This window comes from Pseudochelatococcus lubricantis (assembly GCF_042432495.1).
GTDB classification, from domain to species: domain Bacteria; phylum Pseudomonadota; class Alphaproteobacteria; order Rhizobiales; family Beijerinckiaceae; genus Pseudochelatococcus; species Pseudochelatococcus lubricantis.
Genome location: NZ_JBHLXC010000025.1, coordinates 1 through 41,043 on the forward strand (window position 1 = coordinate 1; position 41,043 = coordinate 41,043).

The following is a 41,043-nucleotide window of genomic DNA, read 5'->3' on the forward strand; positions in this document are numbered from 1 at the left end:
TCGTCTGCTCCTTTTCAGATTGGGCAGACTCTACATCACAGCGAGGGAACTTCCGGGGGGCAGGTCAACGGTCGTCCGTGCGTTCGTCCTCGAACTCGAGCGTCCGCCCGTCCATCAGGTCATAACGGATGTCGAAATGGCCACTGCGCGTAATCTCAGGCCTGCCGAGCATTTGCCGTGTGCTGCGATAGGTCGAGCTGATTGGATCGCCATCTTCGTCGCTCGAGAGCCAGGACGCGATTGCCGGTGCCGCCTTGGCCGCGACCGCTGAGAGTGCGATGATGCGGAAATTCTTTTCGTCTTGTGCTCGCAGCAAGCGAGCGCCGGGCTGTTCAAGCCTCAATGCGCGGGAGGTGCCGTCGGTGACCGAATCCGCCCGGTTTGGCTCCTGTTCCACCATATGCGTTTCGTCGATGACGACGAGACGTACGCGGTCGAGGAACAGCGTCCCCAGATAACGCAGGAGTGCGTCGGCCTTCTCGAAAGTGCAGATCACGACGGTTGGCTGATTAACTTGAATCCAGGCGTTAGTCGGTCCCCAATCGGTACCGCCGTAGAAGCGATGAGCCGCACCTGCGCAAAACCGAGCCAGCAGCGAAATCCATTCGAGTACTTCGGCAGCCCGCTTAACCGCATGAATGCCAGCGCGTCGTCTCCCGTCCGCCCCGGACGTTTCTCACTCTCGGCATCGGGATCAGGCGCCTCCCCCGTCAGCATGCGTTCATTGATGAGATCGAGGTGCTGAAATTCTTGATCGTGGAAGCGAAACAGAAAGGCGGGGACCTGCCAGTCTGTCTTGCCGACCGCACCGAAATGCTCGACTGCCAAGCCCGCCAGTGTCTCCCTGAGATAGCCCTGTAGCGCGATACGGTTGAGCATCCCAGGGTAGTGAGCGGCGGGGTCGTCGACGAGATCCGAAAAGGGCGAAAGATTGTCTTCGAACCCCTGGCGGATGCGGGCGCGGGCATCATCAAGGGCTTCCTGTGCGTAAGCGATCAGTTCACCGCGCAGCGCCGCGAAGTTAGCATTCACCTCGCGCCAAACGCGGAGCTCATATTTAGGGTGTGAACTGGTGATCGGCTGCGCGACAAGCTGAAAGCACACCTCCGACGAACAGGGGCGAGGACATTCGACCAATTGAGCGACGCGCTCGGCGATATCTGCGACCTCTTCACACCAATGGAGTGTTGGAACTTCACAAAATACGCCGGATATGTATCAACGTAAAAACGAAACGATTTAGAACCAACGCGTTCCAAAATCTTCGGCGCCCAGAACCAGTTCCGACAAATTCCTCCGTGGCACAGGCACGGCACACAGCGCGGAACAAATGGTCGTAAAATGTTCCACCTATGATCAGCCGCCTGAGAGGCGATTCTCACGGTCGCCGCGCCTCATTCCCGAGGCAAGAAGGGCGGGGGCGCACCTTCCGGACATCCCCACGCGACGGCGCGGTGACGTGGAACCTTGCGATTGTGCGCTGTAGCGGCAGTGCTCGTCCCGATCAGGCACCGCGTCATAAATCGGGCGTACCCGCGCGCAGGTCTCCTCGGTGCTTAGTAAGGCTGAGCTGCACCCGTTCCTGTGCCATCACGAAGACGGCTCGGCGGGGAACATCGGTCTCCACCTGCAAAGGCATCGTTCCGGCAGGCGCGATGCTGTACCAGAATGCGAGGATGGCGGGACCGTATCCCAATGAGATAAATTCATTGAGATACGGTTGAACCCGTGCGGCGCTTGAGCAAAGCCCACACGCGATTGGTAGGATACCGGGAGTATTTGGTATCAACCGTGCGAGGCGGCGACGGTCTTGATGCGGGTGAAGCCGTTTAAAGCTTCGAAGCCCTTTTCGCGGCCGTGACCCGATTTTCCAACACCCCCGAACGGCAACTCTATGCCGCCGCCCGCGCCATAGTTGTTGATGAAGACCTGACCGACTTCCAGTTTGCGAGCCAGACGCATCTGGCGCCCGCCATCTCGCGTCCAAACGCCCGCAACAAGGCCGTAAGCGGTACCATTCGCTATCTTCAGCGCCTCTGCCTCGTCCTCGAAGGGGATCAGTACTTGTACAGGGCCGAAGATCTCTTCCTGCGCAAGCTTATGATCGGGAGGAACGTCGGCAAACAAGACGGGAGGCACGAAGTTTCCGGCTTTAGCGGCATCCTCCCTGATCTTTCCCTCGGCGGCAACTGTCAGTTCTTTTCGGCCAATGGCGATGTACGAGCTGACAATTTCTTTCTGCTTGCGCGAAACCAGCGGTCCAAGAGCGTGGCTTCCCACGGCGGGACCGGCCTCCAGCCCGCGATATATCTCGGACATTCTCCGCTTGACTTCCTCGTAGATGCCACGCTGAACCAGAACCCGCGATGCGGCCGAGCACGTCTGACCCGCGTTCTGCATGCAGGCGCCGACGAGCGTCGGCATGGCTTTCTCAAGGTCGCAGTCGTCGAATACGATGTGGGGGGACTTGCCGCCCAGTTCCAGCGTCACGGGAATCACGTTCCGGGCCGCCGCCGTCTGGATGCGCTCTCCCGTGCCGACAGACCCTGTGAACGATACATGATGCACTCCGGGGTGGCCCGAGAGCGCGGCCCCTACATCCGCTCCCAGACCGGTCACGACGTTGAGCGCCCCGGCCGGGAGGCCGGCCTCCGCCGCGATTGCCGCGAATGCGAGAGACGACAGGGATGCGTCCTCGGCAGGCTTCAGCACGCAGGCGTTCCCGGCCGCCAGCGCCGCGCCTACGGCGCGGCCGAGGATCTGCATGGGATAATTCCACGGAATGATGATTCCGCAGACGCCGTGCGGCTCCCGCAACGTGTATACGGTGAACCCGTCATGATAGGGGATCGTCGTGCCCAGCAGCTTGTCAGCCGCGCCGCCATAGAATTCCAGATAACGGGCCAGGGCAATCGAATCATTGCGCGATTGGTGTAGCGGCTTGCCGACATCGAGCGCTTCTATCATCGCCAGCTCGTCCGCCCGCTCCAGGACAAGCGCGGACATCTTCATCAGAATGCGGCCGCGTTCGGTGGCCGTCAGCTTTCCCCATGGGCCTTCCAGGGCTGCATGGGCGGCCCCGACCGCGGCGTCGACATCGTCTGCCGTGCCATGCCCGATCACACCGATCACGTCGCCGGTGGAAGGGTTCTCGACATCGATAGTGCGGGCTCCATCCGGTTTGCGCCAGGCGCCATTGATGAAGATATGGCTCGGATCGAACCACAGAACATCTTGTAACTTCATGAGCATTTCTCCCAGGATGCCGCTTCGCTCATTGCGCCTGAAAAGGAGTTGTCGAGCGGTTCGTGCGTGTTTGTTGATCAAGGATCTTGTAGAATGGCTCCATTCGTTCGCGAGACGAAGTGATGTGCGCCGCCATTGCGGCGCGCGCGGCGTCGGCGTCGCCTTGCTCGATGGCCTGCATAAGCTGAAGGTGTTCCTTGACCGCTTCAACAGCGACTGCGGAGTGATAGCGAAGACGGAACAAGTTCATGTGAGCGTAGAGACGTTCAAGCGTCTCCATGATGACCTCGTTTTCAGACAGGCGCGCGATCAGCGCATGGAATTCGCCGTCCAGAAGGGCGAAGCGGCCATAATTGGCCTGTGTATCGCCCTCGACCAGCTTGGACATGTTCTCGCTGAGTTCCCGAAGCCTCGCGTGGCCTTCCGCCGTCATTCGCTTCGTAGCCAGATAAGCCGCCTCGGGCTCGATCAGGAAACGGACGAGATACACGTCGCGATAGCGTGAGCTCGAAGGCAATGGAGCCGCACTGTAGCCCGAGTTGAATTTCTTGACCACCAGCCCTTCCGATTCGAGGCGAATGAGAGCGGAGCGGACCGGCGTCTGCGAGACGCCGAATTGCCGCGCCAAAGCGTCAACCGACATGCGTTCCCCTGGCGGGATTCGGAGTGCGATAAGGTCTGAAACGAGCTGCTCGTAGACGTCGTCGCCAATGGAATGGCGCTGCGCCAGGTTGAGGGCGAGCCTTTCTTCCCGCGGCTCCTGTGGCGAGGTGTCCTGTCGCTGCATCGGCTTTCCCGTCCCCTTTTGGAGTTGCGGAAGTGAATTTGATCGTGTATCGAATCCGATATCGTATCGAATCCACGATGTAAAGATCCCGTTTCGCCAGCCACGAGCTTCAGGGGTGGATCGGGATCAGGGGCGGCCCCCCACCTGTTCCCTTCGAACGAGCGAAGAGCCGAGATGCCCAGTGTTGAAGAGATAAGATCCGCCGCATTGCGCGCACTAAAGGCAGTGGGTGTGTCGGATCGGCACGCCGAGACGCAAGTTTCGCTTCTCCTAGAGGCCGAGTTGCGAGGAACCGCGTCGCACGGCCTTCTCAGGTTGCCGAGGGTGATCGATCGCATCCTGAGCGGGGCGAGCAATCCGGCGAGCGAGGGCATTCAATCGTGGCGCGGGAATGCGCTATTGGACGTCGACGGAGATCACGGTCTCGGTCCGGTGGTCGCGATGGCCGCGCTGGATGTAATTTGCGGTCGGGCCGCTGAAACCGGGGTTTCCGCCGCGGCCATTCGGAATTGCGATCATCTGGGAATGCTCGCCTGGTACGCGGAGCGCGTGGCCAGCCACGGGCAAATTCTCATCGCCCTGACGATCAGCGAGGCGCTCGTTCACCCCTGGGGCGGCCGCCGGGCGATGCTCGGCACCAATCCGATCGCCATCGGCGTGCCGGCCGAGCCGCATCCTTTCGTGTTCGATATGGCCACCAGCCTCGTTTCCATGGGCAAGATCCACGACCATGCGAACCGGGGCATTCCTATTCCGTCCGGCTGGGCTCTCGATCAAGACGGGAATCCGACGACAGACGCCGTGGCGGCCAAGGATGGCGCGATCGCGCCTTTCGGCGGCGCGAAGGGCTACGCGCTCGGTCTGGCTTTCGAACTCCTGGTTGCCAGTCTGACGGGTTCCGCAATCGGAACTGAGGTCAGGGGAACGCTCGACGCGCGCTATCCTTGCAATAAAGGCGATGTTTTCATCGTGCTCGAACCGGCGGGCGGCATGGCGGCAGTCGTCACCCGCTTCATGGAGGAAATTCGCGGTTCCGAGCCTTCCGTCGCGGATGCGCCGGTCCGCATACCCGGTGATCGGGCGGCGCGAACCCGCGCGCAGCGGAGCAGTCAGGACGTTCCCTTGGCTGATGAAGTCTGGAAGCAGATCCAAGCACTGGCGGAATGGCGGCCGGCATGACACGGACAGGGGGATTTTCGATGCGGCTTGATTATGGTGTCACGCGAGCGCCGGCTCGTCTTTTCTTCGGCCCCGGCCAGCGTCGGGCAATTGGGCGCGCAGCCAGGGATCTGGGCCGTAAGGTGCTGATCTGCACCGACGAGCGACTGGCCCGGCTCCCGATTCTGCAAGAGATTCTTGAGGACATAACGGTTCACAACGGGCTTGAGGCAACCGTTTTCGATGCGACCGAGCCGGAATTGCCCCTCGCCGGCATACTGGATTGCGTCGCTGAATACCGCTCCTTTGATCCGGACGTGATCGTCGGTCTTGGCGGCGGAAGTTGTCTGGACCTGGCCAAGCTGGTAAGCCTGCTGCTGTCCTACGAGGGGCCGCTTTCACAATACTACGGCGAGTTCAAGGTCCCGGGCCCTGTCCGGCCGCTGATTGCGGTGCCAACCACATCGGGAACGGGTTCCGAAGTCACGCCGGTCGCGGTCCTGGCAGATCCCGAGCGAACGATGAAAGTCGGCATTTCAAGTCCGGCGCTCATTCCCCATACCGCCATTTGCGATCCGGAGTTGACCGTCACCTGCCCGCCGGGTCTCACGGCGATTTCAGGCGCGGACGCCCTTGCGCACGCTGTCGAGGCATTCGCCGCCGTATCGCGGCCACCGGACCCCCGCATGGCCATGGAGCGGGTCTTCGTCGGCAAGAATACATTGAGCGATCACTATGCGTTGTTGGCCATCAAGCTGATCTTCGAAAGCCTGCGGAGGGCGGTGGCCGATGGCGGAGACATCGAGGCGCGTTCCGCCGTGATGCTGGGGGCGACCTATGCCGGCCTGGCCTTCGGAAGCGGCGGCACGGCGATTGCCCACGCCATACAATATCCCGTGGGCGCCCAGACCCACACGGCTCATGGACTGGGTGTGGGTATCCTGCTGCCCTACACGATGGACTTTAACATGCAAGCCGCCTCGGCATCCTATGCGGAGGTCGGCAGGGTTATTGGCGCGGCAAGCGCGGATCAACCCGATGAAGAGGCCGGGCGGGCTGCGATCGCGGCGGTGCGTAAGCTCTTCGGCGATATCGGTATACCTGCGAGCCTGCGGAACATCGCTCTCACCGAGGATGATCTCGATTCCTTGTCAGTGCTTTCGATGAATGCCGCGCGCCTGGTCGAGAATAATCCGGCGGCAGTCGATCCTGAGAGCATCAAACAAATCTTGATGCGCGCCTTGTAAGGCGCGTGAACAACTATAACGGGAACAAGGTTCACTGAGGAATCAATGAGCAAGAACATCTATCCAACGGATCTCTTTATCGGCGGCACATGGCGAGACGGGAGCCGCCCGGATCGGATTGCAGTCATGAACCCATCCGACGGTTCTGTAATCGATACCGTCGCGAATGCCAGCGCAGCTGATGCTATCGCGGCTGTCGATGCCGCTGCTGGTGCCGCTCGCGCCTGGTCCGCGACGCCTGCCCGGCAGCGTTCGGAAATCCTGCGTAAGTGTTTTGAATTGATGATCCGCGATGCCGAGCCGCTCGCCCGTTTGATCTCTCTGGAGAATGGCAAGGCGTTGAAGGATGCGCGCGGCGAGGTGGCCTATGCAGCGGAGTTTTTCCGGTGGTTCGCGGAAGAGGCCGTTCGGGTCAATGGCGATTTGTCTGTCGCGCCGTCCGGCGCCAATCGTATCCTGGTACAGTATCAGCCTATCGGCGTTTCACTATTGATTACGCCATGGAATTTTCCCGCGGCAATGGCTACGCGGAAGATCGCTCCTGCACTCGCGGCGGGGTGCACCTGTGTCCTGAAGCCCGCGACTGAAACTCCTCTCACCGCGTATGCCGTAGCCAGGATTTTGTCGGAAGCCGGCGTTCCGGACGGCGTCGTCAATGTTCTTACTTCATCGACGACCTCCGAGGTCGTGAATGCGATGCTGGACGATCCGCGGGTCAGAAAGCTCTCCTTTACCGGCTCGACCGAAGTCGGCCGAATCCTGCTTCGTAAGGCTGCAGATCAAGTTATTCACTGCTCGATGGAACTTGGCGGCAACGCTCCCTTCGTCGTCTTCGATGACGCGGACATGGACAAAGCCGTCGAAGGCGCAATGGTCGCGAAAATGCGCAATGGCGGCGAGGCCTGCACGGCCGCGAACCGGCTTTATGTGCAGCAGGGGATAGCGGAAGAATTTGCGCGCAGGCTGGCCGAGCGCATGGGGGCGATGAAGGTCGGTCCTGGTCCCGAAGCGGATACGGATTGCGGGCCGCTGGTGAACGCTGCAGCCGTCTATAAAGTTGCAGAATTGGTGGACGATGCCGTTGCGCGTGGTGCGAAGGTGTTGTGCGGCGGCACGCGAGGGCAGGGCGAGGGCCATTTCTTCCTCCCGACTGTACTTCTCGACGTTTCCGCGGAGGCGTCGCTTGCGCGGGATGAAATTTTCGGCCCGGTTGCGCCCATCTATGTTTTCGACACGGAAGAGCAGGCGATCGAACTCGCAAACGACACCGAGTACGGGCTTGTCGCCTATGTCTATACCCGCGATCTCGCCCGGGGGCTGCGTGTTTGTGAACGGCTGGAGGCCGGCATGGTAGCGCTGAACCGCGGACTGGTTTCTGACCCGGCGGCGCCATTCGGCGGCGTCAAGCAGAGCGGCCTCGGGCGCGAGGGCGCTCACCATGGAATGCTGGAATTCATGGAAGCCAAGTACATCGCGGCTGAATGGTAACACTGAGCCTGCCTCACCGGGAGGCGATCAAGCCGTGCGGTGCTTGAGCAAGGCCCGCACGCAGCCGGTCGGAGACGGGAGCGTTGGTGTAAGGACAGCACAATACAACAGGTCCGGAGGAATGCTGGATGGCAAATTATCGAATAGCAACGATTGAGGGGGACGGTATCGGCCCGGAAGTTGCCCAGGCTACCATCAAAGTATTGAGCGAGGCGTGCGGCGCGGCGAAGCTCGACTTCCAGATGTTTGAGGGCGGCGCAGGGCACTATATGAAGACTGGCCAGGTGCTTCCTGATGACACCTTCAAGGCTTGCCGGGACCTGGACGCCATTCTGCACGGAGCGGCAGGCCTTCCGAGCGTGACCTATCCGGACGGCACGGAGGTGGGCAACGATCTTCATTTGCGTCTGCGCTTTCAGCTTGATCTCTACGCAAATGTCCGGCCCGTGAAACTGCTGCCTGGTGTTCTGTCGCCCTTGAGAGCCTTTCAGGATGGCGGTATCGACTACGTCATCGTCCGCGAGAATACGGAAGGACTCTATGCGAGCCGTGGCGCGGGCGTTCTTCTGAGGAACGAGTTCGCGTCCGACAGCCTGGTCATCACTCGAAAAGGCACTGAGCGGGTGGCCAAATTCGCCTTCGAGCTTTCTCGGAAGCGCCGCGGCGCCCCTCGGGATGGAAAGCGCCGTGTAACGGTCTGCGACAAGGCGAACATCCTTCGGAGCTATGCTTTCTTTCGTTCGGTTTGCGATGAAGTGCACACCGGATTTCCGGATGTCGAAATCGATTACGCTTATGCAGACGCGATTACCGTGCATATGGTTAAACGGCCCGACTTCTACGACGTGATCGTAGCCGAGAACATGTTCGGCGACATCATCTCGGACCTTGGCGCGGCGACGGCTGGCGGGATGGGCATTTCGCCTTCGGGCGAGATTGGCGATGCGAACGCGCTGTTTCAGGGGGCGCACGGATCCGCGCCGGATATCGCCGGCCAGAATCTCGCAAGCCCCGTCGCGACAATTCTTTCAGGTGTCATGATGCTGCGCTGGTTGGCGGATAGGCATGAGGACACCTCCCTCGAAGACGCGGCCGATCGCGTCGAAGCCGCCGTGGGCGTTGTGCTATCCGAAAAGAGGGCGGTTCCCGTCGACCTCGGCGGCAAGGCCACCTGCTCGGATGTGACAGATGCAATCTGCCGCGCGATGAATTGAACGGATGGCCAGCATGAAAAACCGCAATGTCGGAATCATCGGTGTCGGCCTGATGGGCCACGGCATCGCAAGCAATATCGCGACGAAGGGTTGGCCGCTCGGATACCTCCGTCACGAGGGCAATCAACCGACCGAGAATCTGGACGCGCTCGGAGCTACGGGGTTCTCTGATCGCCAGGAGCTTGCGCGCGCGAGCGATGTCATCATTCTCTGCGTCAACGGCACGCCGCAGGTCGAAGCTGTCCTCTATGGTCAGGGCGGAGTCCTTGAGGTCATCCGTCCCGGCACGGTCATCATCGATTGTTCGACAGCAATTCCGAGTTCCACGGAGGCGATCGCCGAGGCTATCGAAACGGCCGGGGGGCGTTTTCTCGATGCGCCGATGACCCGCACGCCGCTTGAGGCAGCGGAAGGCCGGCTTAACCTCCTCATCGGCGGGGACAAGTCGCTCTTTGAGGAGATGTCCTCCCTTTTGGAAACCTTTTCGGAAAATCGTTTCTATGCCGGCCGGGCCGGTTCGGGACACAAGCTAAAGCTCCTGCACAATTTCGTGTCGCTGGGTTTCGTCACCTTGCTGGGCGAGGCCGCGGCGTGCGCCCAAACGGGTGGAATCTCTCCGGAGGTCTTCGTCGACGTTCTGCGGAAGGGCGGGGGGCATGGCGCTGCGCTGGAGCGTGTTGCTCCCTTCATCCTCGAGGGGGACCCGTCCAGGCAGAAGTTCGCAGTTTCGAACGCGCAAAAGGACCTGGGTTATTATGTGAAAATGGCGGGCGATCTGCACGCCGCCGACGCTATCGCTTCCGGCGTCCTGTCGGCGCTGGACGCATTGGTCGAGCATGGCTTCAGCCAATCATACCTGTCTGAAGCAGCCGCCGGATTTATGAAAGTTGCGCGACAGCAAGCGCGACCTCTCATGCGCGTTGTAAAGGCCGATCTTTGAAGCGCGCGTTACTTGACGAGACTTGCCGCGATTGTCGCGGCGCGTCCGCGCCAGACTTACGGCCGTCCATCCGACCAAAAAAGAAACACAGGGAGGAATCAGATGAACGCCCCAACTCCGCGAACAGAGCCGCTTCCCGGCCCGAACTCATTATCGTGTAGCAGCATGCGAAGCGCCGATTCGATGGCCTCATGCCTGGGCGCCGTCGAACGCGGCCTGGTTGCGGTGAATCGATGGATTCTGATCGTGCTGCTCGCCGTCATGTCTTTGATCGTGTTCGCCAACGTATGCTCACGATACCTGAGCAACTTCTCTATTCCGTGGAGTGAAGAAGTTGCACGCCACCTGATGGTCTGGCTCACGTTCCTCGGCGCCGGTCCCGTGCTGCGGGCCGGCGGCCATATCGCCGTGGAGAACCTGCAGGACGCGCTGCCGCGCGAGCTTGCCATCGTGGTGCGCGTCATGGTTGCCGCATTGCTGATGGGATTCTTTATTCTGATGACCTGGGTCGGCTGGGAGTACATGACGCGGAGCGCCTACCAGCTTACCGCGGCAACGCAAATCTCGTTTGCCTGGGTCTACAGCGCGATACCGATCGGGGGCCTCCTGCTGATCGCGCACTTCGGCTTCGTCTTGCGTGGTTACGTCGTAAAACGCGAGTTCGCGGCCGACGACCAGTTCGACGCTACCGCGAGTGCATCGCTATGACCCCTGCGATCGCCCTTGTCGGTTCGGCTTGCCTGTTTCTAGCTCTGGGCGTCCCGGTGGCATTCGCACTGGGGCTGGCCACGGCCGCCGCGCTGTTATTGACCGACAGCTATCCGCTGTTGGTTCTTATGAAGGAAACGTTCACGGGCATCGACAGTTTCCCGCTGATGGCCGTTCCCTTCTTCATTCTGGCCGCCGAACTCATGAGCGGCGGCTCGCTCACCGAGGTGCTGTTGCGTTTTGCAGGACAGTTCGTCGGGCATAAACGGGGCGGATTGGGCTACACCACCGTAGCGTCGCTGACTTTCTTTTCCGGCATCTCGGGTTCTGCTCTGGCAGATGCCGCCGGGCCGGGATCGATGCTCATCCGCATGATGGACAATGCGGGCTACAAGCGCTCCTACGCTGCGGCATTGACCGCTTCCACGGCCATTGTCGGCCCTATCATCCCGCCGTCCATCACCATGATCATCTATGCGTTGCAGGATGAAACGGTGTCTGTCAGCGCATTGTTCGTCGCCGGCATCGTGCCTGGTATATTGATTGCTTTTGCAATGTGCGCCGTAAACTGGTATATATCACGAAAGCGGAATTATCGTGGTCAATCTGAACTTCCGCCCTTGACGGAAATTCTATCCAATACCTGGAAGGCCATTCCGGCCTTGATGCTTCCCGTGATCATCCTGGGGGGCATGCGGGCCGGCTGGTTCACGCCGACCGAAGCTTCCGTGGTCGCGGTGTTTTACGCGCTGCTATGCGGCAAATACGTTTACCGCACCCTCGAATGGAAAGCGGTGCCCGATATCCTGGCGCGCTCGGCGCTGCTCTCGGCGTCGGTGCTGATCATTATCGCGCTGTCCGCCGCCTTCGCATGGCTTCTGACGATTGAGGGGCTGCCGCAACTCATGGCCGATTGGCTGATCGGCATGGATCTTTCGCCGTGGTCCTTCCTGATTACAGTCAACATCTTCCTGTTGATTTTCGGGATCTTCATCGAGCCTTTGCCCGGCGTGATGGTCTTGGTTCCTATCCTTGCGCCAGTGGCCGCCAAGTTGGGTATCGACCCGGTGCACTTCGCGATGATCGTGATCTACAATCTGACACTCGGGATGATCACCCCTCCGGTCGGCGGATTGCTCTTTGTTACGTCGAACGTGTCGCGGGTGCCGCTGTCCGCGCTGGTATCGGAACTGATGCCCTTCCTTTGGGCGCATGGCGTCGTGCTGGTGCTTCTGACATTCTTGCCCGGATTGAGCACCTGGCTTCCTCACCTATTGGGTTTCATCCGGTGAAAGTTTATCAAGTATAGATTGTGAAATATTCGTTGAAAAATAAAGTATAAAATCTGTATGCTGGTGAGATACAGCGCGTCTGCAGCTTGTCCTTTATTTTTTGCGAGTTCGGGGACGGCGAGTGCAACACCCCTCAGCCGCTGTCCGTTCTTCTTCAATTCGTATCTCTCGCCATGGGGCACCGGAGCGATGAGATGCGGTCAAGTCCGTGCGGTGCTTGAGCAAAGCCCTCATGCGACCGGTCGGCGACCGGGAGTGTTCGTATAACGCCTAAGATAACAGAGCAGAGAAGGGAGAAAATCATGAACAGAAGGAAATTGCTAGGCTTTCTGCTGGCTGCCGGTATGGCAAGCCTTTCAGGGCAGGCGGTCGCGCAAACGGCGCTCAAGATCGGTTACGTATTGCCCGCGACATCGCACTACGGATACGCGGTATCGGTGCTTGCCAGCGAAGTTGCCAAGCGCACGGAAGGCCGTTATCGCCTTGAAGCGTTCCCCAGCGGCGCTCTGGGCGGCGAAAGAGAGATGGTGGAGGGCGCCCAACTTGGAACGCTTGGCCTCGTGCTGACTTCCACCGGCCCTGTCACGAACTTCGTTCCGGAGGTAGGCATCCTTGATCTCCCCTTCCTGTTTCGTGATGCCGCGCATGCGCACCAGGTTCTCGACAGCAAAATCGGTCAGGATCTGCTGGCCAAATTCCCGTCGCATGGATTGGTCGGCCTGGCATGGACGGACCAGAGCTTTCGCCACTTGACGAACAGCAGGCGTCCGGTCGTGACGCCGGAGGATGTAAAAGGCCTGAAGGTGCGCACCATGGAGAACCCGGTGCATATTCTTTCATTCCGCACCGTTGGAGCCAACCCCACGCCCATGGCCTTCCCCGAAGTCTTCGGCGCGCTGCAGCAAGGCGCGATCGACGGGCAGGAACAGGCTATCGCCGGCAGTGCGTCGACGAAAATGTCTCAGGTTCAGAAGTACCTGTCTCTGACCGGCCATTTCTTCTCTCCCGCAGTGTTCATCATGTCGCCCAAGGCGTTCAACAATCTCTCGTCGGAGGACAAGGAGAACTTCCTGGCGGCAGCGCGGGCTGCGTCGATGGCCATGCGCGAGTACATGCGAGAAGCGGATGCCAAGGGTATCGAACAGATGCGCAAGGATGGCATGGAGGTCAACGAGAACGTGGACAAGGAAAAATTCCAGGCTGCCTTCCAGCCCGCATACGCGGAATTCGCCAAGAAATATGGCCAGGAGAACATCGATGCCATCCGAGCCGTAGGCCTGCCCGGGACGTCCCAATAGCAGCCGGTCGACCCCGGCATGCCCCGTGATTTAACGCAGGCATGCCGGGGTCGAGCTTGCCGAGGCCGCAGCCGGATCGCGCCGGTTTCGATTCGACGGCCACTCACCACAAGAGATGTCCGGAATGAATCCGTGCCCTCGGCCGGTTGATGCCGTCGTTTTCGGCGGCGCCCAGCAGTTGCAAGACGCCGGAAACAACGGAGGGGGCTTTCCTGACACATGGCCAGGAGTACGCGGGATGGCTGCGTCGCTGGGGCTGCCCTCTTAGAATCTGTCCTGTTTACGTTGAAACAGGACAGATTCCAGATTCGTTATTTTGAGCGAAATCTGATCGGAACGCGCCCTAGAGGCTCTTGAGAACCGCGGTGCGGAAAGTGGCTGGGCGGGAGCTTGTCACAGTCCGATAACTGGTATAATGAGTATATCAATAGATAAGTGAACGGCCGCAGCTCACCGATCGGAAACGTTGGGGACGCTTCTTGCCCGCTGTCGCGATCCGCCTGCGTCGTGCCTTTCCCGCAGCAAGGTCACCTTAAAATAGGGATACCCTATGGCCTCTCCTGTTCGTATTGAAGCCGACTATCTGATCGAGACTGCTTATGATCCGCGGGTGGCGGCCGAGGCCATGGCCGGCGAGCAGTCGAGCGGGACGTTCGTTGCAGTTCCGGGGGAGACACCGGAACTGAAGGAACGCTCCGCCGCCCGCATCGAGGCGCTGGAGGTGATCGGGGAGGCCGCGGAGCCGTCGCTGCCCGGTGCGGGGCGTCCGCAGGACGGCCGGCCTGCCATCTGCCGCGCCCGCGTCACGCTTTCCTGGCCCCTTGAGAATATCGGCCCCTCGCTGCCCAACCTGGTGGCCACTGTGGCCGGCAACCTATTCGAACTGAAGCAGTTTTCCGGTCTTCGCCTCACCTCTATCCGCCTGCCCTCAGCTTTCGCGCAGGCCTATGGCGGGCCGAAGTTCGGCGTTTCCGGCACCCGTCGTCTCGCCGGCGTCGAGGGGCGCCCGATCGTCGGCACCATCATCAAGCCGAGCGTTGGTTTCGGTCCGGAGGAAACGGCCGATCTCGTCCGGCAATTGTGCGAGGCGGGCATCGACTTCATTAAGGACGATGAGCTGCAGTCCGACGGTCCGTATTGCCCGTTCGACGAGCGCGTGCGCGCTGTGATGCGTGTCATCAACGATCACGCCGCGCGCACGGGCCGCAAGGTGATGTTCGCCTTCAACCTGACCGGCGAGCTCGATCAAATGCGCCGACGCCACGATCTCGTCTTGCGGGAGGGCGGCACCTGCGTCATGGCGAGTCTCAACTCTGTCGGCCTCGTCGGCATGATCGAGCTCGGCCGCTTCAGCGCGCTGCCAATCCATGCCCACCGGAACGGCTGGGGATACCTGTCGCGCGCGCCGATGCTCGGCTGGTCCTACGTCGCCTGGCAGAAGATCTGGCGGCTCGCCGGCGCGGACCACCTGCACGTCAACGGCCTCTCCAACAAGTTCTCCGAGCCCGACGAGAGCGTCATCGCCTCGGCGCGCGAATGCCTGACCTCGATGTTCGAGGACAAGCCCTGCATCGCCATGCCAGTCTTCTCGTCCGGGCAGTCGGCGCGGCAGGTGCCCGGCACCTATGCCGCCCTCGGTTCGACGGATCTCATCTTCGCGGCGGGAGGCGGGATCATGGCCCATCCCGACGGCCCGGCCGCCGGCGTCGCCAGCCTGCGCGAAGCGTGGGAGGCGGCGATGGCTGGTGTCCCGCTCGCCGAATACGGGCGGGATCACGCGGCTCTGGCCCGGGCGCTGGAGGGTTGTCCGGCATGACGGCGCTCTCGCCCGGCGCTGCGGCGCTGCCTCCGGGGTGTCTGGTTTCCTTCTACGGCGACGATTACACGGGCGCTTCAGCCGTCATGGAAGTGCTGGGTTTCGCGGGGGTCCCGACCGTGCTGTTCCTCGGTCTGCCGACACCGGAGCAGATCGCGCGCTTTCCCCACGTCCGCGCCATCGGCATCGCCGGCGTGGCGCGCTCTCAGTCGCCCGCGTGGATGGAAGCCCACCTGCCGGAGGTGTTCGCACGGCTTGCGGCGTTGAAGGCACCGATCTCCCATTACAAGGTGTGCTCGACCTTCGATTCCGCTCCCCACGTCGGCTCCATCGGCAAGGCTGTCGAACTCGCCGAGCCGCTGCTCGGCGGCGCGTGGCATCCGCTTGTCATCGGTGCGCCGGCGATTGGCCGCTATCAGGCGTTTGGCAATCTTTTCGCGATGGTCGGTGACGTCGGCTACCGGCTCGACCGCCATCCCGTGATGTCGCGTCATCCGGTCACGCCCATGGAGGAGGCGGACGTCCGCCTGCATCTTGCGCGGCAGACGGATATCCCGGTCGGCCTCGTGGACTTCGTCGCGCTCAAGAACGGTGCAGGGGATGCCCGGCTCGCCCGCGAACGCGCCGCTGGAGCGCGTATCCTCGCCATTGACGTGCTCGACGAGGCGACGCTGACGCAGGCCGGCCGGCTCATCTGGGAACATCGCGGCGAGCGGCTTTTCGCCGTTGGTTCGCAGGGCCTCGAATATGCTCTGGTCGCCTACTGGCGCGAGGTAGGCCTGCTGGCGCCGCCCGGTGACTGCCGGCCGGCCGGTGTGCGCGACCGCATCGCGGCGGTCTCGGGCTCCTGTTCGCCCATCACAGCCCGCCAGATTGCCTTCGCGCGCGACCGGGGCTTCGAGGGCATCCGTCTCGACGCGACGCGCGCGGTGGAGCAGGTTGCATGGAGCGGGGAGTTGGAGCGAGCCGCCTCCCTGGCGCTTCGCGCCTTGGGAGAAGGGCGCGATCCGCTCGTCTTCACCGCCGCCGGGCCGGACGATCCGGCCGTTGCGGCGCTTCACCAGGCGATAGAGGCGAGCGGCGTGCCGGCGGTCGAGGTCAATGCACGCATCGGCGAGGGACTCGGTGCGGTGCTGGACCGGCTGGTGCGCGCCGGCGGACTGAAACGGGTGGTCATCGCGGGCGGCGACACGTCGGGCCATGCCGCGATGATGCTCGGCATCTATGCCGTCACCGCGCTGGCTCCGCTTGCACCGGGCGCGCCGCTCTGCCGCGCCCACACCGAGGGAGCCCACGACGAGCTCGAAATAGCGTTCAAGGGCGGCCAGATGGGCGCCCCGGATTTCTTCTGCGCCGCCAGGACGGGCGGCGGCACAAACCACTGACAAACGGGAGACACGGCCAATGAAAAAGATTGCGTTGCTGGGCGCCGGCGGGAAGATGGGCGTCCGCCTTGCCACGAACCTGCAAGGTTCGCAATATGAGGTCCTGCATGTCGAGCCGTCCGAGGAGGGACGCGCGCGGCTCAAGGCAAAGACGAGCCTCGATTGCGTCGACGGCGACAACGCCGTCGCGGATGCCGATGCGGTCCTGATGGCGGTGCCGGACCGGCTGATCGGCAAGATCGCCCATACCTTCATCGAGAAGGTGAAGCCGGGCACCGCGATCCTCATGCTCGACGCCGCGGCGCCGCATGCCGGCGAGTTGCCCAGGCGCGAGGACGTCACCTATTTTGTGACTCATCCATGCCATCCGCCGATCTTCAATGATGAGGTCACCGAGGAAGCGAAGAAGGACTTCTTCGGTGGCATACACGCCAAGCAGCATATCGTATGCGCCTTGATGCAGGGGCCGGAGGAGCACTACGCCGCCTGCGAGCGGATCGCCCGCACGATCTACAAGCCGGTGATGCGCGCCCATCGCTGCACCGTCGAGCAGCTCGCCATTCTGGAGCCGGCGCTCGCGGAGACGGTCGGCGCGACGCTGTGCCTCGCCTTGCGGGAGGCTACGGACGAAGCGGTGCGACGCGGCGTTCCGCGCGAGGCCGCGACGGATTTCCTGCTCGGCCATCTTACCATCGAGCTCGCCATCGCCTTCGAGATGCTTCCGGAGGGACGCTTCTCGGACGGCGCGCTCTACGCCATCGACCAGGCCCGTCCCCAGATATTTCGGGAGGGATGGCTGCAGCGGGTCTTCGACCCGGATGCGGTGATGCGTTCGGTGGAGGAGATCTGCAATCCCCCAGAGACCGCCTGACGACAGCCTCGCTGCGGCTTCCGTCCCGCGTCGACGGCGGGTGGATGAGGCGTCGCCGGAACTGCGATGCGTCATATTCGTGGTATGCTGAATATATCATGAGGACGAGTCGCGGCCGGACATCCATCCGGACGGGGGGAGAGGGCGGGAGCGGGAAAATGGCGGAGGCCTCCGAGACGATCATCCGCAGGAAACTCTCCCATGAGGTCTTCGACCGCCTGAAAGCGATGATTACGGGGGGCGAGCTGGCGCCGGGCGATGCCATGCCCTCCGAACGTGACCTGATGGACCGTTTCGGCGTGGGCCGTCCCGCCATCCGCGAGGCCATGCAGGCGCTGGCCAATATGGGACTGATCACCATCAGCCACGGCGAGCGGGCCCGCGTCCGGCGGCTGACGGCAAGGTCGATCTTCCAGCAGGTCGATCTGACCGCCAACCTCCTGCTCTCCGCCTCGCCCGACAGCCTGGAACACTTGAAACAGGCCCGTCGCTTCTTTGAACGCGGCATGGTGCGCGAGGCGGCGCTGCGGGCGACGCCGGAGGACATTGCCCGGCTGCGCGGCACGCTCGATCAGCAGGCGACGGCGGTCGACGCCCCGGAGACGTTCATCGCCGCGGACATCCGCTTTCATACGCAGATCGCAGCGATCTCCGGCAATCCGATCTTCGAAGCGGTCAGCGAGGCGATGCTGGGCTGGCTGCGGCAGTACCACAGGGAGATACTGCGCTGGAAGGGCAAGGAGAATCTCACGCTGATCGAGCACGCGCAAATCCTCCGGCACATCGAGCGTCACGAACCCGATGAGGCGGAGGCCGCGTTGGTGCAGCACCTCGATCGCTCAAGCGTTCTCTATATGCACGCGGGCTGAGGGCGGCCCGATCCCCCCGCCCGGAAATGCGGGCGACCGGATCGGGCGCAAGTTGCACATCGTGGCATGCGCCGGTCAGGCTTCACAGGCCGGCGTCGCAAGGCCAAGGGCGTTGTTCGGGGCGTATCCTCTCCCATGCGCGGGCCAATTGCAGCACGCCGAGGTCGTCGAAGCGCCGCCCGGAGATCTGAAGCCCGATCGGAACTCCGGCGTCATCGTAGCCGCAGGCGACGGCGACCGCCGGCTGCTCGCTCATGCTGTAGGGGAGAGTGAAGTTGATATGGGCCATCGCACGGTTGACGTCATTGTCCCAGGGATAAGCCCATTCCGCCGGGAAGCTCACATTGGGCGACACCGGTGACAGCACGAAGTCGAAGCGCGAGGTCGCAGCCACGGTGGCGGCGCGAATCTGGAACGTGCTCATGTAGCCGAGGAACACTTCCTCGCCCGACTTGCCAAGGCCCGATTCCGCCCAGTTGCGGATGATGGGCAGCAGTTGCGCCCGCTTTTCCGGCGACAGGGCCGAGACGTCGATACCGGCGCGCGTGCGCCAGAAGTCATCCAGCCCCGTGAGCATCTCGTCGGTCATCCAGGGGGCGAGCGGTTCGACGATGGCACCGGCAGCCTCGAACAGCCGGGCTGCCGCGCTGACGGCTTCCGTCACCTGCGGATCCACCGGCATTCCGCAGCCGGGATCGAGGTGCAGGCCTATGCGCAGGCCCTTCACCTCGCGATCGAGATCGAGCCAACGGATATCGTTCGGGGGCAGGTCCATATGGTCGCGCAAATCGGGTTGCGAGAGTACGGCCATGGCCAGCGCCGCGTCCTCGATGGTACGGGTCATCGGCCCGACGACGCGCCCCATGAAGGGCGGATCGATCGGGATACGCCCGAGGCTCGGCTTCAGTCCCGCGAGGCCGCACCAGGCGGCGGGAAGCCGGACTGAACCGCCGATGTCGGTGCCCAGATGGATCGGCCCATAGCCGGCGGCGCCTGCCGTGCCGGCGCCCGCACTGGATCCTCCTGGGTTCATCGCCGTGTTCCAGGGGTTGCGCGCGAGTTTGTGGAAGCTCGACAGGCCCGAGGAAAGCATGCCGTAATCGGGCATGGTGGTGCGGCCCAGAAGGACGACGCCCGCCTCGCGCATGCGCGCTGCCGGCGGCGCATCCGCCGGACGCGGAGTCATGTCGCTGACCGCTGTGCCGAGCGGCATCGCAACCCCCTTCGTGGCGATATTTTCCTTGAGGGTGACGGGCACGCCGTCAAGGCTGACACCCCGGACGATGATCGGATTGCCTGCCTTCCAGCGTGCGGCGGACTCCCCCGCCGAGGCGCGGGCGATCTCGCGATCGACGGTCCACATCGCATTCAGTTCGGGTTCGCAAAGGTCTATCTGCGCCAGCACCGCTTCGGTCACGTCAACGGGGGTGAATGTGCCCTTGCGGTAGCCGTCGATCATCTCGGCGGCGCTCAGGGTGTTCAGTTTCGTCATTGCCTGGTTTCCATCAGGGAGGTGAAAAAAGTGAACCGGGCGGGTGCTCGGTTGTGCGTCAGCAAGCGGGTCCCCAGGTCGTCCTGCGACCAGGGTGGGGAACTGGGCATGCAGCAGCCGGCTCGGGCCGAGGCTCTCGCGAATGCGTTCCGGTTGCTCCGTGCTGGCGGCGTCGCCGGCGATGACCGCGGCAGGTCGGACGGGCAGGAGGCGCGCTTCGTCTCGCGCCCGTCGCGATGCGTTCCGGTTCGGTGCCCTACTCCGTTTTGGTCACGCCCCAGAATACCTGGACCGGCGACATGACCATGTTCTCGAGCTTGGTGCTGCGGGCATGGGGCGAGAAGAACTGGCCCAGCGGCAGATAGCTCACGTTGTCCATTGCGTGGATCTGGATCCGCTTCGCGATGTCGAGCCTGTCCTCGTCGGAGGCTGCATCGATGAATTCGGCGCGTAGCGCCTCGATCTCGTCATCCTGCGGCCAGCCGAACCAAGCCTTGTCGCCGCGCCCGTTCAGCATCGGGCTGATCAGTGGGTTGAAGACTTCCGGCACGATCCAGTTGGTGAAGAACAGGCTCCAGCCGCCTTCAGACGGCGGCCCCATGTTGGCCCGGCGGGACACGACAGTCTGCCAGTCCATCGGCTGCAGATCGACGGTGAACCCGGCTGCGCGCAGCGACTGCGCGGCGACGATCGGCTGCGAGGAAATCACCCTGACATCGGTAGTCTGGAGAATGACCACCGGTGTGCCGTCGTAACCGGCCTCGGCTAGAAGCTTCTTCGCGCCCTCGATGTCACCGCCACTGGTCAGCGTCTCGCCGCCGGTCTCGTTGGCGAGAGGCGTGCCGCAGCCGAAGATCGCGCCGCAGGGACGGTAGTAGTCTGGATTGCCGACGATGTTGCTGAGGAAGTCAACCTGGTTCAGTGCCCGTAGTGCGGCCTGGCGCAACTTCTTGTTGTCGAAGGGCGGATGTTTGAAGTTCATCCGGCCGATGGCCTGGTAACCGAGATCATCGCGCAGCTCGACCACGACATCGTCGGATGTTTCGAGAATGGGCAGCAGGTCGACCGGCACCTGATCTATGAAATCCACCTCTCCCGACATGATGGCATTGATTGCGGTTTGCGGGTCGGGCATCGTCACCCACTTGACCTCGTCGACATTCACCACCTTGCCGCCTGCCATCCAGCTTGGCGGCTCGCTGCGGGGAACGTAGTCCTCGAATTTCACGTAGCGAACGCTGACGCCGGGCTGAAAATCCTCGGCGACGAACCTGAATGGACCAGAGCCGATGTGTTCTGTGATCGCGGTATTGGCCGGGGTGGCGGCGATGCGCGCGGGCATGATGAACGGCGGCAGGGCCGATTGTTTGGCAATGGTCTCCAGCAGCGGCGGGAAGGGCTTTTCCAACGTCCAGACCAGTGTCTTGTCGTCAGTGGCCTCAAGGCTTGCGGTCAGGTCGAAGATCATCTGTCCGCCGGAATCGCGCTGGCCCCAGCGTTTGAGCGAGGCCACCGCATCTGCGGCGGTGACCGGCGCGCCATCATGGAACTTCAGGCCGTTCCGCAGAGTGAAGGTATAGACCTTGCCATCTTCCGAGACGGTCCAACCGGCCATCTGGGGCTGTGGCTGGAAGTTCTTGTCGACCGCAACCAGCACGTCATAGATCATATAGGCATGGTTGCGGGTGATGTGGGCGGTGGTGATGATCGGATCGAGCGTGCGCAGGCTCTCCATCACGGCGGTGATGGTACGGGCTTCAGCCGCTGACACCATGCCGCCGGCAGCAACGAATACCGACGCGGCAAGCCCGAACAGCGCGCCGCGCACGCCGCGGCGGGCAGGCCGAGGGCGGGGGGAGGAAAGGCGTGAAGATGTTGTCATGTGAGATATAGTTCCCCTGTTGGTGAAAAGATTGGCGGCCCGACTGGCGACGTCCGGCCGGCTGCGAAGCTTGGCCCGCCATATGTCGGTTTGCCCCCTGCCTGCCCGTTATCGGCCGGCGCTTGCGGCAGGGTCGCTCTTGCTCGTGAAAGGCTCGGCCAGTCCCGATCCGTCCGGCAGCCGTCGAGGCTGATGGATCGGCGGAACAGACCCCTCTTTTCAATACCCTGGTGTCTTCTATGCGCCTATTGGTTGACAGGTGTATCGAAAGACGATACCAAGGTATTGAAATTAAGAATAGTCAGGGAGCTTGTTTCAAGTCAAGCAGGATTTTGGAGATGCCATGCGTGAAGTAGACAGGGTGGAATATGCTGTGCGGCCGGTGCCAGACCCGGCAGAAGAAGATCCGCTCTTCATTCAGGCCGTAGCCCGTGCCCTTCAGGTGCTGTCGACCTTCCACGGCGCCAGCAACGCGCTGACGCTGAACGAGATCGCGTCGCGGTCCGGCATTGGCAAGAGCACGGTCCAGCGTATTGTCCATACATTACGGCAGCAAGGCTATATGGAGCGTGCTCCCGACGACCGGGGCTATGTGCCGGGCATCCGGCTGCTGGATCACACTCTGGACTATCTGCGGCTGAACCCCGTGATCGTGCGGGTTTTGCCTACCCTGGTGGAATTGCGGCGCGATACTGGCGAACGTGTCGATCTCAGCCTGCGCGACGATCTCCGGCTGGTCTATGCGCTGCGGTTGCAGAGCAAGCGCGAATCCTATTTCGCCACGTTGATCGGCAATAGCGTGCCGCTCTATTGCACGGCCGGGGGCCGTGCTCTGCTCAGCCAGCTTTCCGATGACGAAGTGGACGACATCTTGGCCCGGTCCAATCGCCAGCCTTTCACCCCGCGCACGCTGACTGATCCAAAGGAAATTCGTGCCAAGGTAGTGATGGCCCGGGAAAATGGCTATGCGATTGCTGCTGAGGAGGTTCTCCAGGGGGAGGTCGTCCTCGGGGTTGCGGTCAAGGACAACGACGGCCGCCCGATTGGGGCCATTCACATCGGCGGTTCGCTCAGCGAATGGGACAAGGATAGCTTTGTGAGCAATTTCGCGCCGCTCGCAATGACCGCAGCGGGCAAGATCAACAGGGCCTGAGTTCGCATCGCCTTCCTATCTCGTCAGCGATAGTGTTGGTCGGTCATTGCACGAATATCCCGAGGAAATTGCTATCTGGCGCGACTGGGCCGACTGGAGCACCAGCGTCGCGGCGCTTTGCCCCCCGGCGCGGGCGGTCTCGATGGCGGCATCCACCGTGTTGCGGATCAGCAGGACCCGCGCGCCTTGCTCGCGGCGTCGATGGCGATGCGCGCGGCCTCTTGCGCCGCCATGGTCGGCACGGTCCGTATGGTGACGACTTTGTCTATGTGTTAAATTGCCATCACCAGCGAATGTCGGTATCGGTAGTTGCGAGCCTCTGCAATCATCTTTACTTGCATACCCGGCAGGGCACGGAAATCAATGGTTTCAGAGGCAAACGTCAGGGCTTCAGCCTGCTTGATTTTGGAAATCTGCTTACCCGATAGCTCTTCCCGTGGTTTCAGTTTAGAGCGCCTAACAAAACCATTTATTAACCCTATTTGGTTGAGGCTTGGGCGTGGTCAAGAAACTTTTGCCCGACGCCCTATGGGCTGAGATCGCCCCGTTGTTTCCGTCCGTTGCGGCACGCCCGAAAGGCGGGCGGCCTCGGGTCGAGGATCGAGATGCGCTGACTGGCATCCTGTTCGTGCTCTACACCGCGATTGCTTGGGAGCGGCTGCCGTTCGAGGTGGCGAGATGTTCCAGGATAACCTGCTGGCGCCGGCTGCGCGTCTGGCGGGATGCCGGCCTGTGGGATCGGATCCATCGCCAAATGCTGGAGCGGCTGAACCTTGCCGGGGAGATCGACTGGCCGCGTGCTTCGGTGGATTCCTCGTCAGTTGCCGCCAAAAGGGGAGCGACGCGGTCGGCCCGAACCCGACCGACCGGGGCAAACCGGGTACCGAGCGCTACATCGTGGTCGACCGCAAGGGCCTGCCTCTCGCCATCGTCCTGACCGGAGCCAATTGCCATGACAGCATGGCGCTGACCGAGGTGGTCGATGCGTTCCATCCGATTCGGCAGCGGCGGGGACGGCCCGCAAGTGGCCGAAGAAGCTCCATGCCGACAAGGGCTGCGATTTCGACCGTTGCCGGAAGGACCTGCGCAAGCGCTCCATCACGCCGCGCATCGCTCGCCGCGGCATCGACAGCTCGTCCTCCCACGAGAGAAGCGTTCCAGATCATGACGATACAGACATGGAAACCCTTCCTACTTGGCCGCTGAGCAACAAAGTGAGTCGGATTCGAACATTCGAGGTTTTGACGGCGATGGCGATGCCATCACAGCGTTGGTCCGATGACGAGAAACTGAGGTAAACTACCATGCTGCCATTGAGGATTTCGATATGGTGAGCAACAGGGCCGCGCTCCCTGCTTCGCTGGCGACGGCAGCGAGAATGACGAACGTCACGAGGCCCATCAGGCCAAGCAGGATGGTGCGATTGCCTGCCGCAGGGTCATTCTTTTCATACGGAAGGAGGATAAAGCCAGGATTGCAGAATGGATGTCGATAGTCCATATTGCGGGATAGTATCCTGAATTGCCTAATGTCAGGTGAGTGGGAGTCGTATGCTGAGCACTAACCGACAACAAGTGGAACAGAGACGTGACGGCTAGAACTGACGTATCCGATCGCCGGGCCCCCGAGGAGGGAATGAAGTCGCTCGGCAAACTGGTCAAGGTCCTTGAGTGTTTCTCGACCGACGACCGGGCGCTGTCGCTGTCGGACATCTGCGCGCGGACCGGCTTTCCCCGCTCTACCACCCATCGCCTGATGGCTTCGTTGCGGGATGTCGGATTTCTGGATCAAGATCGCGAGCGCGACGCTTATCGGCTCGGGCTCAAGCTTTTTGAGCTGGGCAGCGTCGCGCTGTCAAATCTCGATATTCACCGCGAGGCCTATCCTTTCGTGGATGCGCTGGAACGGATGACCGGGCATATCGTGACGGTCGCAATTTTCGACGGCTTTCGGGCGGTCGTCATTCGCCGCACCGAGGGCGGGAGCGAAGCCGCGACCAAGTCGAACCTTATCGAGAATGCACCGGCGCATTGCACCAGCGTCGGAAAGGCATCGCTCGCCTTCCAGCCGGCAGAGGTCATCGATCGGCTGATCGAGCGCGGCCTAGAACGCTTCACCGAGGCAACGATTACGGATGGCGAGGTTCTGCGTCAGGAACTCACCGGGATCCGCGAGCGTGGCTACGCGGTCGACGAGGGCGAACATCAGCCCGGATTGCGATGCATCGGCGCACCGATCCGCGGCCAGCATGGCAAGGTTTTTGCGGGGCTCTCGATTTCCGGTCCTTCCTGGCAGCTTAAGAAAGAGAATGTCGAGGAGCTTGCAAAAGTCGTCACCTACCACGCGGATCGCATCTCGCGCGCGCTCGGTTACGTCAGTTAAAGCGTTGTCAAGCAAAGTGGATACCACTTTAGCATGAAGAAAACGCGAAAAAATAAATAGAGGCGATCATGAACTTGCGGCAAGTATAGCGATGTTTTGCAACCTGATACAGACCAGGCGAATGCAACGATATGAAGATCGGCAAGGGTCTGGGCGCATCGTTCATAGTTCTTGAAGAGTCGTCCGAAAGGTGTCGCCCATGCGAAGGATCGCTCGACAACCCGTCGTCTGGGCAGAAGGACGAAGCCGAGCTTTGCCTCCGGCAGCTTGACGACCTCAAGCCGAATACCGTGTTCGGCTGCTGATTTCTCCGGTTCCTCACCTGTATATTCCTGATTGAAAAAGTAATCTCCACACTCTGATCCGTGGCGACCTGGATCGCCTCGGCCATGCGGCCCGCTTCGGCTCTGTCTCCGACATTGGCAGGCGGTGACGTACATGGCGAGCAAATGGCCGAGCGTATCCGCGGCCATGTGCAGTTTGGAGCCCTTGTTGCACTTCGCGCCATCATATCCGGCTCTGGCTCCGCTTTCCGGCGTCGAGCGCAGGGTGCGGCTGTCGATGATCGCGGCTGTCGGGGCTCGTCCGGTCGGCTGGCGGCAAGCCGTAGAAGCATGCGCAGGTCTTCGGCCAGCGCCTTGAAACAGCCGGCACGCAACCAGCATTGCGCCTGTTGATAAACGCTCTTCCACGGCGACAGATTATTAGAGCGCGTTCCGATCAGATGGAATCATATGATTGATCAGAATTCGCTAAAAATAGGGAAATTATCATCTGTCCTTTTTCAACGTAAACAGTATAGATTGTAGAACGTCTGATGTTTAAAACGGAATTGATCGGGCATTATATTTGTTTATATTCGCATAAAATCATCCCAGAAGTGCGCACAGTTTTGGGCCTGATGCTGTAGAGCACGTTCCGATTTCAGGAAATGGGATCATGTTTCAAGGACCGACTACGGCGCCGGAGGCGCCGTAGTCGGTATACCTGTTTCAGATCAGCGCCTTGAGGGCGCTGTCAATGGCCGTTTTCTGCTCGTCCGAGACTGCCTCCATGGGGGCACGCGGATTGTAGAGGGGCAGGCCCTGGCGGTGCTGGATGTATTTCACGCAAGCCGGCAGGTTGTCGTGACGCAGCACGTTCCACAGTGCGTTGAGCTTCCAATGGATTTCCAGCGCCTCGGGATGCTTGCCCTCGCGGGTCAGATGGAAAAGCCTGGTCGTGACGCCAGGAAGGGCCGAGGTCAGGGCGGAGATCGCGCCGTCCGCTCCCATGGCGAAAGCCGAGTAGAGCAGGGCGTCGATACCCGACAAGACGATGTTGTCCGGCTTGGCGCTTTGCACGAGATCGGACAGCGATTTCAGATCGCCCGAAGATTGTTTCATACCGATCACGCCCGGAACTTCGTCCATGATGCGCAGCATGAGGTCGGAGGAAAGGTAGTTCCACGGAATGACGTTGTAGATCAGGATCGGGATACCGCATTCTTCCCAGATCCGGCGGAAATGTTCGACCGTCGCATCTGCGCCGGGTTTGAACAGGTAGTGCACCGGCGTGACCTGCAGTGCGTCGACCTTGATGTCCTCAAGCAGCTTCACACGCCCGGTCGCCTCAAGGGTGGAGTTGACGATAAGCCCTGCCAGGAAGGGCTTGCGGCCCTTGACTGCCTCGTAGGTCGCAATCATCGCATCGCGGAATTCGCCATCGCTGAGCGTGTGGCCTTCGCCGGTGGAGCCTCCGGCGACCACCGCATCCGCGCCATTGTCGAGAATCCAGTCGATCTGACCGGCGATGGCATTCGTCACCAGACGCCCGTTCGCATCAAACGGCATGGTGACCGGCGGCAGAATGCCGGTCAGGGTTTTTTTCAGTGCGATCTTGTCAAGTGTCACGTTGATCCTCCTAGTGGCGTTTATATTCATGATTTCGGTCCCCTTCCGTTTCCGAGGGGCGGAAATCTGCAAGCCACGCCAGGGCCTGCAGTCAGGTCTTTCAGCCGGCCAGCCGACGCCCGTTCTCGCCGGGTGCGAAGAAGTGCCATGCCCCGGGCGCGGGGGTGAGCGTGATCTGGTCGCCGACACGGCCGATCCCGTTGGCGGCGACCACGGTGACGCGGCCGGACGGCGTATCCACCAGCAGGTAATCCGATGGGCCTGTCGGCTCGACGAGGGCGATCCTGCCGGCGATGGCATCGTGCATGCCAGGGTCGGACGAGATCCGGAAATCTTCCGGCCGAATACCGGCGACAGCGGCGCCGGTCGGCGTCGAGCCCGGCGCGCGGGTCCGCAAGCCCCCGGTGAGCCGGATGAAACGGTCGTCGCCTTCCGCCTCGATACTGCCGTCGAGAAAGTTCATCGTCGGCGCGCCGATGAAGCCGGCGACGAAGCGGTCGGCGGGCTTGCCATAGAGTTCCATCGGCGTGCCCTGCTGGGCGATTTCGCCGCCGCGCAGGATCACAATCCGGTCCGCCATGGTCATCGCTTCGACCTGATCGTGCGTAACATAGACGGTCGTGCGGCCCAGGCGCTGGTGAAGGGACTTGATTTCGGTCCGCATGGCGATGCGCAGCTTGGCATCGAGATTCGACAGCGGCTCGTCGAAAAGATAGACGTCCGGGTCGCGCACGATGGCCCGGCCCATGGCGACACGCTGGCGCTGACCGCCTGACAGGTTGCGCGGATAGCGGCCGAGGTACTCCTCAAGGCCCAGAACCCGCGCCGCCTCCTCGACCTTGCGGCGGATCTCCTCCTTCGGCAATCCGCGCAGACGCAGGCCGAAGCCCATGTTTTGCGCAACCGTGTAATGCGGATAGAGCGCATAATTCTGGAACACCATCGCGATGTTGCGCTTTTGCGGCGGCAGGTGGTGGACGGTTCGCCTCCCGATGGCGATGGAGCCTGCGGAAATGTCCTCAAGCCCGGCGATCGTCCGCAGAAGGGTGGACTTTCCGCAGCCCGAAGGTCCGACGAGGACGACGAATTCGCCTTCGCCGACTTCCAGATCGATGCCCTTGATGACATCCACGCTTCCGAAGCGCTTGACCACGTTCTGCAGCGATATGGTTCCCATGCATTTTCTCCTTGCCCGATCGCTCAGATGGCCGGTTCGCGCGTCTTGCCTCCGAAGAGGGCCCCTTGCTCGCGAAGCCGCTGTTGAAGCTGCGCGATATCGAGATCGACCATCGGGATGCCCGAAAGCGCCGAGAGGGCGGCGGCCGTGCCGGCGGCCTGGCCCATGGCCATGCAGGTGCCGGTGATTCTGGCGCTGGCCAACGCGCGCCGTTCCGCCGATATGCAGCGGCCGGCCGCGATGAGGTTCGGCCCATTCACCGGCAGCATGGCGCCCAGCGGGATGTCGTAGCCCGACGGCACCGGCTCGGTTCCGTCCATGCTGTTGCCCTTCGCGTCATGGCTATCGATCGGGAAGCCGCCCCGGGCGACCGCATCCGCGAAATCCCGGCCGGAGCGTACATCGTCGTCCGTCAGTGTCGCGCGGCCCTTGATCCTTCGGCTTTCGCGCACCCCCACGCAGGAGGCTGTCGCGGACAGGAAGGTGCTTTCGTATCCTGGCACCATTTTGCGGAAGAACCGGACGAACTCGCGCACCTGCCGGCGCAGGACAAGCTCGGCCCGCGCCATGTCTCCGGCATCGGTCGCGTCGGCGGCATATCGGGTGACGTTGATCACCGCCTCGCGGGTGAGGACATGGCAGGCGACATGCATCTCCTTCCGGTCAAGCGAGACGATGCCTGCCTCGAAGCCGCGGCGCAACAGCGCGCCGTAACCCCAGAGGTTGTAGTAGTGGCGCCCCTCGAAGCCGGGCTGACCCGCATCCATTTTGAAGTCGCCGGGATTCGCGCGGACATAGGCGAGGGCGGCCGCATGATCCACGTTGCCCAGCTTGAACATCATCGAAACCGGCTGCGTGGCCGAGGTCGGATGGAAGTCGCACCGGGCTTTGGCAAACAGGTCAGCGTCGCCCGTGGCGTCGACCATTGCCTTAGCGCAAAAGGCGATCCGGCCGCTTCTGGTCTCGCAGATTGCGTGTAGAGCCGCCTCAGTCCCCGACGCGACGCCAGCTCCCGACACCGCGACAACCGGCGCCTGGGGCATGATCGCGACCCCTTCCTCGTCCAGCCACTCCACGATCAGCGATTTGAACAGTTCGTGCTCGACCGGAAGGCGGGTTCGCGTATAGCCCGTATCGTCGTCCACCAGGCCGGGGGATGCGCCGCCGGCTTTCAGCCGGTCGATCATTTCCAGGGGAAGACCGCCCACGATCGGGTGACCGGCGGCATCCTGCCATCCCGCGCTATGCTCCAGGAGCTGGGTCGCGATGTTGCCGCCGAAGAAGCCGCTCCGCTCCAGAATGAGCGTCGAGGCGCCGTTGCGGGCGGCTGCGATGGCGGCCATCACGCCTGCCGTGCCGCCGCCAGCGACGATCACATCGTGGGCGCCCAGTACCTGAATTTCGCGTTCCGGCTCCCGAATCGTCATCATATCCACTAACCTCCCTCTTGATTTGTCGGAACAATAGTCCACAATACGGGACATAAGCAAGAGACGGTTTTGCTAAACGCCGTGTCATATCCGGAGTCGAACCGGAGGATCACAGGAGGATGAACGCCATGAACAGATTTTCCAAAGGGGGCCTGTCGGCTGCTGTACTGGCCATCGCGGCCCTTGTCGTCGCGCCGGCGGCGGCGCAGACGCTGACATTCTGGACGAATCTGACGACTGCCAGTCAGGCGGACGTCATCAAGAAACAGATCGAGGAGTGCCGCGCCGGGCAGGGCGGTCTCAAGGTGAACTTCGAAACGATTCCGTTCGGTTCGATGTACACGCGGCTGATCACCGCCATGCGCAACGGCTCGCCGCCCGACATCATGAATACGCTGGAGGGAGCCGTTGCCTTCGTCCAGTCGCGTGGCGGGCTGGTGCCGGTGACGGATGTCGTCGACGAGCTGGGACGTGACGATTTCCGCGCTTCCTATCTCGATGCCGTGTCGAAGAATGGCGAGATCTGGGGGCTGCCGGATTGGGCGCTGCATCAGGAAGTCTGGTATCGCAAGGACTTGTTCGAAAAGGCGGGGATCGCGGTTCCGAAGTCGTGGGACGAACTGAAAGCGGCGGCGAAAGTGCTGACGAAGGACGAGAACGGTGACGGTACGCCGGACGTCTATGGCTTCGCCGTGCCGATGGGGCGCTCGCTTGTCGCGCCGCAAACGTTCTTCCAGTTCTTCTACGCGACTGGCGGCACGATTTTCGATCCGAAGACGGGCAAATATGCGTTCAACGAACACCGGGAAAAAGCGGTCAAGGCGCTGAGCTTCATGCTCGATCTCTACAAGACCGCCTCGCCGCCCTCCTCGGTCGAGTGGACTTGGAACGACTTCCGCAACGGCTACGTTCAGGGCAAGCTGGCCATGACCAACGAATGGGGGGCAGTCGTCCTGATCGCGGCCGAACAGAATCCCACGATGCTTGACAACATGGGCGTCTTCCCGTTCCCCGGCCCCACGGCGGACAAGCCTCCGGTGGCATCGCTGAACGGCGGATACTACTATCTTGTGGCGCGTTCCACACCCGAGCGCGAACAGGCCGCGAAACGCTTGCTGACCTGCATGTATACGCCCGAGCGTGTGGCCGAGCGCGCCAACAGCCGCCCGATCTTCGCCCTGCCTGCGACGCGCAGCGCCTTCGAGAGTGAGACCTACCAGTCGAATGAATATGTGCGCAGGTTCAAGCCGGAGATCGAAACGATCTTCAACGAGGTGATGCCGAACTGGTATCGCTACGGACAGGAAGCGGGCCTGAACCCGCTGACGGGCCAGATAGAGGCGACCACGTTCATCGGCGATGCGATCCAGGCCGCAGCGCTGGGCCAGATCACGCCTGAGAGCGCGATCGAACAGATCGATTCTCAGCTGCAGTACCAGATCGAGATGATCGGCAATTGACCGCCAGGCCGTGGGCGGGCCGTTTCCGTCCGGCCCGCGGCCAGCGGGGTTCTGGAGCAACTATGCAGAATTCTTCAACTTTTTCCGGGCACGCTCCGCATGCGCGCGCGGACGGCCTGACGGCGGCCGGGAGCCGCGCGGTGACGGGCCTCATTTTCGTGGCGCCGGCAGTCATCTTCATGGTGCTGTTCGTGGCCTATCCAATATGGGAGGCTATCCGGCTTTCCTTCGTCGCCGTCGACGCCTTCACCGGCGCCGAGAGATTCGTGGGCCTGCGCAATTATGCGGAAATTCTCAACGCGCCGAAGCTCTGGCCGGTCCTGACCAACACGGCAGTATGGACCTTCTGGTCACTGATCGGCCAGTTTGGGCTCGGCCTGCTGGCGGCGCTGGCGATCAACCGCAACATGCCCGGGATGGGCGCGATCCGCTCGATCCTACTGCTGCCCTATGTCGTGCCCGTCATCGCGCTGGCCCTCTTCTGGCGGTGGATGCTGGACGGCTCCTTCGGCATCGTTGCCGTGAGCCTGCAGCATCTGGGGCTCCTGGTGCCCGATCAGTCCCCGCTTGCCTCGCCCGAGGGGGCGACATGGAGCGTTATCCTCGCGAACATCTGGCGCGGGTTTCCCTTCGTCATGATTTCCTATTGGGCCGCACTCCAGTCGATTCCGCCGGAGCAGTACGAGGCGGCCCAGGTAGACGGCGCCACTTCATGGCAGCAGTTCCGCTTCGTGACATTGCCGAACCTCTGGACGGTCACAAAAATATTGTTCGTGCTGCGTTTCATCTGGACCATTACCTTCTTCGACATCATCTGGCTTGTCAGCAAGGGCGGTCCCGCAGGGGCGACCGAGCACTGGCCGATCTGGATCTATCAGGAAACTATGGGGTTTTTCCGTTTCGGCTACGGGTCCGCGCTTGCGGTTACGCTGGGCGTGATGATCCTGGTGGCCATTGCGCTCTATGGCCTCGTCCTGCGCGTCGCCTCGGGAGGTCGTCCATGAAGCAGCAAACAATGAAGCTGCGGGCAACCATGCAGCGCATGTCGAGCTATGCCGTCGCCCTGCCGCTTGCAGCGTTTATCGCGCTGCCGCTGGCATGGATGTTCATTTCCTCGATCAAGCCGGCTGACCAGCTTTTCTCATCGCCGCCGCGCATCCTCGCGGATCGCTGGACAATCGACTGGTATGTCACCGTCTTTCGCGACAGTGGTGCGGCGGTGTTCTTCACCAACAGCCTGATCGTGGGATTGGCCTCCACGCTTCTGTGCCTCGTCATTGGCACGCTCGCAGCCTATGCGCTCACCCGGTTCGATTTTCCGGGCAAGTCCGTATTCCTGATCGCCGCACTGGTCACCTACATGTTTCCGGCGATCGTGCTCTTCGTGCCGATCTATATGATCCTGAACGCGCTTTCGCTGATCGACACGCGGATCGGGCTGGTCATCTGCCACACGATCCTGACCTTTCCCTTCGCTGTCTGGATGCTCAAATCGTTCTTTGACACACTGCCGCGCGAAATCGACGAAGCGGCTTGGGTGGACGGAGCGTCCTATCTCGGCACTTTCGTGCGGATCGTGCTGCCGCTCTCGTTGCCGGGCATTTTCTCGGTCGCGATCTTTGTCTTTGTGCTTTCGTGGAACGAATTCCTGTTCGCCAGCATCGTGATGACATCGACCGAGCTGAAGACGGTTCCGGTCGGCATCTCGGAATTCATCACCTCGTTCGATGTGCGTTGGGGCGAGATCATGGCGCTCGGAACGCTGGCCACCGTCCCGGTCGTGGTCCTTTTCACTTTCGTGCAACGCTACTTCCTGCGCGGTGTCCTGTCGGGCGCGGTCAAGGGCTAGCGTTTCTCCGAGTTGAGCGAATTCTGATCGATCAAGCGGTCATGAGGGAAGCAAGAATGAAAAAACTGATCAACGCACCTGCCGACTATGTCAACGAGATCCTCGACGGGCTTACCTCGGCCCATCCCGGGCTGGTTCTAGGCGGCGAGAGCGGCCGCTGCATCTCCCGCCGGGAACCCGCGCTGCAAGGCCGCGTCGGTATCGCGACCGGGGGAGGTTCCGGTCATCTGCCCCTGTTCACCGGCTATGTCGGGCCGGGTTTCGCCGACGCCTGCGCCATCGGTAACGTGTTCGAGGGGCCGAATGCGCAAAGTTGCCTAGACGCGATCCGCGCCGCTGATCACGGAACCGGCGTTCTTTGCCTTTACGGCAATTACGGTGGCGACCGGATGAATTTCGACCTGGCCATCGAGATGGCCGGCATGGATGATATCGCCTGCGAGACCGTTCTCGGCACCGATGACGTCGCCAGCGCCGGCGCGGATGAAGCAGCCAAGCGTCGCGGGGTGGCGGGAATCGTGCTGCTCTACAAGGCGGCGGGTGCCGCAGCGGCGGAAGGGCGGGATCTTGCCGCGGTTGCCGCGCTGGCGCAGAAGGCGAACGGGGCGACGCGATCGATCGGGGTTGCCCTTGCGCCTTGCCGGGTGCCGACGGCGTCCGCGCCGAATTTTGACATCGGAGAGGACGAGATGGAATTCGGCATGGGTATCCACGGCGAACCGGGGATCTGGAGGGCGCCCATTGCCCCCGCCGACAAGGTCGCGGACGAGATGGTCGATCGCCTGTTCGCCGATCTCAAGCCGGGCCGGGGAGACCGGGTGATGCCGCTGGTCAACGGCTTGGGCGCGACGCCGCTCGAGGAGCTGTTCATCCTCTGGCGGCGTGTCGAACGCCGTCTGAAGGACGCCGGTATCAGCCATGCCGCACCGCTGGTCGGAAATTTCGTCACCTCGATGGAGATGGCAGGCGCATCGCTGTCGCTGATGGTGCTCGACGGGGAACTGGAAGCGCTGATATCGGCCCCCGCCAGTTGCCCGTTCTGGAGGGTAGGATGATGGCGATCACGGCAAGCGATGTTGCAGCCTTCGTCGCCTGTCTGAGCGCGGGAGCCGCACGCGAGGAGCAGACCCTCAACGCGGCGGATGCCAGGCTTGGCGACGGGGATACCGGGTCGATGCTGCGTCGGGTCTTCGCGGCGATGGCCACTGCGAATGCGGCCGGGGCCGCGACGGTTTCGGAGGCGGGCAAACGGCTCGCCGCGGCGGCGATGAAAGAGACAGGATCGAGCCTTGGCACGCTTGTTGCCACCGGCGCGATGACATTCGCCAGGGAGGCGAGGGAGATCGAAGGGGCCGGCAGGGATCCCGAGCCTGCCGACCTGCCCCGCATCGTCGCGGCGATGCGGGACGCGATCTCGATGCGTGGCAAGGCGGAAACCGGTGACAAGACCATCCTCGACAGTCTCTACGCCATTGCGGCTGCGCTGGGCGGCGGCGAGGTGAGCCGGGAGGTCGCGGCGCAGGCGGCACAACAGGCCTTGGCCGCATTCCGCGACAGGCCCTGCCGTATCGGGCGGGCGCGGATGTTTCCGGAGCGCAGCATCGGGGCGGACGATCCGGGAATGCTGGCGGCGGCGCTTCTCCTCGCCTGAGCTGCAGGTTTTCCCGACGCCGGCGCGCTTTGCGCCCCCGCCGATCGTCGCCAGATTCCCTTGGTGGCGATAGCAGAAGGGCCAGGCGCGGGCCTGTCTGCCGGACCATGATGACCCGTGGCCTGCTGCCGGCTCCGTGGACAGCATGTTAGGCAAGCATAGTCTGAGTTTCGACTTCATCGGGCTGACATAGCCGAGTGTTGAGTGCCTGCGTCTTGGGTTATAGAAGCGCTCAATGTAATCAAACACGTCAGCCCGCGCAGCATCGCGCGTGCGGTAGACCTTCTTGGCGGTCCGCTCGGCCTTCAGCGTAGGGAAGAAGCTCTCCATCGCTGAGTTATCCCAGACATTGCCTGCCCGACTGATAGAGCAGGTGATGCCGCTGTCTGCCAGCAAGCGCCGAAACTGTTCGCTTGTGTATTGCGATCCCTGGTCCGAATGATGCAGCAGCGCATCCACTCGGTCGTTCCGCCTGGAAGTCGCGGTCGAGGATATTATCCGCGATGACCGAGCGGGCCCCGTCATCCCTGGGCTTTCCGCGCCGTCGCTGCCTCTATCAGGCGGTAATCCAGTGTTGTCTGTCGGATGATCTGTCGAAGCCATGAATGTGCGGGTTGGGCATCGAGCCTCCGATGCCACCGCATGTTGGTCGCCACGCGCGGCGCGACAAAGGGTAGTTCATCCGAAACCAGGCCGGTCCCCCTGCACAGTTCCATGGCAATTCTTCTGCGTGTAATGACAAGGACATCGTGCTGGCGCAGCACGGCTTCGCAGCCGAGCAAAGGGACGGAATGACGGATCTCGCGATGTGCATGGTGCTCCTTCAGCCAGAGATCGATAAAATCCGTATTGTCGCCCGCCGACGAGAGCCGGATATGCGGGCGGGTGGCCAGCGCCGTCAGATCGAGGGGAGGAGATGGCATGTTCTCCGCCCGACGATGCACAACCACGAAGTCGTCACTGAAAAGCTCTTCGGACGCGAAACGCTCCCGTGGTTCGCGCGCGCGGCCGATGAACAGGTCCAGATCGGCCTCATCGAGCATCCTGTCGATGTCTAGCGTACCGCTCGGCCGCAACTCGGTGACCACGTTCGGAGCGGCCTTCGTGACGGCTTCGATGATCGGTGCTGTCAGCGTGACGGCGCTGGCGTTGTCGAGCGCAATGGTAAAGCGTTGCGCGGAGGTGGCGGGATCGAAGGGACCGGATTGTAGCCCAAGCTCGAAATAGTTGAGAGCCTGCCTGACCGGACCTGCCAATTGCTCTGCCCGCGGCGTCGGTTGCATGCCGCGCGCCGACCGGACGAACAGGTCGTCTTTCAGGGCATGGCGTAATCTCGCCAGGGCGTGGCTCGCCGCCGGCTGGCTCATGCCGAGTTGGTGGGCCGCCCGTAAGATATTGCGTTCGCGGAAGATACTGTCGAATACACGCAGCAGGTTGAGATCGATCGTTGAAATATTGGGATGGTTCATGTCGAAGGCGTAAGCTCCGGATGGCCGCATCATGGCAGTAACAGAAGTGGGGTTAAGATCGCCTTGATAGGATTATCTATCTGATAAAAAACATTAAACCATTTACCTCGTTCCATGGTTCATGCCACCTATCATGCATTTTATGCAGTTTATTGCAATTATAATATTCATTTCATTCATGTTGTGATGTCGAAGTTTCACTTCCGTTGGTGCCGACACTGCGCATAGATGCTCACAATCGTTCCTGAGCGCTCATCGTTCTTGTCAAGTCTTCATCCTTTCAGTTTTCAAAAATGAGCTGATTGGAATCCTTGACCGAGATGGATCGCCAGTAGTTATCGAATGATGGAGTGCTATTTCATGCAACGTTTTGGTAAAATTCTCAAGGCGGCAGGTCTTGCCGCTCTTTTTTCTGTTTGTATCGGGGCCGGAACGTCCCACGCCGCTGAGGTGACCGACGTGCTGGGACGCAAGGTCATGGTTCCTGACCATGTCCAGAATGTCGTCCTCGGCGAGGGGCGTCTGTTCTATGCCTTGGCCGTGCTCGATCGCGACGCACCGTTCAGCCGCATCGCCGGGTGGCAGAATGACCTGAGGAAACTCGATCCGAAGACCTTTGACGGCTATGTCGCCCAGTATCCGGAGGTCGCCAACATTCCCCTGATCGGCGAGGCATCCGAGGAAAGCGTCAGCGCGGAGAAGATCCTCTCGCTGAAGCCGGACCTTGCTGTCTTCAGCATTTCCGGCCACGGCCCGACCGAGCACAGCCCGATTGCCGACGTGCTGGCAAAGGCGGGCATTCCCGTCCTGTTCGTTGACTTCCGGGTCAGCCCCATCGATGGCATGCGCACCAGCTTTGCCGCGCTCGGAACGGCGCTGGGCCGCGACAAGGAAGCGACCGCCTTCCTCGATTTCTATAACACCCATCTGAAGCGCATCACCGACGCCGTGGCTTCCCTGCCGGAAGAGTCCCGCCCGAAGGTCTTTATGGAATTGCTCGCTGGCGTCTTCCCGACGCCCGGTCACACCACGGGTGACGGCGGCATGGGCGATTTCATCAAGGCGGTTGGCGGTCGCAATATCGCTTCGAGCGTCGTGCCCGGCGCGATTGGCGACATCAGCGTCGAATATGCGCTGAAAGCCGACCCCGACATCTATGTTGCCACCGGCAATCGGGCTCCGGGTGTGCTGCTCGGCGCGCAGGTTGGGCCGGAACAGGCCGCGAGCTCGCTGGCGCAGGTGCTTGCCCGTCCGGAGTTCAGCAGCCTGAGGGCCATCCGCGATGGCCGTGCGCACGGCATCTGGCATGAGTTCTATAATTCGCCGTACAGCATTCTGGCAATCGAGGCGCTGGCAAAGTGGGTGCATCCGGAGCTCTTCAAGGATCTCGACCCGAAGGCGACGGAGCGCGAGCTTTATGCCACTTTCCTGCCGGCGTTCAAGGATACCGGCACCTACTGGATCGATAAGGCTTTGAAGCCGTGATGATCCCGGCTGGTCACAAAAGTTGCGGGACAGGGCGTGCGATACGCCCTGTCGACGAAAGCCGGCATTACGAGCCCCCCATGGCCGCCGTTTTTGACCTGCATCGGCGGCAGGTGGCGCGCCGCCTTGCCCTCATTGCCGTCTTCGCCGTGGCGATGAGCGGCGCTGCCATCGCCGATATCGTTACCGGCCCCTCGGGCCTGTCGCTTGCGGATTTTTTCGGGGCGGTTTTCCATCCCGCTCTCGCCGATCCGACGACCTCCGTCATCGTCTGGTCGGTTCGCTTGCCCTATGCCGCTATGGCTCTTCTGGTCGGTGCGGTGCTGTCGCTCTCCGGTGCCGAGATGCAGACTATTCTCGACAATCCGCTGGCGAGCCCGTTCACACTCGGCGTCTCCTCGGCGGCGGCTGTCGGGGCCTCCACCGCCGTCGTGTTCCATCTTTCCTTTCCCGGGCTGTCGCAGAGCTGGGCCGTTTCGGCTCTCGCCTTTGCCTTTGCCTTCGGTTCGGTCCTGCTCCTTCAAGCAACCACACGGATCAGCGGAGCCGGCAAGGAAACGCTGGTCCTGCTTGGCATCGCGCTGGTGTTCAGTTGCCAGGCGCTGGTCGCTCTGCTGCAATTGATCGCTCCGATCGATGTATTGCAGCAATTGGTATTCTGGATGCTCGGCACCGTTGCCCGCGCGACTTGGGAGAAGATCGCCATCCTTGCGGCTGTCCTTGCCATCGTCATGCCTTTCTCGATGGCAGCGGCCTGGCGGCTGACGGTGCTCCGGCTGGGGGAGGACAGGGCCTTGAGCTTCGGCGTCGATGTCCGGCGGCTGCGGTTCGCGTCGCTGTTCCGCATCAGTCTGATGTCCTCGATCGCGGTCGCCTTTGTCGGGCCGATCGGCTTCATCGGTCTTGTCGGGCCGCACATCGCCCGGATGCTGGTTGGCGAGGACCAGCGGTTCCTGCTTCCGGCAAGCGCTCTGGTGGGGGCGCTGCTGCTGTCTCTGGCGTCGATCGTCAGCAAGATCATCATGCCGGGTATCATCGTCCCGGTCGGCATCGTCACGGCACTGGTCGGCGTGCCTGTCTTCATCTCCCTCATTCTGAGACGGAAGTCATAGACATGGAGCCTGCCGGCAAGAACGAACTCATCATATCGGATGTAACCCTCGGCTATGGCCGCGTGCCGGTTATCCGCCATTTCAGCTTGCCACCGCTGCGGCGCGGCTCGCTCACGGCACTCATAGGGCCGAACGCCGCCGGCAAATCCACCCTGCTGCGCGGTCTCGCCGGGCTGGGCGATATCACGGGCAGCGTCCGGCTCGATGGGCAGGAGTTGATCGGGCAACCGCGGGCGGAACGGGCGGCCCGTCTTGGCTACATGCCTCAGACACTGCCATCCGGGATCGGCCTGTCGGTTCTGGAGACGGTTGTCGGCGCTCTGCGTGCCTCGCCTCCCGCGAATACTCGGACGGAAAGCCCGTCGGCGGCCCCTATTCAGCGGGCCTATGAGGCGCTTGCCGAGATCGGGATCGCGGAACTCGCCAACCGGAGCTTGAGCGCGCTGTCCGGTGGCCAGCGGCAGATGGCGAGCCTTGCGCAGGTGGTCGTGCGCAGGCCGGAGGTTCTGTTGCTTGACGAGCCAACCAGTGCGCTTGATCTGCGCTATCAGGCGCTGGTCATGAAGCAGGCGGTTCGTCTGGCGCGTCAGCATGGCATGATTGTCCTCATCGTCCTCCACGACATAGCGCTTGCCGCGCAGTATGCCGACCAGATCGCCATTCTCCACCAAGGCGCGCTGCATGACTTCGGCACTCCGGCGAATGTCGTCACCAGTGCCATGCTGGCAGCGGTGTATGAGGTCGAGGCGCGTGTTGAGCATTGCACGAAAGGCACGTTGCAGATCATCGTCGATCAGGCAGGGTAAGTTTCTAGTTGTTCATTTGAATGCGGCCATCCTTGATGGTTCTGTTCATCAATTTAACCTGACTTTAGCGTTCCACATATTGCCATGTTGCTTCGCGTAAACGGGCGCTACCGCATCCAGATGTCGAATGACGATCTCCATTCCTATAGGCGGCACCGCCGTCGCCGTGTGTCGGTTGCGCACCGGCAATGACGAAGGAGGATGAGCTGACAAAACCCCAGGCAATTTTCTTTTTGTTTCAGGGCAAATTGGCAGCCGGGGCGATGGAACATCTGAACCTGATTTCGAACGTCAGGTTCAGCTGGCCTTCGACAATCTCCAGACCACACTCGACGCCGCAGGCTGCACATACGATGATCTCGTGGACGTCACGACGTTCCATACTGACCCGGAGAACAAGTAAATCCTGAAGCTTTCCCTCATCCGCCGACTGTCAGGACGGCCTTCCCGCTGAACTCTCTCTTCAGAAGTTCGCGGGCCGTTGTATCGATTCTCGTCCATTGTGCGGTTCGCCCGATAACCGGGCGCAAACTCCCTTCCGACAGGCGGCGGGCGAGGTCGGCAAGAAGGGCCGATCCATCGGCCGCCCCCTCGGGCCGGGTCAACTCATCGATCAGGAAGAAGCCGTAAAGAACCGTGCCACCATACGCTCCGCCCGACTGTAGACGGAAGCGACGGGCGTCAAAGGTCGTGAGCGTGTCCTGTGAAGCATCGCCGAAGAGAACGCAAACGCCGCGCGGCGCCAGCCACATCAGCGCTTCGCCCAGGAGAGTGCCCCCAACGCCCTCCAGGATCAGATCGTAGGGACCGCCTTTCTCGGCTGCTTCGAGACCGACTGCGATCTCTTCTGCGCCAAGGTTGCGTAGGAATTCCGTATTTGCCGCGGCCCGTACAAAGGCTGTCACATGCGCGCCCGCAGCCGCTGCGAGTTGGATCGCATAGACGCCGACACCGCCCGTAGCCGCCGTGACAAGAACACGACTTCCCTTGCCGATCGCCTTCTTCTGCAACGCTATGGCCGCGGTGAGCCCGGCGACAGGAAGAGTCGAGGCCGCTTCGAAACTCACGCCATCGGGGATTTTGGCCAGCCGGCTGGTCGGCACGGCTACGCGTTCCGCCCAGCCTCCTCCCCACACCAAGCCCACGACGCGATCGCCCGGCTGGAACCCGGATCCTTTCGGTGCGCTTTCCACCACGCCCGACAGATCCCATCCGGGCCGGTCGCCGTCGACACCTTCGTGAAGTGCTGCTCGAACCTCACCGTTGTTCAAAGAGAAGGCACGAACCGCGACAATTGCCTCGCCCGGCGCGGCTCCAGGTTCTGTATGCTCGGCAAGAACGAGGTGAGTTTCTGGACCCGTCTTTGAAACAGTAACAGCTTTCAATGTAACTCTCCCGATTCAGTATTCGATCAGACTAGCGCTCGTGGACAAAGGTTGACTGCTGAATCCGATTTTGATTTAAGGCTTCTATTTGGAGGCCGT

The 41,043-nt window shown here is 61.9% G+C and carries 33 protein-coding genes and 5 pseudogenes; 25 read left to right on the top strand and 13 right to left on the bottom strand.

Going from position 1 to position 41,043, the window contains the following annotated elements:
* Positions 1–64 precede the first annotated feature (64 nt).
* Positions 65–640, bottom strand: a complete 576-nt coding sequence (locus tag ACFFJ7_RS20745; RefSeq protein ID WP_377594986.1) for a DEAD/DEAH box helicase — start codon at positions 638–640, stop codon at positions 65–67.
* 449 nt (positions 641–1,089) lie between these two features.
* On the opposite strand from ACFFJ7_RS20745, the pseudogene ACFFJ7_RS20750 reads away from it, so the two are divergent.
* A pseudogene (locus tag ACFFJ7_RS20750) lies at positions 1,090–1,227 on the top strand (IS630 family transposase); the annotation flags it as partial.
* Between the two features lie 558 nt (positions 1,228–1,785).
* On the opposite strand, the gene ACFFJ7_RS20755 reads toward ACFFJ7_RS20750, so the two are convergent.
* Positions 1,786–3,246, bottom strand: coding sequence for an aldehyde dehydrogenase family protein (locus ACFFJ7_RS20755; RefSeq protein ID WP_166956053.1), 1,461 nt, complete (start codon positions 3,244–3,246; stop codon positions 1,786–1,788).
* Positions 3,247–3,274: 28 nt separating this feature from the next.
* On the bottom strand, positions 3,275–4,033 hold the full coding sequence (locus ACFFJ7_RS20760; protein WP_166956056.1) for a GntR family transcriptional regulator: 759 nt from the start codon (positions 4,031–4,033) through the stop codon (positions 3,275–3,277).
* A gap of 174 nt (positions 4,034–4,207) precedes the next feature.
* Here ACFFJ7_RS20760 and ACFFJ7_RS20765 point away from each other — a divergent pair, with 174 nt between their 5' ends.
* The 12 genes from ACFFJ7_RS20765 to ACFFJ7_RS20820 all read left to right on the top strand — a co-directional run bounded on the left by ACFFJ7_RS20765 (position 4,208) and on the right by ACFFJ7_RS20820 (position 18,319).
* Positions 4,208–5,212, top strand: coding sequence for an Ldh family oxidoreductase (locus ACFFJ7_RS20765; protein ID WP_377594960.1), 1,005 nt, complete (start codon positions 4,208–4,210; stop codon positions 5,210–5,212).
* A 20-nt stretch (positions 5,213–5,232) separates the two neighbouring features.
* A complete protein-coding gene (locus ACFFJ7_RS20770; protein WP_377594961.1) occupies positions 5,233–6,438 on the top strand; it encodes an iron-containing alcohol dehydrogenase in 1,206 nt (401 codons plus the stop codon).
* Positions 6,439–6,483: 45 nt separating this feature from the next.
* A complete protein-coding gene (locus ACFFJ7_RS20775) occupies positions 6,484–7,926 on the top strand; it encodes an NAD-dependent succinate-semialdehyde dehydrogenase (RefSeq protein ID WP_377594962.1) in 1,443 nt (480 codons plus the stop codon).
* A gap of 128 nt (positions 7,927–8,054) precedes the next feature.
* Positions 8,055–9,140, top strand: a complete 1,086-nt coding sequence (locus ACFFJ7_RS20780; RefSeq protein ID WP_377594963.1) for an isocitrate/isopropylmalate dehydrogenase family protein — start codon at positions 8,055–8,057, stop codon at positions 9,138–9,140.
* A gap of 4 nt (positions 9,141–9,144) precedes the next feature.
* Positions 9,145–10,080: an NAD(P)-dependent oxidoreductase gene (locus ACFFJ7_RS20785; protein WP_377594964.1), complete on the top strand. Its 936-nt coding sequence runs from the start codon at positions 9,145–9,147 to the stop codon at positions 10,078–10,080.
* A 165-nt stretch (positions 10,081–10,245) separates the two neighbouring features.
* On the top strand, positions 10,246–10,788 hold the full coding sequence (locus ACFFJ7_RS20790) for a TRAP transporter small permease (protein ID WP_246225458.1): 543 nt from the start codon (positions 10,246–10,248) through the stop codon (positions 10,786–10,788).
* Positions 10,785–12,080 carry a TRAP transporter large permease gene (locus ACFFJ7_RS20795; RefSeq protein WP_166956075.1) on the top strand — a complete coding sequence of 432 codons (1,296 nt, stop codon included), beginning with the start codon at positions 10,785–10,787 and terminating at the stop codon, positions 12,078–12,080. Before ACFFJ7_RS20790 ends, ACFFJ7_RS20795 begins: the two co-directional genes overlap by 4 nt.
* 302 nt (positions 12,081–12,382) lie before the next feature.
* The gene (locus tag ACFFJ7_RS20800) at positions 12,383–13,378 is read left to right on the top strand and encodes a TRAP transporter substrate-binding protein (protein ID WP_377594965.1); all 996 of its coding nucleotides are present in this window, start codon (positions 12,383–12,385) and stop codon (positions 13,376–13,378) included.
* 550 nt (positions 13,379–13,928) lie between these two features.
* On the top strand, positions 13,929–15,194 hold the full coding sequence (locus ACFFJ7_RS20805; protein ID WP_377594966.1) for a ribulose-bisphosphate carboxylase large subunit family protein: 1,266 nt from the start codon (positions 13,929–13,931) through the stop codon (positions 15,192–15,194).
* Entirely contained in the window at positions 15,191–16,579 is a 1,389-nt protein-coding gene (locus tag ACFFJ7_RS20810) for a four-carbon acid sugar kinase family protein (RefSeq protein ID WP_377594967.1), read from the top strand. The genes ACFFJ7_RS20805 and ACFFJ7_RS20810 overlap by 4 nt, the downstream gene beginning before the upstream one ends.
* Before the next feature lie 19 nt (positions 16,580–16,598).
* Positions 16,599–17,450 carry a phosphogluconate dehydrogenase C-terminal domain-containing protein gene (locus ACFFJ7_RS20815; protein ID WP_377594968.1) on the top strand — a complete coding sequence of 284 codons (852 nt, stop codon included), beginning with the start codon at positions 16,599–16,601 and terminating at the stop codon, positions 17,448–17,450.
* A gap of 158 nt (positions 17,451–17,608) precedes the next feature.
* Entirely contained in the window at positions 17,609–18,319 is a 711-nt protein-coding gene (locus tag ACFFJ7_RS20820; RefSeq protein ID WP_166956092.1) for a transcriptional regulator NanR, read from the top strand.
* Between the two features lie 82 nt (positions 18,320–18,401).
* Here ACFFJ7_RS20820 and ACFFJ7_RS20825 read toward each other — a convergent pair whose 3' ends face one another.
* The gene (locus ACFFJ7_RS20825) at positions 18,402–19,811 is read right to left on the bottom strand and encodes an amidase (RefSeq protein ID WP_377594969.1); all 1,410 of its coding nucleotides are present in this window, start codon (positions 19,809–19,811) and stop codon (positions 18,402–18,404) included.
* 256 nt (positions 19,812–20,067) lie between these two features.
* Positions 20,068–21,693 (bottom strand): ABC transporter substrate-binding protein, encoded by a 1,626-nt coding sequence (locus ACFFJ7_RS20830; protein WP_377594970.1) that lies wholly within the window; start codon positions 21,691–21,693, stop codon positions 20,068–20,070.
* Positions 21,694–22,036: 343 nt separating this feature from the next.
* Here ACFFJ7_RS20830 and ACFFJ7_RS20835 point away from each other — a divergent pair, with 343 nt between their 5' ends.
* Both ACFFJ7_RS20835 and ACFFJ7_RS20840 read left to right on the top strand, forming a co-directional pair.
* Positions 22,037–22,846 (top strand): IclR family transcriptional regulator, encoded by an 810-nt coding sequence (locus ACFFJ7_RS20835; protein WP_377594971.1) that lies wholly within the window; start codon positions 22,037–22,039, stop codon positions 22,844–22,846.
* A 499-nt stretch (positions 22,847–23,345) separates the two neighbouring features.
* Positions 23,346–23,982 (top strand): annotated as a pseudogene (locus tag ACFFJ7_RS20840) (IS5 family transposase); the annotation flags it as partial.
* A gap of 163 nt (positions 23,983–24,145) precedes the next feature.
* Here the strand turns inward: ACFFJ7_RS20840 and ACFFJ7_RS20845 are convergent.
* Positions 24,146–24,346, bottom strand: a complete 201-nt coding sequence (locus ACFFJ7_RS20845) for a hypothetical protein (RefSeq protein ID WP_377594972.1) — start codon at positions 24,344–24,346, stop codon at positions 24,146–24,148.
* Between the two features lie 135 nt (positions 24,347–24,481).
* Between ACFFJ7_RS20845 and ACFFJ7_RS20850 the strand changes: the two genes are divergently transcribed.
* A complete protein-coding gene (locus ACFFJ7_RS20850) occupies positions 24,482–25,228 on the top strand; it encodes an IclR family transcriptional regulator (protein WP_377594973.1) in 747 nt (248 codons plus the stop codon).
* A gap of 119 nt (positions 25,229–25,347) precedes the next feature.
* On the opposite strand, the pseudogene ACFFJ7_RS20855 reads toward ACFFJ7_RS20850, so the two are convergent.
* The 4 genes and pseudogenes from ACFFJ7_RS20855 to ACFFJ7_RS20870 form a co-directional block, all read right to left on the bottom strand.
* Positions 25,348–25,934 (bottom strand): annotated as a pseudogene (locus ACFFJ7_RS20855) (transposase); the annotation flags it as partial.
* 286 nt (positions 25,935–26,220) lie between these two features.
* A complete protein-coding gene (locus ACFFJ7_RS20860; RefSeq protein ID WP_166956108.1) occupies positions 26,221–27,120 on the bottom strand; it encodes a dihydrodipicolinate synthase family protein in 900 nt (299 codons plus the stop codon).
* Between the two features lie 100 nt (positions 27,121–27,220).
* Positions 27,221–28,297: an ABC transporter ATP-binding protein gene (locus ACFFJ7_RS20865; protein ID WP_377594974.1), complete on the bottom strand. Its 1,077-nt coding sequence runs from the start codon at positions 28,295–28,297 to the stop codon at positions 27,221–27,223.
* Between the two features lie 23 nt (positions 28,298–28,320).
* Positions 28,321–29,727, bottom strand: coding sequence for an FAD-dependent oxidoreductase (locus ACFFJ7_RS20870; RefSeq protein WP_377594975.1), 1,407 nt, complete (start codon positions 29,725–29,727; stop codon positions 28,321–28,323).
* Positions 29,728–29,855: 128 nt separating this feature from the next.
* Between ACFFJ7_RS20870 and ACFFJ7_RS20875 the strand changes: the two genes are divergently transcribed.
* The 5 genes from ACFFJ7_RS20875 to ACFFJ7_RS20895 all read left to right on the top strand — a co-directional run bounded on the left by ACFFJ7_RS20875 (position 29,856) and on the right by ACFFJ7_RS20895 (position 34,687).
* The gene (locus ACFFJ7_RS20875) at positions 29,856–31,187 is read left to right on the top strand and encodes an ABC transporter substrate-binding protein (protein ID WP_377594976.1); all 1,332 of its coding nucleotides are present in this window, start codon (positions 29,856–29,858) and stop codon (positions 31,185–31,187) included.
* Positions 31,188–31,249: 62 nt separating this feature from the next.
* A complete protein-coding gene (locus ACFFJ7_RS20880) occupies positions 31,250–32,191 on the top strand; it encodes a carbohydrate ABC transporter permease (RefSeq protein WP_377594977.1) in 942 nt (313 codons plus the stop codon).
* A complete protein-coding gene (locus tag ACFFJ7_RS20885; protein ID WP_377594978.1) occupies positions 32,188–33,036 on the top strand; it encodes a carbohydrate ABC transporter permease in 849 nt (282 codons plus the stop codon). Before ACFFJ7_RS20880 ends, ACFFJ7_RS20885 begins: the two co-directional genes overlap by 4 nt.
* A 56-nt stretch (positions 33,037–33,092) precedes the next feature.
* Positions 33,093–34,091 (top strand): dihydroxyacetone kinase subunit DhaK, encoded by a 999-nt coding sequence (locus ACFFJ7_RS20890; protein WP_377594979.1) that lies wholly within the window; start codon positions 33,093–33,095, stop codon positions 34,089–34,091.
* The gene (locus tag ACFFJ7_RS20895) at positions 34,088–34,687 is read left to right on the top strand and encodes a DAK2 domain-containing protein (protein WP_377594980.1); all 600 of its coding nucleotides are present in this window, start codon (positions 34,088–34,090) and stop codon (positions 34,685–34,687) included. The genes ACFFJ7_RS20890 and ACFFJ7_RS20895 overlap by 4 nt, the downstream gene beginning before the upstream one ends.
* A gap of 177 nt (positions 34,688–34,864) precedes the next feature.
* On the opposite strand, the pseudogene ACFFJ7_RS20900 reads toward ACFFJ7_RS20895, so the two are convergent.
* Together ACFFJ7_RS20900 and ACFFJ7_RS20905 are read right to left on the bottom strand one after the other, a co-directional pair.
* Positions 34,865–35,158, bottom strand: a pseudogene (locus ACFFJ7_RS20900) (integrase core domain-containing protein); the annotation flags it as partial.
* A gap of 50 nt (positions 35,159–35,208) precedes the next feature.
* Positions 35,209–36,189, bottom strand: a complete 981-nt coding sequence (locus tag ACFFJ7_RS20905) for a LysR family transcriptional regulator (protein ID WP_446686895.1) — start codon at positions 36,187–36,189, stop codon at positions 35,209–35,211.
* A 312-nt stretch (positions 36,190–36,501) separates the two neighbouring features.
* Between ACFFJ7_RS20905 and ACFFJ7_RS20910 the strand changes: the two genes are divergently transcribed.
* From ACFFJ7_RS20910 to ACFFJ7_RS20925, 4 genes and pseudogenes are all read left to right on the top strand, one after another.
* Positions 36,502–37,641, top strand: a complete 1,140-nt coding sequence (locus ACFFJ7_RS20910) for an ABC transporter substrate-binding protein (RefSeq protein WP_377594982.1) — start codon at positions 36,502–36,504, stop codon at positions 37,639–37,641.
* Positions 37,642–37,721: 80 nt separating this feature from the next.
* On the top strand, positions 37,722–38,753 hold the full coding sequence (locus ACFFJ7_RS20915; RefSeq protein ID WP_377594983.1) for a FecCD family ABC transporter permease: 1,032 nt from the start codon (positions 37,722–37,724) through the stop codon (positions 38,751–38,753).
* Positions 38,754–38,755: 2 nt separating this feature from the next.
* Positions 38,756–39,559, top strand: a complete 804-nt coding sequence (locus ACFFJ7_RS20920; protein ID WP_377594984.1) for an ABC transporter ATP-binding protein — start codon at positions 38,756–38,758, stop codon at positions 39,557–39,559.
* Between the two features lie 220 nt (positions 39,560–39,779).
* Positions 39,780–39,959: pseudogene (locus tag ACFFJ7_RS20925) on the top strand (Rid family hydrolase); the annotation flags it as partial.
* 19 nt (positions 39,960–39,978) lie between these two features.
* On the opposite strand, the gene ACFFJ7_RS20930 reads toward ACFFJ7_RS20925, so the two are convergent.
* Complete coding sequence (locus tag ACFFJ7_RS20930) at positions 39,979–40,944, bottom strand: zinc-binding dehydrogenase (RefSeq protein ID WP_377594985.1); 966 nt, start codon at positions 40,942–40,944, stop codon at positions 39,979–39,981.
* Positions 40,945–41,043 lie beyond the last annotated feature (99 nt).

Bases quoted from the DNA above. Each gene is read 5' to 3' on its own strand.
- ACFFJ7_RS20765 (WP_377594960.1), top strand. From the start codon at position 4,208: ATGCCCAGTGTTGAAGAGATAAGATCCGCCGCATTGCGCGCACTAAAG.
- ACFFJ7_RS20795 (WP_166956075.1), top strand. From the start codon at position 10,785: ATGACCCCTGCGATCGCCCTTGTCGGTTCGGCTTGCCTGTTTCTAGCT.
- ACFFJ7_RS20815 (WP_377594968.1), top strand. From the start codon at position 16,599: ATGAAAAAGATTGCGTTGCTGGGCGCCGGCGGGAAGATGGGCGTCCGC.
- ACFFJ7_RS20825 (WP_377594969.1), bottom strand. From the start codon at position 19,811: ATGACGAAACTGAACACCCTGAGCGCCGCCGAGATGATCGACGGCTAC.
- ACFFJ7_RS20800 (WP_377594965.1), top strand. From the start codon at position 12,383: ATGAACAGAAGGAAATTGCTAGGCTTTCTGCTGGCTGCCGGTATGGCA.
- ACFFJ7_RS20865 (WP_377594974.1), bottom strand. From the start codon at position 28,297: ATGGGAACCATATCGCTGCAGAACGTGGTCAAGCGCTTCGGAAGCGTG.
- ACFFJ7_RS20880 (WP_377594977.1), top strand. From the start codon at position 31,250: ATGCAGAATTCTTCAACTTTTTCCGGGCACGCTCCGCATGCGCGCGCG.
- ACFFJ7_RS20835 (WP_377594971.1), top strand. From the start codon at position 22,037: ATGCGTGAAGTAGACAGGGTGGAATATGCTGTGCGGCCGGTGCCAGAC.
- ACFFJ7_RS20760 (WP_166956056.1), bottom strand. From the start codon at position 4,033: ATGCAGCGACAGGACACCTCGCCACAGGAGCCGCGGGAAGAAAGGCTC.
- ACFFJ7_RS20870 (WP_377594975.1), bottom strand. From the start codon at position 29,727: ATGATGACGATTCGGGAGCCGGAACGCGAAATTCAGGTACTGGGCGCC.
- ACFFJ7_RS20910 (WP_377594982.1), top strand. From the start codon at position 36,502: ATGGAGTGCTATTTCATGCAACGTTTTGGTAAAATTCTCAAGGCGGCA.
- ACFFJ7_RS20845 (WP_377594972.1), bottom strand. From the start codon at position 24,346: ATGGACTATCGACATCCATTCTGCAATCCTGGCTTTATCCTCCTTCCG.
- ACFFJ7_RS20885 (WP_377594978.1), top strand. From the start codon at position 32,188: ATGAAGCAGCAAACAATGAAGCTGCGGGCAACCATGCAGCGCATGTCG.
- ACFFJ7_RS20790 (WP_246225458.1), top strand. From the start codon at position 10,246: ATGCGAAGCGCCGATTCGATGGCCTCATGCCTGGGCGCCGTCGAACGC.
- ACFFJ7_RS20770 (WP_377594961.1), top strand. From the start codon at position 5,233: ATGCGGCTTGATTATGGTGTCACGCGAGCGCCGGCTCGTCTTTTCTTC.
- ACFFJ7_RS20780 (WP_377594963.1), top strand. From the start codon at position 8,055: ATGGCAAATTATCGAATAGCAACGATTGAGGGGGACGGTATCGGCCCG.
- ACFFJ7_RS20890 (WP_377594979.1), top strand. From the start codon at position 33,093: ATGAAAAAACTGATCAACGCACCTGCCGACTATGTCAACGAGATCCTC.
- ACFFJ7_RS20895 (WP_377594980.1), top strand. From the start codon at position 34,088: ATGATGGCGATCACGGCAAGCGATGTTGCAGCCTTCGTCGCCTGTCTG.
- ACFFJ7_RS20875 (WP_377594976.1), top strand. From the start codon at position 29,856: ATGAACAGATTTTCCAAAGGGGGCCTGTCGGCTGCTGTACTGGCCATC.
- ACFFJ7_RS20905 (WP_446686895.1), bottom strand. From the start codon at position 36,189: ATGATGCGGCCATCCGGAGCTTACGCCTTCGACATGAACCATCCCAAT.
- ACFFJ7_RS20810 (WP_377594967.1), top strand. From the start codon at position 15,191: ATGACGGCGCTCTCGCCCGGCGCTGCGGCGCTGCCTCCGGGGTGTCTG.
- ACFFJ7_RS20755 (WP_166956053.1), bottom strand. From the start codon at position 3,246: ATGAAGTTACAAGATGTTCTGTGGTTCGATCCGAGCCATATCTTCATC.
- ACFFJ7_RS20920 (WP_377594984.1), top strand. From the start codon at position 38,756: ATGGAGCCTGCCGGCAAGAACGAACTCATCATATCGGATGTAACCCTC.
- ACFFJ7_RS20915 (WP_377594983.1), top strand. From the start codon at position 37,722: ATGGCCGCCGTTTTTGACCTGCATCGGCGGCAGGTGGCGCGCCGCCTT.
- ACFFJ7_RS20785 (WP_377594964.1), top strand. From the start codon at position 9,145: ATGGCCAGCATGAAAAACCGCAATGTCGGAATCATCGGTGTCGGCCTG.
- ACFFJ7_RS20820 (WP_166956092.1), top strand. From the start codon at position 17,609: ATGGCGGAGGCCTCCGAGACGATCATCCGCAGGAAACTCTCCCATGAG.
- ACFFJ7_RS20805 (WP_377594966.1), top strand. From the start codon at position 13,929: ATGGCCTCTCCTGTTCGTATTGAAGCCGACTATCTGATCGAGACTGCT.
- ACFFJ7_RS20775 (WP_377594962.1), top strand. From the start codon at position 6,484: ATGAGCAAGAACATCTATCCAACGGATCTCTTTATCGGCGGCACATGG.
- ACFFJ7_RS20850 (WP_377594973.1), top strand. From the start codon at position 24,482: ATGAAGTCGCTCGGCAAACTGGTCAAGGTCCTTGAGTGTTTCTCGACC.
- ACFFJ7_RS20830 (WP_377594970.1), bottom strand. From the start codon at position 21,693: ATGACAACATCTTCACGCCTTTCCTCCCCCCGCCCTCGGCCTGCCCGC.